Source organism: Pseudomonadota bacterium (genome assembly GCA_039196715.1).
GTDB lineage: Bacteria > Pseudomonadota > Gammaproteobacteria > CALCKW01 > CALCKW01 > CALCKW01.
This window is the reverse complement of sequence record JBCCUP010000032.1, coordinates 1-46,891: the sequence shown is the minus strand read 5'-3', so window position 1 is coordinate 46,891 and position 46,891 is coordinate 1. Positions and strand designations below refer to the sequence as shown.

The 46,891-nt window shown below is 66.4% G+C and carries 40 protein-coding genes; 20 read left to right on the top strand and 20 right to left on the bottom strand.

Translation table 11 applies throughout. The annotated features are described in order from the left end of the window. Nucleotides 1-171 (top strand): M48 family metallopeptidase (locus AAGA11_12500; protein MEM9603677.1); only part of this gene is annotated, 171 nt, incomplete at its 5' end. Nucleotides 172-181: 10 nt separating this feature from the next. Here AAGA11_12500 and pelG read toward each other — a convergent pair. The 4 genes from pelG to AAGA11_12480 are packed head-to-tail and all read right to left on the bottom strand — an operon-like array spanning nucleotide 182 to nucleotide 5,361. After that, nucleotides 182-1,519, bottom strand: coding sequence for an exopolysaccharide Pel transporter PelG (gene pelG, locus AAGA11_12495; GenBank protein ID MEM9603676.1), 1,338 nt, complete (start codon nucleotides 1,517-1,519; stop codon nucleotides 182-184). Then, on the bottom strand, nucleotides 1,519-3,060 hold the full coding sequence (gene pelF, locus AAGA11_12490) for a GT4 family glycosyltransferase PelF (GenBank protein MEM9603675.1): 1,542 nt from the start codon (nucleotides 3,058-3,060) through the stop codon (nucleotides 1,519-1,521). Before pelF ends, pelG begins: the two co-directional genes overlap by 1 nt. Beyond that, nucleotides 3,051-4,043 carry a hypothetical protein gene (locus tag AAGA11_12485; protein ID MEM9603674.1) on the bottom strand — a complete coding sequence of 331 codons (993 nt, stop codon included), beginning with the start codon at nucleotides 4,041-4,043 and terminating at the stop codon, nucleotides 3,051-3,053. The genes pelF and AAGA11_12485 overlap by 10 nt, the downstream gene beginning before the upstream one ends. Further along, nucleotides 4,036-5,361 carry a PelD GGDEF domain-containing protein gene (locus AAGA11_12480; GenBank protein MEM9603673.1) on the bottom strand — a complete coding sequence of 442 codons (1,326 nt, stop codon included), beginning with the start codon at nucleotides 5,359-5,361 and terminating at the stop codon, nucleotides 4,036-4,038. The genes AAGA11_12485 and AAGA11_12480 overlap by 8 nt, the downstream gene beginning before the upstream one ends. 252 nt (nucleotides 5,362-5,613) lie before the next feature. Here AAGA11_12480 and AAGA11_12475 point away from each other — a divergent pair, with 252 nt between their 5' ends. From AAGA11_12475 to zapE, 3 genes are read left to right on the top strand one after another with little or no spacing between them, the layout of a single operon-like run. Next, on the top strand, nucleotides 5,614-6,384 hold the full coding sequence (locus tag AAGA11_12475) for a hypothetical protein (protein ID MEM9603672.1): 771 nt from the start codon (nucleotides 5,614-5,616) through the stop codon (nucleotides 6,382-6,384). Continuing rightward, nucleotides 6,375-6,773: a PilZ domain-containing protein gene (locus AAGA11_12470; protein ID MEM9603671.1), complete on the top strand. Its 399-nt coding sequence runs from the start codon at nucleotides 6,375-6,377 to the stop codon at nucleotides 6,771-6,773. Before AAGA11_12475 ends, AAGA11_12470 begins: the two co-directional genes overlap by 10 nt. A gap of 32 nt (nucleotides 6,774-6,805) precedes the next feature. Continuing rightward, entirely contained in the window at nucleotides 6,806-7,918 is a 1,113-nt protein-coding gene (gene zapE, locus AAGA11_12465; protein MEM9603670.1) for a cell division protein ZapE, read from the top strand. A 24-nt stretch (nucleotides 7,919-7,942) separates the two neighbouring features. On the opposite strand, the gene AAGA11_12460 is transcribed toward zapE, so the two are convergent. Beyond that, nucleotides 7,943-8,836 (bottom strand): DMT family transporter, encoded by an 894-nt coding sequence (locus AAGA11_12460; GenBank protein ID MEM9603669.1) that lies wholly within the window; start codon nucleotides 8,834-8,836, stop codon nucleotides 7,943-7,945. 129 nt (nucleotides 8,837-8,965) lie between these two features. Between AAGA11_12460 and AAGA11_12455 the strand changes: the two genes are divergently transcribed. Beyond that, nucleotides 8,966-9,694 carry a hypothetical protein gene (locus AAGA11_12455; protein MEM9603668.1) on the top strand — a complete coding sequence of 243 codons (729 nt, stop codon included), beginning with the start codon at nucleotides 8,966-8,968 and terminating at the stop codon, nucleotides 9,692-9,694. 15 nt (nucleotides 9,695-9,709) lie between these two features. After that, nucleotides 9,710-10,546, top strand: coding sequence for a hypothetical protein (locus tag AAGA11_12450; protein ID MEM9603667.1), 837 nt, complete (start codon nucleotides 9,710-9,712; stop codon nucleotides 10,544-10,546). A 3-nt stretch (nucleotides 10,547-10,549) separates the two neighbouring features. On the opposite strand, the gene AAGA11_12445 is transcribed toward AAGA11_12450, so the two are convergent. Then, the gene (locus AAGA11_12445) at nucleotides 10,550-11,125 is read right to left on the bottom strand and encodes a TetR/AcrR family transcriptional regulator (GenBank protein ID MEM9603666.1); all 576 of its coding nucleotides are present in this window, start codon (nucleotides 11,123-11,125) and stop codon (nucleotides 10,550-10,552) included. 78 nt (nucleotides 11,126-11,203) lie between these two features. On the opposite strand from AAGA11_12445, the gene AAGA11_12440 reads away from it, so the two are divergent. The 6 genes from AAGA11_12440 to AAGA11_12415 all read left to right on the top strand — a co-directional run bounded on the left by AAGA11_12440 (nucleotide 11,204) and on the right by AAGA11_12415 (nucleotide 15,760). Beyond that, complete coding sequence (locus tag AAGA11_12440; protein ID MEM9603665.1) at nucleotides 11,204-11,671, top strand: DUF3995 domain-containing protein; 468 nt, start codon at nucleotides 11,204-11,206, stop codon at nucleotides 11,669-11,671. 57 nt (nucleotides 11,672-11,728) lie between these two features. Further along, nucleotides 11,729-12,268 (top strand): NAD(P)H-dependent oxidoreductase, encoded by a 540-nt coding sequence (locus AAGA11_12435; protein MEM9603664.1) that lies wholly within the window; start codon nucleotides 11,729-11,731, stop codon nucleotides 12,266-12,268. 92 nt (nucleotides 12,269-12,360) lie between these two features. Then, entirely contained in the window at nucleotides 12,361-13,419 is a 1,059-nt protein-coding gene (locus tag AAGA11_12430) for an AbrB family transcriptional regulator (protein MEM9603663.1), read from the top strand. Between the two features lie 82 nt (nucleotides 13,420-13,501). Further along, a complete protein-coding gene (gene ppk2, locus AAGA11_12425; GenBank protein ID MEM9603662.1) occupies nucleotides 13,502-14,425 on the top strand; it encodes a polyphosphate kinase 2 in 924 nt (307 codons plus the stop codon). Nucleotides 14,426-14,517: 92 nt separating this feature from the next. Continuing rightward, nucleotides 14,518-15,213, top strand: coding sequence for a HupE/UreJ family protein (locus tag AAGA11_12420; protein ID MEM9603661.1), 696 nt, complete (start codon nucleotides 14,518-14,520; stop codon nucleotides 15,211-15,213). Between the two features lies 1 nt (nucleotide 15,214). Continuing rightward, on the top strand, nucleotides 15,215-15,760 hold the full coding sequence (locus AAGA11_12415) for a hypothetical protein (GenBank protein MEM9603660.1): 546 nt from the start codon (nucleotides 15,215-15,217) through the stop codon (nucleotides 15,758-15,760). A gap of 7 nt (nucleotides 15,761-15,767) precedes the next feature. On the opposite strand, the gene AAGA11_12410 is transcribed toward AAGA11_12415, so the two are convergent. The 11 genes from AAGA11_12410 to AAGA11_12360 form a co-directional block, all read right to left on the bottom strand. Beyond that, nucleotides 15,768-16,940: a cytochrome c peroxidase gene (locus AAGA11_12410; GenBank protein ID MEM9603659.1), complete on the bottom strand. Its 1,173-nt coding sequence runs from the start codon at nucleotides 16,938-16,940 to the stop codon at nucleotides 15,768-15,770. Then, nucleotides 16,940-18,133, bottom strand: a complete 1,194-nt coding sequence (locus AAGA11_12405; GenBank protein MEM9603658.1) for an amidohydrolase family protein — start codon at nucleotides 18,131-18,133, stop codon at nucleotides 16,940-16,942. Before AAGA11_12405 ends, AAGA11_12410 begins: the two co-directional genes overlap by 1 nt. A 66-nt stretch (nucleotides 18,134-18,199) precedes the next feature. Continuing rightward, entirely contained in the window at nucleotides 18,200-18,730 is a 531-nt protein-coding gene (locus AAGA11_12400; GenBank protein ID MEM9603657.1) for a hypothetical protein, read from the bottom strand. Further along, on the bottom strand, nucleotides 18,723-21,566 hold the full coding sequence (locus tag AAGA11_12395) for a 2Fe-2S iron-sulfur cluster-binding protein (protein ID MEM9603656.1): 2,844 nt from the start codon (nucleotides 21,564-21,566) through the stop codon (nucleotides 18,723-18,725). Before AAGA11_12395 ends, AAGA11_12400 begins: the two co-directional genes overlap by 8 nt. Further along, nucleotides 21,563-21,829 (bottom strand): sarcosine oxidase subunit delta, encoded by a 267-nt coding sequence (locus AAGA11_12390; GenBank protein MEM9603655.1) that lies wholly within the window; start codon nucleotides 21,827-21,829, stop codon nucleotides 21,563-21,565. The genes AAGA11_12395 and AAGA11_12390 overlap by 4 nt, the downstream gene beginning before the upstream one ends. 76 nt (nucleotides 21,830-21,905) lie before the next feature. Beyond that, nucleotides 21,906-23,162: a sarcosine oxidase subunit beta family protein gene (locus tag AAGA11_12385; protein ID MEM9603654.1), complete on the bottom strand. Its 1,257-nt coding sequence runs from the start codon at nucleotides 23,160-23,162 to the stop codon at nucleotides 21,906-21,908. Then, the gene (locus AAGA11_12380) at nucleotides 23,159-23,812 is read right to left on the bottom strand and encodes a TetR/AcrR family transcriptional regulator (GenBank protein MEM9603653.1); all 654 of its coding nucleotides are present in this window, start codon (nucleotides 23,810-23,812) and stop codon (nucleotides 23,159-23,161) included. The genes AAGA11_12385 and AAGA11_12380 overlap by 4 nt, the downstream gene beginning before the upstream one ends. A gap of 1 nt (nucleotide 23,813) precedes the next feature. Then, nucleotides 23,814-25,352: a trimethylamine methyltransferase family protein gene (locus AAGA11_12375; protein ID MEM9603652.1), complete on the bottom strand. Its 1,539-nt coding sequence runs from the start codon at nucleotides 25,350-25,352 to the stop codon at nucleotides 23,814-23,816. Continuing rightward, nucleotides 25,349-27,754 (bottom strand): FAD-dependent oxidoreductase, encoded by a 2,406-nt coding sequence (locus AAGA11_12370; GenBank protein MEM9603651.1) that lies wholly within the window; start codon nucleotides 27,752-27,754, stop codon nucleotides 25,349-25,351. Before AAGA11_12370 ends, AAGA11_12375 begins: the two co-directional genes overlap by 4 nt. A gap of 195 nt (nucleotides 27,755-27,949) precedes the next feature. Next, entirely contained in the window at nucleotides 27,950-28,789 is an 840-nt protein-coding gene (locus AAGA11_12365) for a universal stress protein (GenBank protein ID MEM9603650.1), read from the bottom strand. Between the two features lie 173 nt (nucleotides 28,790-28,962). Next, a complete protein-coding gene (locus AAGA11_12360) occupies nucleotides 28,963-30,600 on the bottom strand; it encodes a sulfatase-like hydrolase/transferase (protein MEM9603649.1) in 1,638 nt (545 codons plus the stop codon). Between the two features lie 132 nt (nucleotides 30,601-30,732). Between AAGA11_12360 and AAGA11_12355 the strand changes: the two genes are divergently transcribed. After that, nucleotides 30,733-32,031 carry a hydroxymethylglutaryl-CoA reductase, degradative gene (locus tag AAGA11_12355; GenBank protein MEM9603648.1) on the top strand — a complete coding sequence of 433 codons (1,299 nt, stop codon included), beginning with the start codon at nucleotides 30,733-30,735 and terminating at the stop codon, nucleotides 32,029-32,031. Between the two features lie 20 nt (nucleotides 32,032-32,051). Here the strand turns inward: AAGA11_12355 and AAGA11_12350 are convergent, their stop codons facing one another. Together AAGA11_12350 and AAGA11_12345 are read right to left on the bottom strand one after the other, a co-directional pair. Further along, nucleotides 32,052-32,894, bottom strand: a complete 843-nt coding sequence (locus AAGA11_12350; protein ID MEM9603647.1) for a hypothetical protein — start codon at nucleotides 32,892-32,894, stop codon at nucleotides 32,052-32,054. Nucleotides 32,895-33,009: 115 nt separating this feature from the next. Next, nucleotides 33,010-33,612 carry a glutathione S-transferase N-terminal domain-containing protein gene (locus AAGA11_12345; protein MEM9603646.1) on the bottom strand — a complete coding sequence of 201 codons (603 nt, stop codon included), beginning with the start codon at nucleotides 33,610-33,612 and terminating at the stop codon, nucleotides 33,010-33,012. Between the two features lie 170 nt (nucleotides 33,613-33,782). Here AAGA11_12345 and AAGA11_12340 point away from each other — a divergent pair, with 170 nt between their 5' ends. The 7 genes from AAGA11_12340 (at nucleotide 33,783) to AAGA11_12310 (ending at nucleotide 44,638) form a co-directional block, all read left to right on the top strand. After that, the gene (locus AAGA11_12340) at nucleotides 33,783-35,825 is read left to right on the top strand and encodes an FAD-dependent oxidoreductase (protein MEM9603645.1); all 2,043 of its coding nucleotides are present in this window, start codon (nucleotides 33,783-33,785) and stop codon (nucleotides 35,823-35,825) included. A 1,258-nt stretch (nucleotides 35,826-37,083) separates the two neighbouring features. Further along, a complete protein-coding gene (locus AAGA11_12335; protein ID MEM9603644.1) occupies nucleotides 37,084-38,637 on the top strand; it encodes a benzoate-CoA ligase family protein in 1,554 nt (517 codons plus the stop codon). A 1-nt stretch (nucleotide 38,638) separates the two neighbouring features. Next, nucleotides 38,639-39,457: an alpha/beta hydrolase gene (locus AAGA11_12330; GenBank protein ID MEM9603643.1), complete on the top strand. Its 819-nt coding sequence runs from the start codon at nucleotides 38,639-38,641 to the stop codon at nucleotides 39,455-39,457. Between the two features lie 83 nt (nucleotides 39,458-39,540). Beyond that, nucleotides 39,541-41,202: a 2,3-epoxybenzoyl-CoA dihydrolase gene (gene boxC, locus AAGA11_12325; GenBank protein MEM9603642.1), complete on the top strand. Its 1,662-nt coding sequence runs from the start codon at nucleotides 39,541-39,543 to the stop codon at nucleotides 41,200-41,202. A 45-nt stretch (nucleotides 41,203-41,247) separates the two neighbouring features. Beyond that, complete coding sequence (gene boxB, locus AAGA11_12320; GenBank protein MEM9603641.1) at nucleotides 41,248-42,699, top strand: benzoyl-CoA 2,3-epoxidase subunit BoxB; 1,452 nt, start codon at nucleotides 41,248-41,250, stop codon at nucleotides 42,697-42,699. A gap of 267 nt (nucleotides 42,700-42,966) precedes the next feature. Beyond that, nucleotides 42,967-43,908, top strand: coding sequence for a shikimate kinase (locus AAGA11_12315; GenBank protein MEM9603640.1), 942 nt, complete (start codon nucleotides 42,967-42,969; stop codon nucleotides 43,906-43,908). 130 nt (nucleotides 43,909-44,038) lie between these two features. Next, complete coding sequence (locus AAGA11_12310; GenBank protein MEM9603639.1) at nucleotides 44,039-44,638, top strand: GNAT family protein; 600 nt, start codon at nucleotides 44,039-44,041, stop codon at nucleotides 44,636-44,638. A gap of 180 nt (nucleotides 44,639-44,818) precedes the next feature. Here the strand turns inward: AAGA11_12310 and ilvD are convergent, their stop codons facing one another. Next, nucleotides 44,819-46,672, bottom strand: a complete 1,854-nt coding sequence (ilvD, locus tag AAGA11_12305; GenBank protein MEM9603638.1) for a dihydroxy-acid dehydratase — start codon at nucleotides 46,670-46,672, stop codon at nucleotides 44,819-44,821. Nucleotides 46,673-46,891: the final 219 nt, after the last annotated feature.

Genomic DNA, 46,891 nt, shown 5'->3' with positions numbered 1-46,891 from the left:
GTCGACTACGTGGTCCTGCACGAACTGGCGCACAGCCGGCACATGAACCACTCGGCTGCGTTCTGGCGGGTGTTGGAGTCGGTGTGTCCTGACGCACGCGAGCGAGACCGCGTCTTCGACCGTGACGCCGCGCGGTTGGTGCCCGCCTGGGCACGCTACCGCGGCGGTTGAGATGGGTTGCTCAATTGAGCAGCAAATCGACCGACAGCGAATCGATGGCGTGGCGCAACACGCTCAGTGACAACACGCTGGTCATGCTGGCGGCCAGTGCCGCGGCCACCGGGGTGTGGAAGAAGTGGGATTGCATCGCGGCGATGGTCAGCACGAGGTAGATGCCCAGTCCCATCACCGTGACCAGCAGGGCGTGTGTGCGCAACTGCAACAACCAGAACAGCGAAACGCACGCCAGGAACTGCGCCAGCATGGCGCTGCTGATGACCGCGAGTTGCAGGCGGCCGATCTCGGTGGTGTCGAGGCCGAGGCTGGACAACAGCTCGGGTCCGATCAGCACGCTGCCGACTGCCGCGACCCCGAGCAGCTTGGCGAAGGTCATCAGCCCGACCTGTGTCGAGCTCACGAAAGAGGTCAGCAGTTGCTCGATGTGGATCAGGGATTCGCCCTCGTAGACGGCGTTCAACAACTCGCGTCGCTGTTGGCCGAGTTGGGGTTCGAGATGCCGTACGAAGAACCACAGGGCTGGCACCGTACACAGCAGTGTTACCAGGGCCGGCGTAATGCTGCGAAGCGGCGATCCCGCGGCTTCGCCGGCGTTGCTGAGCAGGAAGCGGTCAGTCAGCATGATGACCGTGAACACCGCGGGCGCCCAGGTGGTGAGGTCGAGTGAGCTGATCAGGCTGTTCTCTGCCGCCTTGCGATCCCGATCCAGCGAAATGCCGAGGGCCACGACGATGCCGAGCAGCAGGGCGAGCAGGGAGAGCACGAGTATCAACGGCGTTTGGACGGTCAGGTCGGTGCCGTGCACCAGGCGCAAGGCGAACCACACACTCGTCAGGGCGACCAGTCCGATCAGGATCGGCACCGCCACACCGTTGGCCTGTCGCCGTATCAGCAGGGCGACGGTTGGTGGCCACAGGTTGGCCAACAACACGGCGCTGAGCACCACCGGCTGCGTGGGTGACAGGTTGAACAAGCCGGCCAGTGGATGCCACAGCAACATCACGCACACCAGGGACAGCGCCGTGGTGCTGAGGTTGGCGAGGATCAGCGGGCGCACCACGGCCGCGTTCGGGTCGCTGGCTATCCGCGCAATCGCCGCTGTCGGGGCGGCACAGGCGAACAGCGACACCGCAACCAGGCAGACAAACAGGCCAGCGGTTTTTTCGAGCGTTTCACCCTGACCCAGCGCGGCCCCGGTGATCACCCCGGCTGCTGCAATCATCACGAAAGGCGGCAGCCACGGTGTGCTCGCGCGCGAGTCCATCGAGCGCGCGAGGCTCGCACGGTTCTGGCGGCGTTCGTCCTTGAGCAGTCGGTGCAGCTCGAAACCGATACCGGACATCAGGCGGCCCTGCTGGAAATGTGTGCGTACAAGGCCTCGTATTCAGCCAGCATCGAGTTCTCGTCGTAGAGCGCTTTGACACGGGCGCTACCTGCGTCCCGAGCGGCCCGCCACGCGGTGTGGTCGTTCAACAGTGCCAGTGCGGCGTCGCAGGTCTGCTGTGGATTGGCAATCGATACGATCGCACCTGCGCTGCCGTGGCGTCGGTCCTTTTCATCGCGACCACGGATCAGTTCGGCGCACGCGCCGACGTCGGTCGCGACCACCGGGACACCGGCGGCAAAGGCCTCGAGCACCACCAGAGGCAACGACTCCGACAGCGATGTCAGCATGACCAGCCCGGCCCGCGGGTAGATGCCCTCGACGTCCTGGTAGCCGAGAAAACGCACGTGGTTGAGTTGGCCGAGGCTGCGTATCAACGCCAGGCACTCGTCGGCGTAGCGTGGGTCCTGGTCCACCGGGCCAACGATCCAGCCCACGATGTCGGGGTCACTCTGTCGCATCAGGGCGATAGAGCGAATGAAGGTCTTGACGTCCTTGATGGCCACCACGCGCCCGATGAACGCGACGACACGCGGGATTTCCTCGGTGCGGTCGTCACGCAGGCAGGCAAAGCGGCTGACGTCGATGCCGTTGGCCACGATGCGACTGCGCGCCGGTGGGGCGCCGGCGGCGAGTTGCCACTCCTGGTTACTCTTGTGCAGCGCGGTGATGCGGTCGGCGTGTCGGTAGCTGATCCGACCGAGCGACTCGAAGTATTTGATCCACACCCGCCTGCCATCGCTGTCGTCCAGGCTCGCGGAGTGGCGTCCGGGCCCTTTCTGACCGCCGGTTGTCCGGGCCAGGTCGATGGTGCGTTCGCGCGTGTATACGCCGTGCTCGCTGAGCAGGATGGCATCGCCGCGGCGTTGCTTGAGCAGCGTGGCCAGGGCGCCGGCGAACCCGGTCGACAGCGCGTGCACGACCTGGGAGTCCGGCAGGCGCTCGATGATCGCGTTCAGCGTGAGCAGCGGGGCGTACATGGCGCGGATCTGCCAGAAGATGTCGATGAACGAGCGGGCGCCCGTGGCGCCGTCGCCCTGGTAGCAGACGCGCAATACGTCCCAGGCTTCCCGGCTGTGGAGGAAGTCCTCGCGGGTGATCGATCCGGCCGCGATGAGTTCGAACAATTCGTCGGCCGGCGGCGGCTCGAGGTCGTTGGTCGCGGCGTCAACCAGCGCGTGGTAGAAGCTCGCAAGTTGCGAGAGGGCGCCGGGGTTCCGGGCCTGCGGCCGTCCTCGCCAGTGGCGTCGTGCCTTCCACGAGTCGGCGATGAAGTGGTGCTCGAAGTGCACGACATTCTGCGGCAGGCTGTAGTGGAGCTGATTGGCTTCAGCCCGGTCACCGCCGATGAAGACAATGCCGAAGCGGCGTCCCTCCAGCGCCGAGACCGTGGCGTGCACCCACTCCGACACCCCCCCCGGCAGCACCGGATAGGTGCCCTCGACGAGCAGCAGCACGTCGACCGAGGATGCGGTTGGCCAGCGACGGATTATGCCCACAGCGCCACCAAGGCGTTGAAGGGCTCCCGGCTGCGGCGTCGCACATCGATCTGATCGAGCAACGGACGAATATCGCCGTAGTTGCCGGACAGAAACGCGCATTCGGCCAGGTAGGGCATGAGCTCGTCGGTGCAGAAGCCGCCCTTTTGGGCAACTTCGAAGGCGTCGCGTGCACTGTCGAGGTTGCCGAGTTTCAGTTCGATGCGACCAATCTGGAAATGCAACTCCGCGTCGCTCGGGTTGTGGTCGATCGCGCGCAACAGGTGTTCGCGCGCTCGGTCGAGCAGCGAGAGGTCTCCCTGGGTATTGTTGTATCCGAGGTAGACCAGCTCCCAGAACCGCGATGCCATGGTTGCGAGCATGTTGGGGTCGTGGATGATGTCAGGGCTCTCGTCCATCTCGCCGAGCAGGTCCTTGATCTGCTGGTTGAGCGATTCCTGTTTGCTGTCGAGCTGGGAGAACGCGAGCAGGCGCACGTCTTCACTCGCGTCACTCAGCGCGCGTCGCAGCAGCGGCAGGGCGGCGCGGGGCTCAAGTTGGCGCGTGGCGAGCACCGCGCGCAACCGCTTCTCCGCGTTGCGCGAATGGCAGAGGATGCCCATTAGCGCCGCTTCGCCATAGCGCTCGCCACGGCCGTTGTTGGCGCGGGCCGGGAGTTCCGGCACGTCGGTGATGTGCCAGGCGGTGGCGCTCGTGCTCCGGCGCTGCCACAGCGTAACCAGCAAGGCGATGACGGTGAGTGCGCCGAGCATCGGCAGGCACAGCGCCAGCACGCCGCAGTAGGCCAGCACGATCTCGCGTTCATTCTGGCGCGGCGCAGCCGGCAGGAAGTGGTGGCAGCCAACGGTGATCAGGCCGGTTGCGGTCAAGTGGGTGCAGGCGAACAGGGCGAAGTCGTGCCCGCTCGCGATCCCGCCCAGCAGTTGCCGCACGCTCGCAAATTCGAGGGCGCTGCCCAGCAGCAGTGCCAGCGCACTACCCATGTGGGCCCCGCCAGCTGGTCCAGATCGCGTCGGCGTTGCTGTCCGGCCCGATCGGGCGCTTGCTGATACTGCAACCGAGGGCGGTCAGGCTGCGTCCGAAGCGCTGTTCGACCGATTCCTCTATCCGGTTTTGAAACGTCTCATACTCGCGCGCTTCGGTCAGGGGCATCAAAAGCATCAGCTCGGTCTGCGGGCCGACCTGTTTCTTGGTCGCGACGTCCAGGCCGCGCAGCAGGCTCATGATGTAGTTGGCCAGCGCGTGCTGGTGGTCCGGGCTGGTCAACAACACGCGCACCAGCATGGCGGGCAAGTGGAAGGTCTCGGCATCCCGGCAGACCCGGTGCAGTTCGCGACGGAACCGCTGCTCGCTGTCGCCCTTGCCGGCCAGTTCGGCCTCGGAAATCAGGTGACCCACGTGGGCGCTCAGCACCGCCAGCAGTTGGATGTTGTCCGGCGTGAAGGACAGAAACGGAATGCGTCGCACGGTCACCAGTGCGCGCACGCGGTTGGTGCCGTCGACCAGGGGTGCTGCCACCAGCACGGTGCCGATCTGGTGTGCGGGATCGAGTTCGGAGAGGTTGACCAGCTTGCGCGTGTGCAACGCGGCCTCGACCAGCGGGTTGGTGCCGTCGAGGGGTTTCGGGTCGCCGACTTCGGCTGCGGGCGTGGCCAGCACGCGACCGGCGTCGTCTACGAGGTAGAGGTCGGCGGCCTGCACCCAGGAAAAGGAGTCGAACAGCGCGAGGATGTCGTCAGCGTAGTCCTCGAGGTGGCTGCCGCCCTCCACCGATTGCCGGAACGCCCGCCGCACATCCTGCAGCGTTTCGCGCAAGCTCACGACCGACCCGGCCAGGCGGTATTCAAGGCGATCGTGCGAGATGCGCAGCGCGTGGTAATTCTGGGCGAAATCGTCGAGCCGTTGCGATTGGTAGTCTGCGCGTACCAGTTCGGCGTCGAGGCGGTGGCGGTAGGAATCCGACCACACGCCGCCGATCAAGGCGATCAGAAAGTAGCCCAGGGCGATCTCGCGGCTGAACGTGCTGTCCTGCATCCAGATGCTGTCCACGGTCAAGGCGTTCAAACCGGTCAACGCAGCCGCTGTGATCAGGCCCTTGGCGCTGCCGTGGCGCAGCGAGATCACGAGCGGGGCGAGCGCCCCCCAGGGGAAACTTGCCTCGTTGAAGAAGGGGTCGTGCGGGGTCAGCAGGGCGCCCACCATCGGCACCGCGAGCACGGCGAGGATGATCTCGAGCCACTCGAAGTGGTGGCCGCCGCGGTGTGGGCGTGTCAGTTCTAGGCGTGAGCTCAGCTGGGACATGGCGGTGGTACATGGGCACGCTCGGCGCGCGCGGTGACGGCATCTCTCTGGGTGTATCGGCAAGAACGCCGCAGGCTGATGCGGTGCAGACGGGCCCGATGTGCGGGTGGCGGGCTGATCGGCGATGAGCTACTTTTTGGGGGTGGAAAACGCATCGCTCACTGGCGCACTTCGGTGCCGGCGCGGCCTGAAAAACCACGCTTGGACGCCTGTGTATATCAAGAAAATCAATCTTTTAGCGGCTTGGTCATGGTGCTGAGGACGACGGGGTTCGCGGCCCTCTACCTGTTGCTCGCGGTGCTTTGGTTGCAGGCTGGACACCTCTTCGGCGTGGGCCTGGCCGCGGTCTTCGTGCTGTTCGGCAGCGGCTGTCTGGTCGCCGCTGGCATCGGCGGCGACGCGCTCGTGCGAGCGCTGCAGTGCACCGTCGCGCGCGTGCGCGAGGGCATTCGGGACCCGCGCGATACCCTGACGCACATTCTCATGCTCACGGAGCATTCGCGCCGCAACGGCCTGGTCGGCCTCGCGGACGTGGAGGCCAATTGGATGCCGCTGCAACGCGTGTGCAAGCTCGTCGCGTGCGCGGCCGAGGAACATCGGATGCGACTCGAAGCGGCCTCCGGTATCGAGCTGGCACGTCAACGCGCCAACCACACCGTGTTGCCGTGGTTCTTCCTCGCCGCCGCACTGGCGGGCACCGGCGCGCTTGCCTTTGTCCTGAGCGTCGTGGATGCTGCGCTGAGCGGGGCCACGCTGGTGCAGAGCCACAGCGTGGCGCCGTTGCTGGTGGCGTTGTTGAGCCTGGTGCTGGTGGTGCTGCCGGTGTGCATGCGCCTGGTGATTGCCCGCGAGCGCGAGGCCAATTGCATACAACTGGCCTACGAGGGCGGTATACAGATCCTGCAGAACAACAACGTTGACGCCGTTTTTCACCGCCTTGTGGACCTGGTGCCCGGCGCACCGGTTGCGGTCGAGGTGGACACCATCGGCGAGCTTGAAACGGGGCGTGGACCGTGGCTGTGATTTTCAAACGCGAGAAGGCCGGGCACATCGAGCTCAAGATCGATGACCAGTCGACGCGCGCCGCCTACCGCGTGGTGCCGGACCGGGATGAGCCGGTCATTCTGCAAGTGGAAGGCGAGCTGGCGCGTGTGCTGGACATCAGCGCCGGTGGCTTCTCGTGCCTGTGTGCGGGCTTGCAATTGAACATGCGCTACCGCGTGGTGCTGGATCTGCCTGATGAGTCCGAGCCGATCGAGGCCTTCGCCGACGTGATCAAGATCGACGAAGACACAATCTGCCGTTGCCGGTTGATCGACCTGCAGCCGGATGTCGCCGATCGCTTGCACCGCTATGTGTTGCGACGTCAGAAAGTCGCGATCAAGGCGATTCGAGCCAACGAACCCGACTGAGCTGCCGGTGCACGCCGAAAACAGCCCGCCGCATGACTGAGGTTCGCACCGGGTCGCCACTCTCGGTCTACGAGGGGTCACTGGCGGACGGCAGCTTCACGCCCGACGCGGCGCAACGCGAGGCGGTGGTCGCGCTCGACGCGTTGTGGTCCCGGCTGATCGAGCCGCCGCAACGCGCGCCGTCCGGCTGGTTCGCCCGGTTTCGCAGCGCGCCGGCGGTCACGGCCGTCACTGGCATCTACCTCTGGGGTGGGGTTGGTCGCGGCAAGACGCATTTCTGCGACCTGTTCTTCGACACCTTGCCCTTCGACGCAAAGTTGCGCTTGCACTACCACCGCTTCATGCAGCGGGTGCACGCCGGGTTGCGCGCGCGCGCCGACCGTCAGGACCCCTTGCCCGACATTGCGGCCGAGATCAGCCGCGAGGCGCGCGTGCTGGTGCTGGACGAGATGCACATCAACGACATCACCGATGCCATGCTGATGCACGGCTTGCTCGACGCCCTGTTCGCGCTTGGCGTCACGCTGGTCACAACCTCGAATGTGCCCCCAAGCGGGCTGTATCGCGACGGCCTGCAGCGCGCGCGTTTCCTGCCGGCGATCGCGCTGTTGGAGTCACACTGCAGCGTCGTGCACCTCGACAGCGACACCGACTACCGCCTGCGCACACTTGAGCGAGTGCCGGTCTACTACGTGCCGACCGGGGCGGCGGCAGACACGGCCATGGCGCAGCGGTTTGCCGAGCTGGCCCCGGACGGCGCCGCCTGTGTGCCCGGTGCACTGACGGTCAACGGCCGCGACATCCCCGTTCGGGCGCGGGCAGGCGGAGTGTTGTGGTGCGAATTCGCCGCGTTGTGTGAGAGTGCACGTGCCAGCGTTGACTACATCGAAATCGCGCGGGAGTTCCACAGCGTTCTGATCAGCAACGTGCCGGTCATGGACCAGGCGGCGAGCGATGCTGCCCGCCGTTTCGTGAACCTCATCGACGAGCTCTACGACCGCAATGTCGTGGTGATAGTCAGCGCCGATGCCGAGCCCGAACAGCTCTACGTCGGCAAACGGATGGCCTTCGAGTTCGTCAGGGCGGCGAGTCGGCTGCGTGAAATGGGGACGCGTGACTACCTCGGCCTGCCACACCTCGGCTAGCACACGGTATCGTCTACACCGGGTTCAGGGTGTCGGTGCCTGGCGCGGCGCACTCAGCACCAGCCGCGCACCCAGCAGGATCAGGCCGGCCGCGAGCAGGGCGCTGGTGCGGGGCGATTCACCCAGCAGCCAGACGGCCCAGCCGTAGCCCAGCAGGGGGATGAAGTTGTTGATCAGGGCGAAGTGATTCGCCGTGATCCGACTGAGCAGACTGAAGTAGACGACCTGCGCCAGGCCTGTGCACCCGACGCCGAGCGTTGCCACCGCCAACCAGACGCCGGTGGTCGGCGGTCGATGCGGTGACAAGCCGGCACCGATCGCGAGCGGCAGGCTCATGGCCGCGGCAGCCCAAAGCGTCAGCGCGGCGACCCACAGCGACGGCGGCACGCCCGCTCGGCGCACAAGCACGGCACTCACCGCGTAGCACACCGCCCCGCCTGCGACCATCAGCTGGCCCTCCGTGCGCCCGAGGCCGGCGATCGAGTCCCACCCGATCAGGCTGATCAGCCCCGCAAAACCGAAGCCGATGCCGAGCATCTGACGGCCGCTCGGGCGTTCTCGGATGCCGATCCAGGCGACGATACAGGTGGCGATCGGCATGCTGCCCATGAGGATCGACGCCACGCCACTGTCCACGGTCAGCTCGCCACGGTGGATCAGGTAGAAGGGCAGGGCGTTGCCGAGCAGGGCCACCCACAGCACCAGCGGCCAGTGCGTTCGGGTGTCCGGCAGGGGGGTGCGCCACAGCGTGGCGGCGGCGCTGACCACGGCCGCGCCGATCACCAGACGCCAGAACACCAGGGTCGACGGGGCGAAGTCGGTGACACTGACCTTGATCAGCAGGAAGGAGAAGCTCCACAGCAGCGTGAGCACGCTGAACAGTGCGAGTGTGGTGGCTCTCGACGACGACGCGAGCATGATGACGGAGCGGAAAGCCTGGCGGTGGGTTGGAGTAATTATTGAGTGTTCATTCAAGCTGCGCCGCGTGTGAAGGCGGTGCGGCGACCGACTGGTGAACAGTTTTCGACAGTATAGGCAGTCCCCTCGATGGACGTTTCTCCCGCCGTTCAGGCGGTTTGGCGTTGGACAACGGTGCCGATCGCGTTGGTCGCGTTGTTTGTCGTGTTGTATGCCGCTTCGTATGCGAACAATGCCCGACAGCGCGCCCCCCAACCGCGGGTCATCGAGCTCTGGGCGACCGACGAGGCGGTGCCGCGCGCGGACACGGCGTCGGCTGACGGGACCGTGATCCTGCTCGCGCCCGAGCCGGCTGACGCGACCCCGACGAACGCGGACGCCGCAGCCCGCGTTGTGCGGCTGCCGACCGATCTCCTGCTCGACTATTTTGGTGACGATGCCGACTTTTCCGAGGTGCCGCGCGTGATCGAGGGCTACATCGGCAAAGTGAAGAACCCGTCCCGTATGGTGGGGCGCATCACCGAGATCGCGCACGACGCCGAATCCGATGAGTCCGTCGCGCCCTTGTCCGCTGGGCCGGTGGTCGCGACGCGACGCACTGACGACCGCGCCTGGCTGGATGTGCGCGTTCGACTCGACACGCCCGGGGCGTCGGTCGGTGATGTGATGGTCGCCATTCACCAGAAGGCCGGACACGGACCGGCCGTGCTGATCTCGCCGGCCACCGTGAGCGACGACGGCGAGCTGAGTTTCCCCGTCCGTCGTCGCCACCTGCCGACATCGGGTTTGCGTGTCCGTGTGTACAGTATGGGCTCGTTGATGCCGTTGATAGTGGAAGGGGATGTGGTAATCGACTAGGCAGGGGGTCAGGCCATGGCGACGAGTGAGGAGAAGCGCTTTGCGCTGGGACTCGGAGTGGCCCTGCTTGTGCTCGGGCTCGGTGCGCTGGCGGTGCAGTTGGTCCAGGACAGCGTGCCGGAAGACAGCACGGCGCAGCGGGCGACGCCTGTGGTCACCGCGTCGGACCCGTCCGGTTCGTCGGCGGCTGTGACACCGGAGCCAACCGGGCCGACCCGCGCCGCGGCAGCGGCAGACACTTCGGACCGAGCAGGTCGCGTCGCAACGCCGGACCGGCCCCGCGAGACCGTGCCCGAGTCGGCGGCGCTTGACGACAAAACGGCAGCGGAGGGCGTCGCTCAACCCGTGCCGGTGATCGACCGCGTGCCGCTGGCGTACTTCGACGACGACGCGAGCCCGATCGCCCTGCCCACCGTGCTGGAGAAATACATCGACCGTGTCGAGCGTGGCACCCGATTCATGGCGCGGCTTGAGGCCATCGTCGCGGACACGACCCTACCTGCGCTTGACAGCGCACCCCTGGATCTGCATTTCGTCGAACGCAGCCAGACCAAACGGCTGAGTTTCAATGCACGCCACACCACGGCCTGGATCGAGGCAGCTTTTGCGGCTGACGCGGCCACAACCGCGTCGGACGTGCTGGTCGATGTGCGGCGGGTGGACGCCGGTGGCGCGACCGGCGATCGGCTCGCGTTGTACTTCGCCAGTGTCCAGTCGCATGCGGGTGAGCGCAGTTTTGCGATCGAATCCGAGCTTGTCGATGGCCCCGTGGCGTTGACCGTTTTCGCGGTCAGCGACGTGTTGCCGACCTTGGGGCACGCCCGGTTCGATCCCGACCGTATCGGCGACTGAGCGTCAGGGGGGTGTCAGGGCTTCAAGCAGGCCGTCGAGCACCTGATTCAGCGCCGATTCGCGAAGGCGCACGCCGTGCTGGGGCAGGGCGTCAAGGCCGACCAACGTGGCGTACAGGGTGCTGGCCGACAGGCGCGCCTGCGCCGGGGGTGCGCCGGCTGCCTTGAACAAGGTGCGCACGTACCGTATGCGCGTGTCGTCGACCGCCGTCACGGTCGCCTGCGCGGCCGAGTCGTGCCGTGCCCAACTGCGCAGTGCCGACTCGACACCGGCCCCGCCATAGCGTTTCGGTGCCGTTGCCGCCGCCAGGCCGACCAGGGTGCGCAGGCGCCTGTGCGGGGTGTCCGCAGTGCGCTCGACCTGGACAATGATGTTGTCTGTGGCCTCTTGTCTCCAGTGCTGCAGCATCGCAGCGTGCAACGCCGAGCGGTCGCTGAAGTGCCAGTAGAACGACCCCTTGCTGACGCCCAACTCGCGCGCCAGTGGCTCGACTTTTACCTGCTCGATACCGCGCTCGGTCAGGGTGCGGAAGGCTGCCTGGATCCAGTCGACGGGTGAGAGCTTCGACGCGCGGGTCATGCCGGCACCATACGCTACCGTATTGACTCCTTCAATGCATCCATTTACCATACGGTGGCGTATGTTTTTGGAGCCGCCGTGGAGACGCTTGCTGTACTGCTCGCTGCCGTGCTTGTCGGCATCGCTGGCCTGCACCTCGCCTGGGGGTGTGGTCTTCGCTGGCCAGGGGAGGACGAGCGCACGCTGATCGACGCCGTGATCGGCCGCCCCGACGTGCACCGCATGCCCGGTCTCGGTCTGTGCCTCGTGGTCACTCTGGCCCTGCTCGCAGCCGCGTTCTGGGCGCTTTGGGCGGCTGGATGGGTTGCGGTCCCGGACGGCAGCGTCGTCGGGCTCAGCGTGCGAGAGATCGGGCTCTGGCTGCTGGTCGCCGTGTTTCTCGGGCGCGGAGCGGCGACCTACCTGCCCGGGCCGCTCTCGGGTGCGGTGGAGCCGTTTCGTACCCTCGACAGACGGCTCTATGCGCCACTGTGTCTGGCGCTGGGTGTCGGCTTTCTGGTTTTGCTGTCAGTCGGTCTGTCCGTTGAAATCGACAGTGCACCTTGAAAGCGTCAGGCGATACCACCAGTTTGCTCCCGTCGACACCCACCCGGAGGCGCACCCATGCGCGTATTGAGTCTGGCAGCCAGCAACAGCCGGTCGTCCATCAACCGTGTGCTCGCCGAGCACGCGGCCACCGTCTTTGTCGCCGAGTTCGCGCCCGAGGGCAGCGTCGATCGGCTCGATATCAACGACTTCGAGATGCCGCTCTACAGCAGTGACCGTGAACAAGCGAACGGCGTGCCGGCCCTGGCACAGCAGTTCAAGGACCGCATCGCCGCCGCGGACCGCGTGATCATCTCCTTTGCCGAGCACAACGGACACTACTGCGCGGCCTTCAAGAACCTGTTTGACTGGGCGTCCCGGCTGGAAGGAAAGGTCTACCAGGACAAACCGATGGTGCTGTTGTCGACCTCACCCGGACCCGGCGGCGCGGCGTCGGTGTTGCGTGCCGCGATCGAAAGTGCGCCGTACTTCGGGTGTGAGCTGCGAGGCAGCCTGAGCGTGCCGCGGTTTCACGACAACGTCGATGCTGCTCGGGGTGAACTGACCGATCCGACACTCGCTGCGGCGCTGCGTGAGGAACTCGCGAAACTGCGTTGAGCAGACGGCGGCGACACGTGCCGCCGTTATACTGTGTCGATGCACGCTGATCTCGTCGGCACGGCGACGCCGTGGTTGCCTCGGAGCCCCTTGTGAGCAGGCCGGCGGCGGGACTGCTGGTGCTCACCGCCATCGCGGTGGCCGGCGGGTGGCTCGCGAGCCATACGCTCTTGCCGATGCCGTGGATGCTCGGCAGCCTGTTTGCCACCGCGCTCAGCGCGCCGCTGTTGGCGCGCGCCTTTCCTCAATGCCCAACCTACCCTGAGCGCGTGCGCCGGGTCTGCATCGCGATCATCGGGGTGATGATCGGCGCGAGCTTCACGCCGGCGTTGGTGTCGATTCTGCCAACGCTGTGGGTCTCGCTGCTTGCCATGCTTGCATTCGTTCTGCTCAGCCACGGTGTGGGCTACACGCTGTTTCGGCGGGTGGGTGGCTACGACCCCAAGACCGCCTTCTACGCGTCGATGCCGGGGGGGTTGATCGAGGCGATCGCCTTCGGCGAAGCCGCTGGGTGCGATGCGCGTACCCTCACGGTGCAGCACTTCACCCGCATCGTGTTGGTGGTGATGGTGGTGCCGCTGACCCTGCTGCTGTGGCACGGCACCGCGGTGGGCAGTGCCGCGGGCGAGGCGCTGTCCCGGGGCAGGTGGCACGCAGCCGACGTGCTGTGGGTGGCGGGTCTGGCGGCCACCGGTCTGGCGGTGTCGCCGTGGCTGCGGTTGCCGGCGGGTCACCTGATGACACCGCTGCTGGTCAGCGCGGTGCTGCACGCAGTCGGGTGGGCCGCCGTTACGTCACCCGAGTGGCTGTTGCACGTGGCCCAGCTCGTCGTTGGCGCCGGGCTCGGGACACGCTTCGTCGATTTTGATCGGCGGCAGTTGCTGCGCGCGCTTGGCATGAGCAGCCTCTCGATCAGCTGCGTGCTGGTGCTTTCGTTGGGGTTTGCGATAGCGCTGTCAGCGGTGACACCCTTGCCAGTGGAAGCGCTGTTCATCAGCTTTGCCCCGGGCGGCGTCACCGAAATGAGCCTGATCGCCTTGAGCTTCGGCGTCAGTCCGATGTTGGTTGCCTTGCACCACCTCTTGCGCATCACGATTACTGTTGGTTCCGTGGTGATCTGGGCGCGCCTCTTGTGGGGCGGGGGACGCTGACTGGCGGGGAGCTTGCACGTGTCACGTAGCCGACACATCATGCAGCCATACTGGTCGGATCATCGGGAAAATCGCCAGAGCCATGTCCGAGTCAACGCCACCACAAACGAATTTGCGCGACTGGATGGAATCCGAGTTCGAGGACTCGCTCGACGAGATGTATGAGATGGAGTTCGCTGAACCCTTGCTCACCGAGGAGCTCCGTCGATTGTACAAGGACGCGCACCCGGAACGCCTCGATCGACGCGTGTACTACCGCAATCTGCTGCGTCTGCAGGGCGAACTCATCAAGCTGCACGATTGGGTGCAGGACACCGGTGCCAAGGTCCTGATCATTTGCGAGGGGCGCGACGCCGCCGGCAAGGGCGGGGTGATCAAGCGCATCGCCCAACGCCTGGACCCGCGCGTGTGCCGCGTGGTGGCCCTGCCAAAGCCCACCGAGCGCGAGCAGTCGCAGTGGTACTTCCAACGCTATGTACCGCACCTGCCGGCCGGGGGTGAAATCGTTCTGTTCGACCGGTCGTGGTACAACCGCGCAGGCGTCGAGCGCGTCATGGGTTTTGCCACCGAGGACCAGGTGGAACAGTTCTTCCGCGACGTGCCGGAATTCGAGCGGATGCTCGTGCGTTCCGGTGTGACCGTGGTCAAGTACTGGTTCTCCATCACCGACGAGGAGCAGCAGCTGCGCTTTCTGATGCGCATCCACGATCCTCTGAAGCAATGGAAGCTCAGCCCGATCGACCTCGAGTCACGTATCCGCTGGGAGGACTACACGCGTGCCAAGGAGGAGATGTTCGAACGCACTAACATCCCCGAGGCGCCCTGGTACATCGTCGAGGGCAACGACAAGAAACGGGAACGGTTGAACTGCATTGAGCACTTGTTGTCGCTGATACCGTACCGCGATGTGGACCGGGATCAGATCGAACTGCCCGAGCGCCAGTTCGACCCCTATTACGAGCGTCAGACCCTCCCCGACGAACTCTACGTGCCGAAGATCTACTGAGCGGCCAACGCAAGCGCGGGCGACGGGGGTCCGCGGGCTGCGTGTTCGGCCCGGACTGCTAGGCTTAGGCCACCGAGTCCGGACCCCGGCCCATGCGGCAACTCTCCATTCTGCAGTGTGTGTTCGCCTGTGTGTTGATGGTCATTGGGTTGAACCTTGCCTGGGCACACGGGGTGACCGCGGGCGACGCGGCGTTCATCGAGAGCGTGACGGGTGTCAGTGTCGGTCCCTGGTTGTACCTGGGCGCGAAGCACATGGTGACCGGCTACGACCACCTGCTGTTCCTGCTTGGCGTGGTGTTCCTGCTTGGCGGCGCGCGCGACGTGCTCGTCTACGTGACGCTTTTTTCGATCGGCCACAGTCTCACTTTGACGACGGGCGTGCTTGCCGACATCCGTGCAGACGCCTACCTGATAGACGCGGTGATCGGTCTGTCGGTGGTATACAAGGCCCTCGACAACCTCGGGGGCTTCGAACGGCTGGTCGGTTGGCGGCCCTGGCCGAAAGTGGCGGTGTTCGCGTTCGGGCTGTGTCACGGGTTTGGTCTCGCCACCAAGCTCCAGGATCTCGAGATACCCACCGACGGCTTGATGGGCAAGCTGCTGCTGTTCAATGCAGGCGTGGAACTCGGTCAATTACTGGCGCTCGCGGGCATCGTGCTCGTCGTCCTGCTCTGGCGGCAGACCGGCCGCTTCACCGCCTGGGCGGTTGCGGCCAACGTGCTGCTGATGATGCTCGGTTTCCTGTTGACTGGCTACCAATTGCTCGGCTATCTGAAGGCTGCCTGACATGTCCAAAAGTGCCTCTGAAGACCCTGTACGCACCGCGTTGAGTACCACGAACTTGCTGCTGTCCACCGCAGGCGCTGCGGTGGTTGCGCTCGCCGTATTGGTCACCGTGGTGGCGCCGGCGGAGTACGGGTATGACCCGACCGGTATCGGTCAGCGCCTGGGATTGGATGCCTTACACAACACCGTACCGTCGGCGAGTGTCCTGTGGCACGCCGACGGTGGCCGTCGCAGTGACAGTGCGCGGATCAACCTTGCGCCGGGGGAAGGTGTCGAGGTCAAGGCCACCATGCAAGCGGGGCAGCAGTTGTTGTTCCGCTGGCAAAGCGACGGCAGCCCGCTCCACCTCGAAATCCATGGCGACCACCTCGACAGCAGCATCCCGTACAGCAGCTACTGGGTCGAAAACGGCGTCGACCGCGGCGAGGGAGGGCTGACGGCGCCCTTCGACGGCTACCACGGCTGGTACTGGCGCAACGACACCGCGCAACCGGTTGTCGTGACGGTTGACGTGGAGGGCTACTACAGCTTCTTTGCCTCCAACTGAGCTGCCGTCAGCGTACGGTCACCGGGCTGAGCGTTTCGAGGAAGCGCACAAGATCCGCCCGGTCTCTGTCGTCGAGCGGGAGCGGACGCAACAGCGCCTCGCCGTCACTGTGCAGGCGGTCTGGGTCGATGTCGGCGTAATGGTCGATCACGTCGCGCAGGCTCGCGAGACTGCCGTCGTGCATGTAAGGACCTGTGGAGAGCAAGTTGCGAAGCGACGGCGTGCGCCACTGACCGAAATTCACCTGTCCCAGTGTGACCGTATCGGTCTTGCGTTTTTCTGCAGTGCCTGCGGAGCTTGCATAACTGCCAAGCAGGTTGAAAGGGTCGCGCCGCACCCGTTTGATGCCGAGGTAGCGGCCGCCGTCGACCTCACCGACGCCAGTGAAAAAGGGGCGCCCGATGTCGTGGAACTCGCCGTTGGAAAACGCCGGCCCCACGTGACACACGAAGCACCTGGCCTCGCCGACAAAGTGCTTGAGGCCGCGTTGTGCCGCGGCCGGGTAACGTGCAATTCCGTCGGCGTCGCCATCCAACAGGGCCACGCGGAACTCATCGAACGGGGTGCGCGGTGATTGCAATGTGCGCAGGTAAGCGCCAAGTGCCTTGGCAATGAACACCGTCATGTCGGTGTCGGAATCGAGGTTAAAGCCGAGGTTGGGGGCGTGCGCGTCGACGGCGGCCTGCAAGGCGTCGTCGTCGCGCAACCGGGCGGCGATGCCCTCGGCTGTAGCAGCCATTTCGATCGGTGACAACATCGGGCGCAGGCTCGCGGCCCAGAGGCTGTCGGCGCCGCCGTCGCGACCAAACCAGCGCTGCAGTCCCACGCCGAGCAGGCCCTGGGTGTTGCGGGTGTGTCGGGCTTCGCCCAGCGCCACCGGCACGCCGTCGCTGAACCCGCGCACCGGTTGGTGACAGGTGATACAGGCGAAATGTCCGCTACCCGACAACCGGGGGTCGCGGAACAGCGCCTCGCCGAGCGACTCTGCCCACGGTCGGCCGGACAATTCGTTGCCGGGATCGGGTGGTGTCGCCGTCGGCCAGGGGCCGAAACCTGTGATGATGGCGCGTTCGCCGGCCGAAAAATCGGGCCGCAGCTCGGACCCGTCGGCGCTCTGTCCGGCGAGGCCGAGCACCACAATGGCGAGCAAGCCGCCCAGCGCCGTCGAGAAGCTGCCCATCAGTTCACGCTGAAATCCCGGGTGACCCGCGTCCGCCCGCCGTCGCTGCGCACGACGACTTGCCACTGCCACTCGCCCGGCATGTGCAACACCACACCGTCCACTTGCACCTCGTACGTGTCGGCGGTGTGTTGGGTCACCGTGTGGGTCGGCGCGTAGTTCATGCCGTGGCCGTGGGTCGGCATGCGCGCGTCGAGGGACACGCTCGTGATATCGAGATCGGCGTGGCACACCGTGACGACCGCCGTAAAGGCTTGGCTGACGACAATCGGCTCGACCGCCCTGACCGCGACCCCGGGTGCCTCGCTGGCGTATGGCTCACACACCGCCTCAGCGGCCGTGTCCGCGCGGTTCGCGTCCCAATGCGGCATGAGCAGCTCGTGGGCGTTGCGCCACGCCACGCGCTCGGCCACGTCCGCTGGCAGGTTGCTCAACCAGCGGCGTGACGCTTCAGCGTGGCTCGGCAGAAAATACATCCGCTCGGGTGTGTAGGTGTCGGTGCCGAGCATGATCCGATCGGGATGTGTGGTGAACAAGGTGACCCACTCCTCGCTCAACCCACCGTCGTAACTGACGTCACCGCGAAACGCGAGGTCGGCCCACAGTCGGTCGTGTTTGGCCAGCATCGCGCCGATCTCCTCGGGCTCGTCGAAGCCGGCATGCGCCCACAGCACTTTGACTGTCGGGTCCTGCGCAAGCAGGCGCTCCACCGCGTCGGCGTCCGAATGTGCGTGCAGCACCAGGTTGTGTTCCACGGCGAGTTCGACGATGCGCCGCGGTATCGGCAGCTCGGCGTCGCTGCCGTAGAGGTGGAATTCACCAATGGTCGCATAGCGGTTGCGCGCGAGCAGCGCCTCGACGTACGCGAGGTTTGTCTCGCTGGTCAACCAGGAACTGAGTTCGCCGCGCCGCGTGTAAGGGCGCAAGCCTGGCACGATCAGATCGGGTGCGAGCGCTGACAGCAGCTGCGTTCCGCGGTCATCCGAGCTCGAGACCAGGGCAAACTTGAGGTTGGCCTCGCGCATCAATTCGATCACGCGCGCGGGCGGCGTTAACTCGACGGAGTCGTGGCTGTAGTGGACGTGGGCGTCTGCGATGGGCAGGTGCGCGGTGTCGGCGGACGCCACAGCGGCGCAGAACACGGCCGCGGTGGCAGCGGTCCGCGCGTGGCGGACGACAGGAAACAAAGGCATGACGCAGATCCGATGTGCCAGGTCGGTCCGATGGTACTGTGTCTGGGGGCGGTAGTGGGAGTGCCCTCATGCCTGCGCGCCGCTGAACCACAGCCAGTGGTAGGCGAGCTGCGCCGGGTCGACCAGCAGCCACCACGCCCCTGGCGCGCGCACCAGAACCGCCGGCTGGCCGGCGAAGAGCAACGTTGCGGCGGGGCTCGGTTGCCTCAGATTCACACTCGTGCCCTGCTGCAACAGGGTCTCGGTCCCGTCCCCGCTTAGGGCGAGGCACGCGTAGCCGCCGTCGATTCGGCTCACCGCGAGGCCGGCATGCCCGTTGCCGGTATGCCCGACGCCGGGACGCCACCCCTCGTCGAGCTGATCCACGACGTCTCCCACGCTGAGAATGCGATCGCGGGCCAGGCGAATGTACGCAGCGTCGGGGTTGATCAGCTCGGCAAGACCGGACAGGGTCGTACCCCGATCTGTCGCGAAGTGCATGACGTCCCCTGACACCAGTGCCATCGGCGGCAGCGACGCGACCGTGATGGTCACGTCTCCCGCGCACAGCGTATCGCCGACACGGGGCGAGGTCTCCGACCAACGGTGTTCATCCATCGAGGCGACCTCCCTCGGGGTCGAAAGCGCAGGCAGGGACCACGGTCGCCTCGCGTGTGCTGTCGAGGTGGAACACCCCGATGCGCTCGCCTTGCCGTGCCGCACCCCGCTCGAGTTGGGCGAGGGCAACGGGCCGCTCCAGGCTCGGGCTCATGACACTGGACGTGACGAACCCAAGTGAGCGCCGAGCGCCACCGAGCGGCACGAGGTGCGCGCCCGTGACCAACGGAGGCTCGCCCGCCGCCACCTGCAAACCGACCAATTGCCGCCGCTCGGGGTCTTCAGCCGCGTCGGTGAAGAGCGAGCGCTTGCCCTGGTATTCATCCGTGCGTTTCGCGCGCGGCGCCGACCACCCGAGGTCGTGGGGCAGGGTGCCGCCGTCGGTGTCCTTGCCCACCAGTATGTAGCCTTTCTCGGCGCGCAAGATCAGCAGCGCTTCCAAGCCGATCCAACCGCCGCCGTGCGCGGTGGCGGCCGCGTCCAGCGCTGCGTGCAGGTCGGCGACATGGGTGCGTGCGATAGACAGTTCGAAACACAGGTCACCCGTGAAACTGACGCGTGCGACCCGCACCGGCTGCCCGCGAAACCGGCCGGCACCAAGGCCCATGTGCGGCACATCGGGCAGAGACACACCGCTGTCCACCAGCACGGCGCGCGCCTGTGGCCCACTCACGCTCAGCGTGCTGTAGTGGGGCGTCAGATCGTGGACAAACACGCGTCTGGGGTCGAAACGGTCCTGGCGTGCTTCCTCGAGCAACAGCCGAACACCGTCGACGTGGCTCGAGGAGGCCGAGACGACGAAGTGTGTCTCCGACACGCGCAAGACGACCCCATCGTCGTAGACCACGCCGCTCTCGCCGAGCAGAAAGCCGTATCGGGCGCGCCCGACGGGCAGCGTCGCCATGCGCCGGTAGTTGACGTAGTCGAGCAGCGCCGCTGCATCGGGACCGATGACGTCGAGCTTGCCGAGCGGTGAGGCGTCGATCACCGCCACGTGATCACGCGCCATGCGCGCTTCACGCTGTGCCAGCGCTGCCTCGTCGTCTCGTCCGTATACCGCGGGCCGCAGCCAGCCACCGTACTCGCGAAACTGCGCACCCCGGCTGCGGTGCTGGGGTTCGAGTGCCAGGCGCTTGAGCGGATTGAACAGTTCGCCCCGGCGTCGGCCGCCGATCACGCCAAGCGGCACGGGCACGAACGGCGGGCGGTAGGTGGTGGTGCCGGTCTCGGGAATGCTGCGTTGTGTGACGCCCGCCATCGCGGCGAGGCCGGCGAAGTTGCTGCTGCGCCCCTGATCGGTCGCCATGCCCAGTGTGGTGTAACGCTTGAGGTGTTCGACCGATTGGAAGCCCTCCTGCGCAGCGAGTCCGATGTCTTTCAAGGTGACGTCGTTTTGCGGGTCTATCCACACTCGACCCGGCATGTCGGCGTCGGGGCGGAACGCGAACGGCGGATGGCGGGGTGTCGTCTCGGCGTGCGGCGCGGCGCCCTGGCCCTGCGCCGCTGCGTGGCCCTCGGACAGCGCGTCAGCCAGGCCGAATGCGCCATTGGCAGCGCCGGCGACAGTCAGGTGATCGGCGAACGGCCGCGGCACGAGGGCGTCGACCGCATCCGACCAGTCCAGTTTGCCGCCGGCCTGGCAATGCAGGTGCACGCTCGGCGTGTGGCCGCCGGACACCAGCACGGTGTCGGCGTCGAGGCGCGTGCCGTCGTCGAGCGTCACGGCCTCGACGTGCCGTGACCCGTGCGCCCGCACCACTTGACGCCCGCTGCGGTGCACGACTCCCTCGGGTGCCGATGGTGTGTCGCTGCGTGCGTCGACGAGCTGGACCGTCGCCCCGGCATCGGCGAGTGCAGCAGCTACGGCGTAACTGCTGTCGTTGCCGGTCGCCAACACGATGGTCCGACCGGAGACGGCGCCGTGCAGCACCAGGTAATGCAAGGCCGCCTCTGCGGAGAGAACGCCGGGAAGGTCGTTGTTGGCGAACCACAGTGGCCGCTCGATCGCACCTGTGGCGACGACCACCGCACCCGCACGAATGCACCACAGCCGGTCGGGTGCACCCTTGCGCCGTTCCCACGCGGTGTAGGTGCCGTGGTCGAACGCGCCCCAACAGGTGGTGTTGGTCAGGACGCGGCCGCCGCTCTGGCGGATCGTGTCGACGCACTGCTCGGCGAAGCGCGGCCAGGGTGCCCCGTCGACGTCGCCACCGCGCCACCGCAGACTGCCGCCCACGGCGTGTGCGTCGTCGATCAGCCACACGGGTCGACCGCCCACCGCCGCGGCGCGCGCGGCAGCAAGACCCGCGGGCCCGGCGCCGACCACGAGCAGCTCACAGTGCGCGTTTTGTGTCGCGGTGTCGGCCGGTGGGTGCCAGTCGGCGTCGACCTTGCCAAGCCCGGCCATGCGTCGGATCATGGGTTCCCAGCGCATCCACCCGAACTGCATGAAGGTCTTGTAGTAGAACCCCGCCGGCAGGAAGCGGTGCAGACGGTCGATCAGCGCGCTGCGGTCACGCGCCGCCGTCGGCCGGGTGTTGACCGAGCGCAGCACCATACCGTCTTGAAGTGCAAGCGTGGTCGCGCGGACGTTTGGCGTGTGTTGTTCGCCGAGGGTTACGTCGACGATGGCATTGGGCTCCTCGCCCGCGTAGCCCCACAGCCCGCGTGGCCGGTGGTACTTGAAACTGCGGCCCAGCACCCGCTCGCCCGATGCCAGCAGGGCGGAAGCGAGGGTGTCACCGGCATAGCCGCTCATCGGCGTGCCGTCGAACTCGAACTGCAACACCTGCGCACGGTCGATGTCGACGCCCCGGCTGGCGCGCCAGCCGCTCACGGCTCACGCCCCGGCAGGGCCGACGAACCGAGCACCTCGCGCGTCACCGTGTCGCGTTCCATGAGGAAGAACTCGCCGCAGCTCAGGTGCACCCAGACCTCGCGGGCCGGGCCCCGGGGTGCGGCCTGCGCGTGGAGGTAGCGGTACCAGGCGTCTGCATCGACCCTGTCGGCCGGCTCCGGCCGGTGTCGCCCGGCCTCGGCACCGAAATGAAACTCGGTCTCGTCGCGTTCGCCGCAGAAGGGACAGAGAAATCGTTGCACTAGCGTCTCCCACCCCGGCCTGTGCCGGGTCGGTTCGTGCGCAGCTGCGTCCCGTGAGGGAATCGGGTCAGCGTGTTCAATGGGCGATCCCCGAGCCGGCCGCTTCGTCGATCAGGCGCCCGGTCGTGAAGCGGTCGAGGTCAAAGGGTCGACTGATTGCGTGGTGTTCGCCGGTCGCCAGCAGGTGTGCCAGCAGCCAACCACCCGCCGGTATGGCCTTGAACCCGCCGGTGCCCCAGCCGCAATTGATGAACAGCCCGCGCGGCCCCACCGGGCCGATGATCGGCGAGCTGTCGGGCACGACGTCGACCACGCCGGCCCACTGGCGCAGCAGCTTCAACTGGGCAAAGGTCGGGAACATCTCGAGCAAGCCGGACACCACCACCTGTTGCACGGGCAGGTTCCCGCGTTGCCCGTGTGTGGGTACGCGGTCGAGGCCGCCGCCGAAGACCAGCTCGCCCTTGTCCGATTGCGAGACGTACGTGCCGGTACCGAGGTAGAGCAGCACGGTGTCCAGGCACGGTTTGACTGGCTCCGAGACGAAGGCCTGCAGGGCGTAGGTGTGGATTGGCAGCGCGACGTCGACCAGCGCGGCCAGTCCGGGAGTGGCACCGGCGGCCGCAATGCCGACGCGCTCCGTTCTGATCGCACCGCGGGTGGTCTGCACGCCTGAGACCGCACCGTCGGTGACATCCAGCCCCGTGACGGTGCAGTTTTCGATGATGTCGACACCGAGCGCACTCGCCGCCCGCGCGTAGCCCCAGGCCACCGCGTCGTGGCGTGCAACCCCGGCACGGCCTTGCCAGATGCCGCCCTGGCAGTGGTAGCGCGCGTCGGCCGTCCGGTTCAGCAACGGGAGGCGTTTGAGTGCCTGTCCGCGCGTCATCAGGTCGCCATCGACGCCGTTCAGGCGCATGGCGTTGGCGATGCGGGTGCAGATTTCCATCTGCATTGGGGTGTGTGCCGCAATCAGCATGCCGCGCTGGCTCAACATCACGTTGTAGTTCAGCTCGTCACTGAGGCCCTCGTACAAGCGCAGCGCGAGGTCGTACAGCGCCACGCTCTCGGGAAAGAAATAGTTCGAGCGCACGGCCGTGGTGTTGCGGCCGGTGTTGCCGCCGCCGAGCCAGCCTTTTTCGACCAGGGCGACGCGGCGCATGCCGTGGTTCTTGGCAAGGTAGTAGGCGGTCGCGAGGCCGTGGCCGCCGCCGCCGACCACGACCGCGTCGTAGTGGCTGTCCGGTGCGGTCTGCTTCCGCCAGGCAGGTTGCCAGGTGGGTGCGCTGCGCACGCCCTCGCGCAGCAACCGCCAGGCGCTGTACCGGTCTGTCATGTGGGGATGACCTCGAGCGCGTAGGCGCGCAAGGCCACGATCTCCGCCTCGCGGGGTTCGACGCCGGTGAAAGCGTAGAGGTAATCGCGGGTGCGGGCGAGCCGGGCTTCGATCGGCTCGGCGAGGTCGAGCGCGTAGTAACCGATCTGCATGAAATACAACACCCGCGCCCGCACGTCCGCGAGCGCGGGTTCGACCGCGAAGCGTTCAAACAGGGCGGCGATGGCGGCAATGCGCTCGTTGTCGCTGCGGTCGATGACGTCGCGAACCCGTGTGTCCCGTCGTGACCATTCGCGCACGGCAAAGTCGAGCTGCTGATCGAACAGGGCCGGGTTGACGAAGCAGCGAAAGAGATTGCACACCGCCTCGGTGACAGTGCGCGCTGGAGCCTCCGCGTGCCGGCAGAGGATCGCCGTGTTGGTGGCCTCCCACTCGGCCAGCAACGCGTCGCACAGGTCCTGACGGCTCTCGAAGTACCAGTAGAAGCTCGAGCGCGACACCGCGAGTTCCGCCGCGAGGCTGAGGATCTTCACCTCGCCGATGCCGGACTGAATCAGGCGCGCACGGGCACAGGCCAGCCAGTCCTCGCGGGTGACCTTGATGTTGCCGGCGGGCAGTTCGTCGACCCGCGCAGACGGCGAGGTCGCCATCTCAGCTCACGACCTCTGCGCCACCGGCGGCGGTGTGCGACTCGATGTAGCGGTGCAGAGAGTCGATGCGCGCGCCGTCGAAACGCGGGCCGGTGTCTGCCTCGACGATCCGCTGCCACCGTGACGTGGCCCGCTCACTCGCCGTTTTCGCGCCGTTCTCTGTCCAGGTGCCGAAGTTCGACCAGTCGGCCACCAGCGGTTCGTAGAACGCCGTGGTGTAGCGCGCCATGGTGTGCTCGCAACCGAAGAAGTGCCCGCTCGGTGCCACCTCACGCAGCGCATCGAGCGCGATGTCGTCGTCGGAAGAGCCGGTCGGCGTGACGCAGAGTTCGGCGACCATCTGCACCACCTCGAGGTCGGTGATCAGTTTCTCGTAGGACACCGTCAATCCGCCTTCGAGCCAACCGGCAGAATGAATGACAACCGTGGAACCCGCCATGATGCAGCCCCACAACGCAAACTGTGTCTCGTTGGCCGCCTGCGCGTCGTTGATGTTGGCCGCGCTGCCCGAGGCACAGCGCCACGGCAGGCCGAGGAAACGGGCGAGCTGACCGGCGACCAGCGAGGCGTTGAAGTGCTCCGGCGTACCGAAGGCCGGGGCGCCGGACTTCATGTCGACGTTCGACGTGAAGGTGCCGTAGCAGACCGGTGCACCGGGCTGGACGAGCTGGGTGAGGGTGATTGCGGCGATCGCCTCGGCGTGCGACAGCGTGATGGCCCCGGCGACGGTGACCGGCGCCATGGCACCCATCAGCGTGAACGGCGTGATGATGGACACCTGCTTGGCCTTGGCGAAATCGATCAGGCCCTGTGCCATCGGGATGTCGAGCGTGCGCGGCGAGTTGGTGTTGATGATGGTGTAGCAGTGCGGCTCGGCGTGGAACGCTGCATCCGAGAGGCCGCGGAAGTCGCGCAACATCTCGAAGCTTTCGAGCACCTGCGGGGTGCCGCGCGAGAACACGAACGGTACCTTGTCCGAGAGCGTGAGCTGCGCCTCCATGGTGGCGTAGTGGCGGACGTGGGTCGCCACGTCCTGCGGTTCGACGAGCGGTGGCACCATGTGCAGCACGTCGAAATGCTGGGTGAGCTGGATCAGCTCGCGGAAGTCGCGCTCACTGCCTGGGCGCCGACCCCGTTTGAGGTCGGTCGCATGCGGTGCACCGGCACCGGGCTGGAACACGAGACTGCCGAGTTCCAGCGTGACGTCACGGCCCGCAGCGCCACCGCGCATCTGAATGCGGCGTGGTGCCAACGCCAGCGCCGCAGTCACGATCTCGCGACCGAGGTAGACCATGTCCTCTTCGACGCGCGCGCCAGCCTGCTTGAAATAGGCGCGGGCCTCGGGCAGCAGCACCCTGAGGCCGAGCTCCTCGAGCGCGGTCAGCGCAGCTTCGTGCATGGCCTCGATACGGTCGGCGGTGAACAGGTCGACGGGTTTGAACGGGTTGCGCAGCTGGCGGTAGTCGGGCGCACGGCCCGGTTTGTCCTGGCTCGTGGCTCGGGCGCGTCGGCCGCGCCGTTTCGAGCGTGCCTCGCTCATGCGCGCATCGCCTCGCCGGCCGGGTCGACGGGTGATGGCGGGATCACGCGGCACGGCCTTGCCTGACCGACAATGTGCACGGTCAGCTCGCTGCCGACTTCGCTGTGCTCGGGCTTCACCAACGCGAGCGCCAGCGACGCGCCGACCGTGTGACCGTAGCCGCCGGACGTCACGTAGCCGACCAACGTGTCGCCGTGCCACAACGGCTCGAAGCCGCTCGCGTCCGCGTCGGTGGCGTCGATCTCGAGGGTGACCAGGCGACGCGCCGGGCCGTTGCCGTCGCGCTCGGCGATCGCGGCGTCTCGGCCGTTGAAGGCCGCTTTGCTCCAGTCGATCCAGCGGTCCATGCCGGTCTCGCCTGGCGTGTACCCCTGGGTAAATTCGGCCGACCAGATGCCGTAGCTCTTCTCGAGCCGCAAGCTCAGCAGTGCATTGAACCCGTACTCGATGAGGCCGGAGTCGGCACCGGCGTCGAGCAGGGCGCGTCGCAAGGCGGCTTGGTCGCCGGCGCGGCAGTGGATTTCGTAGCCGAGCTCGCCGGTCACGGACAGCCGGCCAACACGTGTGCGGATCAAGCCGATGTCGAAGGCACCACAGCCCATGAAGGGCAGGGCACCGACGTCCGCGTCGGTCAGGCGTTCGATGACCTCACGCGACTTGGGTCCGGACAGGGAGAAGCCCGAGATCTCTTCGCCGAGATCACGCACCTGGACATCGCCCTGAAGGTGATCGTCGAACCAGCGCATGTGCCAGGCGCGCAGGTAGTACGAGCCCATGATCCAGTAGCTGCCGTCGCCCCAGTTGAATACGGTGAGATCGCCCTTGAGGCGACCGTCGTGGCCCAGCATCACGGCAAGGCGGGCGCGGCCGGGCTTTGGCAAAGTGGTGGCAAACAGCGAATCGAGCCAGCGTGCCGCGTCGCTGCCGGAGACCTCGAAACGGGAGAAGCCCGTGATGTCGAGCAGACCCACACCGCCGCGCACGGATGCGCACTCGGCCGCGACGATATCGAAGGCGTTGGAGCGCTTGAGCGTGGGTGTCTCCTCGAAACCGGCCGGCGCGAAGTAGAGCGGCACCTCCAAGTCCCAGCTGGCGCCCCACCGGCAGCCGGCCTGGGCCATGTCGCTGTGCGCGCCGGCCATCTTCAGTGGCCGACCCGCGGGCAGCTGCTCGTTGGGGTAGGTCATCACGAAACGGCGGGTGTAGAACTGCCCGGTGGTTTCCTTGATGTACTGCTTGTTCTCTGCGAAGGCGCCGTAGCGCGCGACGTCCATGCCGTAGACGTCGGCCTCGGGCTCACCGTGGATGATCCACTCGGCCAGCGATTTGCCAACCCCGCCACCCTGGAGAAAGCCTGCCATGACTGCGCACGCGCACCAGTAACCGCGTTTGCCGGGGACGGGTCCGACGAGGGGGTTGCCGTCGGGTGAGAATGTGAACGCGCCGTTCACCCAGGTTTTGATGCCCGCGTTCTCCAGCACCGGGTAGCGCGAAAAGCCGAGCGCCAGCTCGTTCTCGATGCGGTCGAGGTCCGGGTTGAGCAGCTCGATGCCGTAGTCCCAGGGTGCACCGTCCATCATCCAGTGCTGGTGTTGTATTTCGTAGATGCCCAGCAGCATGCCCTGCTGGTCCTGGCGCATGTAGGTGAAGCCCTCGAGGTCGACGATCATCGGCAGCTCGTTTTCCAGTGCCGCGACTTCCGGGATCGACTCGGTGACGAGGTAGTGGTGCGCGAGCGGCGACACGGGCAGCTCGATGCCGGCCATGCGCCCGACCTGCTTGGCCCAGAGGCCGGCCGCATTGACAACGTGCTCGCAGCTGACCGTGCCCTGCTCGGTCTCCACGCGCCAGCCGTCGGCGGTTTGCTGCAGCGACAGCACGCGGTTGTGCTCGATGATCTCGGCACCGTGCTTTTTCGCGGCGCCCGCGTACGCGTGCACGGTGCCGGTGGTGTCGATGTAGCCCTCGCGGTCTGCCCACATGCCGCCGAGCACGCCGTCGACGGACATGACCGGTGCGACCTCGCGGCATTCCTCCGGGGTCATCAGGCGCACGTCGTCGATGCCGATGCTCTGGAACACGCGGTAGGCCGACTGCAACCAGTCCCAGCGGTCGGGGGTGCCGGCGAGCGTCAGGCCCCCGGTCATGTGCATGCCGACAGACTGCCCGGATTCGGTTTCGATCTCCTGGAGCAAGTCGATGGTGTAGGCCTGCAGCGCCGCGATGTTCGGGTCGGCATTGAGCGCGTGAAAACCGCCCGCCGCGTGCCACGACGACCCGGCCGTGAGCACGGAGCGCTCGATCAGGCACACGTCTGACCAACCGAATTTGGCCAGGTGGTAAAGCACCGATGACCCGACGACCCCACCGCCGATGACCACAACCCGATAGTGCGATTTCATGTGCTGCTCCTGTGACGCCCGCGATGGATAGTAATGGACAGATGTGTCCAGTGGCGGTGAACCTACCCCTTGGCTCACTGCGGGTCAAGGGGGATGTCAGCAGTTTGCTCGGCCAATGCCGTGCCGAGTTTGCAGGCGGCACGGCATCGGCTGGTCACCGACAACGGCGGGCGGCGTCGGTTTGGCGCGCTGTTGTCAGTGCGACAGGAACACCGGGACCGTCATGTGTTTGAACAGCGTATGTGTGACGCCCCCCAAGAGGATTTCCCGCAAGCGTGGTGTGCCGTAACCGCCCATGACCAGGATGTCCGCGCCCGTGTCGCTGAGGTGGTTGAGGATGACGGTCGACGTGCTGATGTCACCGGCATCGATACGGCTGACGCGCGCGTCGATGCCGTGGGTCGCGAGGAGGCTCTGGAGTCCGTCTCCCGGCGCGTGATCGGAGAAATTCTCGAAGTTCGCCGGATTGACAACCAGGATATTGATGTGGTCGATCTGTGCGAGCACAGGCAGGGCGTCGTGTACGGCGCGCGTAGCGGCCCGACTGCCGTCCCAGGCGATCACGCTGGTCTTGAACGGCACTTCGTGCGCGCCAATGTAAGGCACACAGATGACGGGCCGGCCCGAGGACAGCATGACCTCTTCCGACATGGCCGATACCTGCGCGGCATGGGGACGTTCGGGGTTGGCCTGTCGCACCACGCACAGGTCGTACAGCCTGGCGATGCGGGCGAGTTTCTCGCCTGCACGGCCCTCCTTGCACTCGAGCAGGCGGGTATCGCACACAACCTGTGCATCGGCGCATGCGCTTCGGAAGGCCTCGTGTACGGTGTTCGCGGCGGCCCGTGCCTGCCCGATCGCCGACTTACCGTCGCCCAATCCGAGGTTTCTGAGCAAGCCTTCGCTCGGCAATTCGTTGACCACGATGCCGGTCAGGCGAGCGTCGTGTGCCTTGGCGAGCGACAACGCCAACTGCACGCGTGCCGGGTTCGACGCGCCGTTGTCGAGGTAGACGAGAAGGTGCTTGTAGTGCATGTGACGCTCCTGATGTGTTCGTCGGGTTTCAGTGGGGTTTTTGCACGTTGGCTCTGCACGGTTCGCGCGCCAATTGGCGCCGAGCTTCCGCGCGGCTCTCCGGGCTGCGCACCGTTGTGTCCAGAACCGACCCGCAGCGGCGCCATCGAGCAAGCGGTGCGTGTATTGCAGTTTTATGCAAGCGTGTCTCGCACATCGCCCTCGGGCAGGTCGTCGAGGTCCCACAGGCCGACGTTGATGCCCCGGCGCTGGGATTTGCCGCGCATCGCGAGCATCTGCTCAGCCGATCGCGTCTGGCGTTGCGATTCGCGGAGACCCCACCGGTGCAAGGCCGCCATCAGGCGTTCGCACTCCGCTTCGTAGGTCGGATCGCGCCCGAGGTCGCGCAGCTCGTCTGGGTCGGTGTCGAGGTCGAAGAGCATCGGGGGCATGTCGGGCGCGTGCGTGAGTTTGTAGCGGCCGTCGAACACCATGAACAATCTGGCGTCGTCGATCTTGTCGCCGTGCACGGCTTTTCCGGACGGGAAGATACCGTAGAAATACTCGCTGATCACATGTCGACGCCAGGTCTCGGGTGGCGTGTTGTGCAACCACGGCAGCAAGCTCGCGCCCTCGAGTCGGTGCGGCTGCACGGCGCCGCCGGCGACATCGACAAACGTGGCCGCGAGGTCGATCGACTCGACCAGCGCGTCGCACACCGTGCCGCGGGTCGCGTCCGCGTCCGCTGACGGGTCGCGGATCAGCAGTGGCACTTTCGCGGAAGGCTCGTGAAACAGGTCTTTTTCGCCGAGCCAATGGTCACCGAGAAAGTCACCGTGATCCGAGGTGAACACGATCAAGGTGTCCTCGAGTCGCCCGGTCCGGGTCATGAAGTCGAGTAGCTCCCCGATCTGGTCGTCAAGCTGTTTGATCAGGCCCATGTACGCCGGGATCACCGCCTCGCGCACGCCCTGGCGCGAGAACGCCTGCGAGCTTCGGTGGTTCATGAACGCGGCGTAGACCGGGTGGGGGTCAACGCGCTCGTGGTCGTCGCGGACGACGGGCAGCACGTGTTCAGCTGAGTACAGGTTGTGGTACGGCGCCGGCACGATGTACGGCCAGTGCGGTTTGATGTAGGAGAGGTGCAGGCACCAGGGGTCGTCACCGGCGTCTTCCATGAACGCCATCGCCTGCCGCGTCGTCCAGGGTGTTTCGGCGTGCTCGTCCGGCACCGCTGCCGGCTGATCGCAGTGTTTCATCAGCCAGCCCGACAACCGCGCGCCGTCATCGTCGCGCGCGCTGTTGGCAAAGTCGTGCCACGGGTTCTCGGTGTCGTAGCCGAGCGTGCGGAGGTAGTTCTGGTAGGGCGTGTCCGGCCCGGCCGGGTCGTACCACCCGTCCGGTCCCTGGCCATGCAAACCGTCGTCGCGTGCGTAGGGTTCAAAGCCGCACTGCGTGACCAGGGTGCCAATCGGTGAGGCGGGGTCGATGCCGAGGCGTGCCATGCCCTCGGCGTCCGCGCGCATGTGGGTCTTGCCCACCAACGCAGTGCGCAGACCGAGCGGACGCAGGTAATCGCCCAGCGTCATCTCGCCCACCTTCAACGGGATGCCATTCCAGACAGCGCCGTGCGACTGCATGTAGCGGCCGGTGTAGAAGCACATGCGTGAGGCGCCGCAGACGGGAGACTGCACGTACGCTCGGCTGAACCGCACGCCCTCGGCGGCAATGCGATCGATGTTGGGGGTGTGCAGGTGCGGGTGGCCCGTGCAGGACAGGTAGTCGAAGCGCAGCTGGTCGGCCATGATGAACAGGATGTTGCGGACAGTCATGCGCCGGGCTCGTCGAATCGGTGTTTGATCATCCAGTATACGTCTGTCGTGGTGATCGAACACTCGGGCGGCACGGTGGCAGCGCATTGCGGTGAACCCGCGTGCGTGCCAAGGTTGCGACACACCCGCACCGTGAACCTCCCCGTGACCGCCATCGATGACCGCCTCGACGGGCTCCGCCATCTGACACCCACCCAGCGCCTCGACGCCCTGGCCAACGCACGCGGCCTCGACGCGGCCCAGCAACGCACGTTGGGCGGCGCGGGCGCCTTGGCCCTCGACACCGCGGACGGCATGATCGAGAACGTCATCGGCCGGTTCGAGTTGCCGCTCGGCATCGCCACCCACTTTGTCGTCAACGGCCGGGAGTACGCGGTGCCGATGGCGGTTGAAGAGCCCTCCGTCGTGGCGGCGGCGTCGTTCATGGCCAAGCTCGCACGCGGCTGTGGCGGGTTCACTGCGGACAGCGACCCGCCGGTCATGCGTGGCCAGATTCAGCTGCTCGGGATCGACGACCTCGACGCCGCGTCCCGTGCCGTCGACGCCGCGGCCGAGGAGATCGTCGCGCTGGCCAACACCCACGATCAGGCACTTGTCGCGCTCGGCGGGGGCTGTTGCGGCGTCGAGTGCCATGCCTTCGCCGAGACCGCCGTCGGTTCCATGCTTGTGGTACATCTGCTGGTCGACGTGCGCGATGCCATGGGTGCCAATACCGTCAACAGCAAGGCCGAGTTGGTGGCACCGCTGCTGGAGCGGGTGACCGGTGGCACGGCACGGTTGCGCATCCTGTCCAACCTCGCCGACAAGCGCCTGGTACGCGCAAGGGTGCGCCTGACGCCCGAGGCGCTGGCCACGTCCGCATTCGAGGGGGCGGCCGTGGTGTCCGGCATTGTCGAGGCCGGGGCGCTGGCTGAAGTCGACCCCTTTCGCGCCGCGACGCACAACAAGGGCATCATGAACGGCATCGATCCGGTCGTGCTGGCAACGGGCAACGACTGGCGCGCGATTGAAGCCGGGGCGCACGCCTGGGCCGCCCGCGGTGGCCGGTACACGGCGTTGACGCGCTGGCGAATGGACTGCGACGGCGCGCTGCTCGGCTCGATCGAGCTGCCGATGGCGCTCGGTCTGGTCGGGGGTGCAACGCGCACGCACCCGGCGGCGCAAGCGGCGCTCGTGGTACTCGGTGTCGCGAGCGCGACTGAACTGGCCGAAGTGGTCGCAAGTGTCGGTCTGGCGCAGAACCTCGCCGCCCTGCGCGCGTTGTCAACCGAGGGCATTCAACGGGGCCACATGGCCCTGCACGCACGCAACATCGCGATCGCTGCGGGCGCACACGGCGACGCCGTGGCGCGGGTTGCGGCAGAGATGATTGCGTCGGGTGAGGTGTCGGTGGACGCCGCGCGTCGGTCGTTGGCGGCGCCTGACGGCTGAGTGTCGTTGTGCGGGTGGGCTCAGGAACTCGTTTCGCTGGCGAGTTCCGCCAGCACACCGATCAGCGATCGCCCGTAGCGCGCACTGGCGTTGAAGATTCCCTGTTCCATGCCGTCGAAGACCGCCTTGGCAAACGCCTGCCCGGCGGCTGTGTCGAGGTGTGCGAGGTAGGCGTCGAGTGCGCTGTCGGGGATGTTGCGGTAGGTGTGAACCATCGCGAGCTGGGTGTAGCCCGACATCTGTTCGATGCCACCGCGCGCCATCAACTGGTCGACGATGCCCTCGAGCTCCTGGTAGCTGCGTTGCATCTCGGTCGGCGCCATCGCGTTGGCCGCCACCAGCATCGACAGGGCCGCGTTGCGTTGCAGGCTGACCATGCGCTCCGTCGCGTGCAGCGCACGGTCCAGCGCGACCACGCGGGCGCGTCGGTCGGCCCCGGTGGCATCCGATGCGACAGTCAGCAGGAAGCGCTTCATGGCAGCCACGCCCTCGGTCGTGCCGGCGGCGATTTCGGCCGCTGTGACGCGCCGTCCGGCGTCGCTGTTCAGCCAGCGCAGGTTGCGTTCGACGTCGGCTGGACTCAGTGCCGCGAGGGCTGCGCGCACGGTCGCCCGCAGTGACGTCGGGTCGTAGTCCGCACGCGCCTGTGCGGCCAGTGCGGTCACATGGTGAGCGGGGACGCGCTGGCCACTCTGTGCGATGCCCTGTTCGATGCTGTGTGCGATGACGCCGGGCAGCGCGTCGAGCTGCGCGTTCAGGCCGGAGGTCTCGAGCAACTCGTCGATGTCCGCCGGCGCGGCAGCCGCCGCCACGCTCATCCAGACCAGGCTGGCCAACAGTCCCTTGAACACCGCTCGTATCATGTCACGTCCCTGCGCTGATTCGGCGGAGGCTCCCGAAACGGGGCTCCACACAGGGTGTCGGCCAACTTGCCGGCGCTTTGAGCGTGACGCGGCCCGGGTTGACGGTTGCAGTGGCTCAGACGGCGTGCGCGCGTTGCACCGCAGCGCGGTCCTGCATGCGTTGCATGTGGGCTGCAATGCGGGGCAGGTCGTTGACGTCGACGCCGTCGCCCTCGAGCCAGGTGCATATCGTGTACAGGTACGGGTCGCACACGGTGTAGCTGCGGCCGAGCACCCAGTCGCCGTCGAGTGCCTCCTCGACCAGTTGCAGGCTGTCACGCATGTTTCCCGGGACCCGCCGTTGCATGTCTTCGAACGAGTTCGGGTTGTCCGCCCAGCGGTGGCCGCGCATGCGGTGGGCGTGGTTCACGTGGACCGTGCTTGCGATGTAGCTCATGAACTCGAGGCACCGCGCGCGCGGGTAGTGGCCGACCGGCAGCAGCCCGGCGGCGGGGTGCGAGTCGGCGATCCAGGTCAGGATCGCTGGGGTTTCGGTGAGGATGCCGTCTGGCGTGTCGAGTGCCGGCACCCGACCCTTGGGGTTGATTGCAAGGTAGGCCGGTGCGTTCTCCTCGGCCTGGCTGAAGTCGAGGGTGTGGACCGTGTAGGGCGCGCCGGTGTCTTCCAGTGCGATCAAACTGGCCAGGGCGATCGTGCCGCGGGCGTAAAAGAGTCTCATGGCGTGTCTCCTCGCGAGGCCGCCCAGTGTAGCGTGCGTGCGCTGGGTCCGTGGCGCCACAAAGGGGGCATCTCAGTGACCAGCACGGCGGTGCACGCGGCCAGCGGCGCGGGCTTGCAGTGCGTTTGGGTGCATGCTGAACTGCGTGCACCGCCACCCGAGTCCGTGCCATGCCAGCCGACCCGTTGCTGACACCGTTCACGCTGAAACACCTCACGTTCAAGAACCGCATCATCACCACGTCGCACGAACCGGCCTACAGCGAGGAGGGGATGCCGAAAGACCGCTACCGTGCCTACCACGTGGCACGCGCGCAGGGTGGCATCGCGATGACCATGACCGCGGGCTCCGCTGTGGTGTCGCCCGACAGCCCGCCGGTGTTCGGCAACCTGTTGGCCTACAAAGACGAGATCGTGCCGTGGTTCCGCAAGCTCGTGGATGAATGCCACGCGCACGATTGCAAGGTGATGGTCCAACTCACGCATCTCGGTCGGCGCTCACACTGGAACACCGGGGACTGGTTGCCGCTGCTCAGCGCGTCGGACAAACGCGAGCCCGCGCACCGAGGCTTCCCGAAGCCGGCGGAGCGCTGGGACATCGAGCGCATCGTCAGCCACTACGCCGACGCGGTCGAACGCATGCAAGCCGCCGGTCTCGACGGGGTCGAAGTCCAGGCCTATTGCCACCTGATCGACCAGTTCTGGTCGGATGTGACGAACACGCGTGACGACGAGTTTGGCGGCTCGTTGGCGAATCGGTTGCGGTTTTCCGATCTGCTGTTGCGCGCCATGCGTGATCGTGTCGGGCCCGATTTCATCATCGGTATTCGGCAGACGGCAGACGAGGGATACCGCAAGGGTGGCATCACCGAGGAAGAGGGGCTGTTGATCGCTGCGCACCTCGAGCGCGAGGGGCTGGTGGATTTCTTCAATGTCATCCGTGGGCGCTGCGACACCGACCCGGCGATGTCGCAGGTGATCCCGGTCACGGGCATGCGTTCGGCCCCGCACCTCGACATGGCCGAGAAGGTCAAGTCGCAGAGCGCGCTCGCCGTGTTCCACGCCGCCCGCATTCCGGACGTCGCGACCGCACGGCACGCGGTCCTGAGCGGGCAAATCGACCTCGTGGGCATGACGCGGGCGCATATTGCCGAACCCGATATCGTGCACAAGCTCAGCCGCGGGCAGGAAGCCGACATTCGCCCCTGTGTTGGTGCGACCTTCTGTCTCGACCGAATCTACCTCGGCCAGGCCGCGCTGTGTGTGCACAACCCCGCCACCGGCCGCGAGCAGTCACAGCCCCACCGTGTGCTGCCGAGTCAACGCAAACGGTGCGTGGTGGTCGTGGGTGCCGGTCCCGCCGGGCTCGAGGCCGCGCGCGTCTCTGTCGCCCGCGGGCACGAGGTGCACGTACTCGAGGCCGCGCCTGCGCCCGGTGGCCAGCTGCGCCTCGCTGCGCAGAACCCGCGGCGGCGCGAGTTGCTCGGGATCGTCGACTGGCGCGTGCAGCAGATCGAGGCGTCTGGCGGAACACTTCGGTACCACTGCTGGGCTGACACGGAACAGGTGCTGGCCCACAACCCGGACGTGGTGTTCGTCGCAACCGGTGGTGTCGCCCACACCGACATACTCGAGGCCGGCAACGAGCTGGTGGTCAGTGCCTGGGACATCATCGCGGGCGATGTGAAACCGGGTGAGCGGGTGTTGCTGTACGACGATGCCGGCGACCACACCGGCCTGCAGGCAGCCGAGGTTGTCGGGAAGGCCGGCGCCGAACTCGATTTCGTCACGCCGGATCGGGGTCCGGCGTTGGATGTCATGGGGGTAAACCTCTCGCCTTACATGCGGGAGTTGCAGGCCTGCAACATGACGACGACGCTCGGGCGCCGACTCCTGTCGGTATCACGCGAGGGCAACCGGTTGGTTGCGCACTTCAACAGCGACTACCGGGAGGATCTCCGTTTCGAGGCTCAGTACGACCAGATCATCGTCAACCATGGGACCGAAGCCCTGTCGGAATTGTATTTCGACCTTCTGGCGGGGTCGTCGAATACCGGTGAAGTCGACTACGACGCGCTGATTGCGGGGCAGCCACAGACCATCGTGCGCAACCCCGAGGGTCGATACCAGGTGTTTCGTCTGGGCGATGCGGTCTCTGGACGCAACATCCACGCGGCCGTGTTCGACGGCCTGCGGTACGCCAAGGTGCTTTGACGACGGTGGTGGCTCGGGCTAACTCCCGGCCCCGCCGTCCGGTGCTCAGCACTCTGCACTCGGTGTTCTCGTCGAGGGATTCGGTTCGGCAACGGAGGCCAAACGCCACTCTGCGGGGCCAGGCGGTTGCCAGAACCGGCGGTCACGTCGAGCGTACGCAGGCGTCCAGTGCCTACACGTGTTTCATACGGGCGCCGAGTGTCTCTGCGCTGACCACGCCGCGACCGGCTTCGGACGGTGGGAGACACACCGGGTCTGGCGCAAAAGCAGAAGCGGGCACCCGCACCGATCAACCTGACATCGCGGCGGCTGTCGATCGTCGAGCACGGTGCAGTCGATGCCCCGAACGCACGGATCGTATGTTGCACAACCGGCGCCGTGCGACCGGGGTCGACGGGGCAGCTGTGCTACAGCTTGTTGTGCATGAAGTCCTGCAAGCGTAACGACGCGATCAGCTGGATCGCGGCGTCGACGTCGTTGTCGTGGTGTGCGCCACGCGGTCGCTGGGGGGTCGGCTCCGGGACCGCCGTGTTCGACGAACGATGGGGTGTCTTCGTGTGGCGTGTTGTGGCGTCGTGGTGTTTTCGCATGGCGGCGCTGCGTGCCCGCGGCAATCGTGGACTGCCTTTGGTCGCACGTGTTGGTCTGACGTGTTCGACATGCTATCCAGTTTGGTCGGCGCACAAACACGACCCACTCCTCAGTTTCCACAGCAGCTGATAGACGGAACGTGGCCCGGGGACAGGAATGTATTAAATTTCCGGAGGCGTTCATGCGGTGACGATTGCGCACTGTCGCAGGGGAGACACAGACTTTTACAGGTGATTTGGTATCAAAGTACCAATCATGCCGTCGGCGGTGGCCCTGTTTGTGCCGATCGAGCGACAACACTGGCTGACAGTACCAAGGGGGGGTCTCATGCTCCGGGAGCTAGGTCGGCTGGCCGGTCAGGCAGGATTTGGCGCGGTTTGCGTTCCGCTTGTCCTACCGCCGGATTCGCTGATCTGTGACCGTGTCGTGGCTTTGGTCCGCGTGACACCGTCGGATGAGTGCGCTGCTCGCCGCGAGGTGCCGTTCGCCGTCGCCGGGTCGGCCCCGGGGGCTGACCGGATTCGGGTGGACCTGGCGTTGTCACGGCGCGTCCGGCGTCGGTGCGACGGTCTCCGGCCGGCCGGCGGAAGCCGCGCCACGCTGGATGCGCCGACACAGTGCTGTAGACTGGCGCCGTTGGCAATGTATTGCAGGGCAGGGAGGGTGAATGCACGAGACCGACGGCAATGCAGCAACCCATTTTGTTGACCGGCACCGCGGTGGCGAGCGGGCCTCGCACCCGGCGTTTGTCGAGATCGACGGGGCACAACGGCAGCTGAGCTATGCAGAGCTTGCCGAGCAGAGCGATCGGGTGCCGAGCCTGTTGCGGGAGCGCGGGCTGCGGCGCGAAGAACGCGCGATCATGCTGGTGCTGGACCAGATCGAGTTCCCGCTGATCTTCTGGGGGTGTCTGAAAGCCGGAGTGGTTCCCGTCCCGGTGAGCACCCTGCTCGCGACACCGGTCTACGAGGGCATCTTCGCCGATTCACGGGCGCGTGCCGTCTTTGTCTCGGCCCCCTTGCTGCCGCTGATCGCGCCGTTTTTGGCTGACCACCCGACGGTCGAGACGGTCTATGTGATCGGTCCCTCGGACGAAAGCGTGGCGGGCGCCGTCGATTTCGGTGCGGCGCTGTCGGCGTCTGCGCCGTCCGGCTGTGTCTCGGCGAGTGCCGATGAGACCGCGTTCTGGTTGTATTCCAGTGGATCGACCGGGCAACCCAAAGGCGTTCGGCACCTGCACAGCAGCCTCAGGGCCACCGCCGAGACCTACGCGAGCGAGGTGCTGCAGATCGACGCGTCGGACAGGGTGTACTCGGCAGCCAAGCTGTTTTTTGCCTATGGGCTAGGGAACGCCATGAGTTTCCCACTCTCCGTGGGTGCGACCAGCTACCTGCTGGCGGGTCGACCCACGCCCGAGGTGGTCATCGATGCGTTGCGGGCGTACGAACCCACGGTGTTCTGCGGCGTGCCAACACTCTATGCCGGCTTGCTCAGCACGCTGGCCCAGCGCGGCGAGGCGCTGCCACCGTGTCGCTGCTGCATTTCGGCGGGTGAGGCCCTGCCAGCCGAAATCGGTCGACGGTGGCGTGACCTGGTCGGCACCGACATCCTCGACGGTGTGGGCTCGACCGAGATGCTGCACATCTTTCTATCCAACCGGCCCGGCGCGGTGGACTACGGTGCGTCCGGCGAGGCGGTGCCCGGCTACACGCTGAAGCTGGTGAACGACGCGGGGCACGAGGCGCAAGACGGTGAAATCGGCGAGTTGCTCGTCGATGGCCCGTCGGCGTCCGAGGGGTACTGGCAGCTGCGCGAGAAGAACCGTGCGACGTTTGAAGGCCGGTGGACGCGCACCGGTGACAAGTACCAACGCGACGGTCAACGGTTGGTGTACTGCGGCCGCACCGACGACCTGTTCAAGGTGGGGGGGATCTGGGTCGCGCCCTTCGAAGTCGAGCAGGCGCTCATCGAACACGACGCGGTGCTCGAGTGCGCGGTCGTGGCCGCGCGCGACGATGACGATCTCGATAAGCCCAAGGCCTTCGTCGTGCTCGAGCCGGGACACCGCGGTGACGCGGCGATGGTCGAGACACTCAAGGCGCACGTGCAGGCGGTGGTGGGCAAGTGGAAATACCCACGCTGGGTCGCCTTCGTCGACGCCTTGCCGAAAACGCCAACGGGCAAGATTCAACGCTTCAAGTTGCGCGACAACGCCGGCTGACATGGGGTTCGCCTGGCCGGTCGGCGACGCCCCGTCGCGGGTGACGCTGCGCCAGGTGGGCGGCCCCGTCTTCGTCGAGTGCCAGGCGTGGGGGGCCAACCCCGGTTCGGGGGCGCCGACCGTGCTCCTGCTGCACGAGGGCCTGGGTTCGGTGGCGCTCTGGCGCCGTTTTCCGGCCGCCCTGGCGCAGGCCACTGGCTGGGGTGTGCTGGCGTGGTCCCGCGCCGGCCACGGCTTCTCGAACGCGCGACGTTCGCCGTGGTCAGCTGACTACCTGCAGCAGGAGGCCGACAGCGCTGTCGCACCGGTGCTCGATGCCTTTGGTATCGACCGCGCGGTGTTGCTTGGCCACAGTGACGGCGGATCTGTTGCGGCGGCGTACGCCGGGGGCCCCGGCCGGGCAGACCCGAGGCTGGTTGGCCTGGTGCTCATGGCGCCGCATTTCTTCACCGAGCCCGAGCAGTTGGCGGCGATTCGCGACACCGGGCAACGCTACCGGGCTGGCGGGCTGCGCACGCGGCTTGTGGGCTACCACCGGGATGTCGACACCCTGTTCAGCGGTTGGCACGGGGCCTGGACAGACCCCGACTTTGCGGTCGGCGATCTGCAGGTGCGCCTACCGGGTATCCGGTTGCCGATGCTCGCGTTGCAGGGGGCCGACGACGCGTATGGCTCGACACGACAGCTCGAGGTGCTCGCGGCGTGCGCCGGCCGCGTCGACACCCACCTGCTGGACGCCTGTGGGCACCACCCTCACCTGGAGCACCCCGATCTGACAGGCGCGCTCATTGCCCGATTCCTGACTGAATGTGCGTCATAATGCATCATTGAGGGGTTTTAGGCCAGGATTCCCCGCGTAGGCGTGTGTTATAAAGCACATCAACCGGACGCAGTGGGGTAGCCGTGGAGTGGATCGAATTTCAGACGGTGCCTGAGGCCTACCGGCACTGGTCGGTCGATATCGATGGCCCCGTCGCCACGGTGTGGATGCGGGTGAACGAGTCAGCCGGCTTGTTCGACGGGTACGAGCTGAAGCTCAACTCGTACGACCTTGGCGTCGACATCGAGCTCGCCGACATCGTCCAGCGCATGCGCTTTGAACAGCCGCAGGTACGCACGGTGGTGCTGCGCTCAGGGCGCGATCGGGTGTTCTGCGCTGGCGCAAACATCCGCATGCTGAGCGGCGCGAGCCACCAGCACAAGGTGAACTTCTGCAAGTTCACCAACGAGACGCGCAACGCGCTCGAGGCCGCAGCTGAGGTGTCAGGGCAGACCTGGATCTGCGCCGTGCAGGGTTCCTGTGCCGGCGGCGGGTACGAGCTGGCGCTTGCCTGCAACCACATCCTGCTCGCCGACGACAGCAACTCCTCGGTGTCGCTCCCTGAGGTGCCGCTGCTGGCAGTGTTGCCCGGCACCGGCGGCCTGACGCGCCTGACCGACAAACGTCGGGTCCGACGGGACCTCGCTGACGCCTTCTGTACGGCAGAGGAGGGGGTCAAGGGGCAGCGGGCGGTCGACTGGCGGCTGGTGGATGAGTGTGTACGCAACAGTCGGTTCGAAGCACGTCTGGCCGAGTGTGCCGCCGCTTTCGCCGTGGACAGCCCACCGCGCGGTGACCGACCCGGCATTGCGCTCGGCGCGTTGCACCGCGACATCGAAGACGACGGCTCGCTGCGCTACAGCACGGTGCGCGTGAAGATCGAGCGCAGCAAGCGCATTGCCCACGTCCACCTGGCCGGGCCTGACCAGGGGGTGCCTGAAGACCTCGATGCGCTCCACCGTGCCGGGCAACAGAACTGGCTGCTCAGGTGCGCCAGGGAGTTGGACGACGCGCTGCTGCAGCTGCGCTTCAACGAGCCCGAGATCGGCGTACTCGTGTTCCACAGCGTGGGCGACGGCGACGCCGTGCTCGCGCACGAGCAGGCCTGCGCGGCGTGGCGTGACACCGATTGGCTCGCAAACGAGACGTTGCAGCTGTGGCACCGCGTGCTCAAGCGCATCGACGTGAGCTCGCGCTCGCTGGTCACGCTGGTGGAGCCCGGGTCCTGCTTTGCCGGGCTGTTTGCCGAGGTCGCCCTGGCGGCCGACCGGGTGTACATGGCCGACGGTGAGTTCGACGACATGCCCGGACCCGAAGCCAGCCTGCAACTCAGTCAACTGAACCTTGCCGGCCTCGAAATGGGTCACGGCCTGACCCGGTTGCAGAACCGGTTTCACGGTCGCCCCGAGGCCCTCTCGGCCTGCGAGGCGGCACTCGGTGAGCCGCTGGATGCGGCGGCTGCGGACGCGCTCGGTCTCGTGACCTGGGCGCTTGATGACATTGACTGGGACGACGAGGTGAGGGTCTTCCTCGAGGAGCGCGCAAGCTTTTCGCCCGACGCGCTGACCGGCCTGGAGGCCAATCTGCGCTTCGTCGGCCCCGAGACGATGGAAACGCGCATTTTCGCGCGCTTGAGTGCCTGGCAGAACTGGATTTTTCAACGCCCGAGTGCCGCGGGTGAACACGGTGCGTTGCAGCGCTATGGCACCGGCGTGCGCGGCGACTACGCCGCCGAACGGGTGTAACTGACAACCGGCTTCGCGGCCGAAGCCATTGGAACGGAGAGCAACATGAGCGGTGTGCAAGCGATCGACTACGACACGCTGATCCCCAACAACGTTGGCCTGGCGAAAGACAAACGTGTCCTGAAGGCACTCGAGAAATGGCACCCGGGGTACATCAACTGGTGGAACGACCTGATTCCCAAGCAGTTCCAGGAAAGCCTCGTGTACCTGCGCACCGCAGTCAGCGTGGACCCCAAAGGCTGGGCGCGTTTCGACTACGTCAAGATGCCGGACTACCGCTGGGGAGTGTTGCTCGCCCCGGAGGTCGAGGGTCGCACGGTGCCCTGTGGCGAGCACGCCGGTGAGCCTGCCTGGCAGGAAGTGCCTGGCGAGTACCGCGCGATGCTGCGCCGCCTGCTGGTCATCCAGGGCGACACCGAGCCGGCTTCGGTCGAGCAACAGAAACACCTCGGTATGACCGCGCCCTCGCTCTATGACATGCGCAACCTGTTTCAGGTCAATGTCGAGGAGGGTCGCCACCTCTGGGCAATGGTGTACCTGCTGCAGAAGTACTTCGGTCGGGACGGACGCGAGGAGGCCGACGACCTGTTGCGGCGCCAGTCCGGATCGGATGAGGCACCGCGCATGCTCGGCGCGTTCAACGAATCGACACCCGACTGGTTGTCCTTCTTCATGTTCACCTACTTCACCGACCGTGACGGCAAGATGCAGCTCGAGAGCCTCGCCCAGTCGGGCTTCGACCCTCTCTCCCGCACCTGTCGGTTCATGTTGACCGAGGAAGCACACCACATGTTCGTCGGCGAGACCGGGGTGGGGCGTGTGGTGCAACGCACCTGCGAAGCCATGCGCGAGGCCGGTATCGACGACCCGTATGACATCAATGCGGTACGCGCACTCGGTGTCATCGATCTGCCAACGATCCAGAAGAAGCTGAACCTGCACTACAGCCTGTCGCTGGACCTCTTCGGCGCCGAGGTGTCAACCAATGCGGCGAACGCATTCAACGCTGGCATCAAGGGCCGCTATCAGGAGGTCAAGCTCGATGATGACCACCGATTGCACGGTGACACCTACCCGGTCGTCCAGATCGAACACGGTGAGGTCGTGGTGCGCGACGTGCCTGCGCTTTCGGCGATCAACATGCGCCTGCGCGACGACTACGTCAAAGACGCGTCGGGCGGTATCAAGCGCTGGAACGCAGCGATTGCCAAGAGCGGTGTGTCGTTCACGCTGGCCCTGCCGCACCAGGGCTTTCACCGGCAGATCGGGGTGTTCAGCGATGCACACGTGACGCCCGAGGGCGAATTTGTCGGCGCTGAGGTCTGGCAATCCCGAGCCGAGGACTGGTTGCCCTCCAGCGGGGACCGAGATTATATCGAGTCCCTGATGGTGCCCGAGTTCCGGCCTGGGCACTACGCGGGCTGGATTGCACCGCCGCGCGTCGGTGTCGACAACAAGCCCGGTGATTTCGAATACGTGCAATTGCACATGGCGTGAGGAGCCGGGCGTGTCGACAGAACAGCAGCCGCTGCAACGGTATCCGGACGTATGCGATCGCCTTCGTGGACGTCGTCCGACAACGCGCGTACTTGCCTCCGGGCTCGCCAGGGTCGCAGCAGCGACCCTGAACCTGCCTGGCTTGCGTACTGACTCGATCGACAGCGGGCGCCAATACCGCACCGGTGCCGCTGTGGTAGCAGTGGATCGATGTCGCTGGCTGACGTCTGCCGCACGCGCTGCCGTGACTGACGTCGAGAGTCGCCCGTGTGTTTCGAGCCGTTGGATGCGCAGCGGGGCAACACGGTGGCGATGACCGGTGTACAACCGACCGCGCGCGTCGGAGATGACATGGCAGACTACGTCGCTTCAGTGGGCCTTCGCGTGCGTGAGCGGCGTGAACGTTTTGGTTACTCGCGTCGGGTTCTGGCTGAGCGCTCCGGCGTTTCGCAGCGTTATCTCGCCCAGTTGGAACTCGGTAGCGGAAACGCCAGCATCAGTGTGCTCCGGCAGATCGCGTTGGCGCTGGACTGCACGGTGGGGGCCTTCGTCGACGCGCCGGCACAGGACAGTGATGCCTGGCAACTCGCACGGGCCTTTCGCGAGGCAGAACCCGCGTTGCGGAAGAGTGTGCTCGACCAGTTGTACGCGGCGTCCACGGCGGCAGCGCGGGCGCAACGCATTGCTCTGATCGGCTTGCGCGGCGCGGGAAAGTCGACGCTGGGGCAGGGGTTGGCGGCGCGCCTCGGGTGCGATTTCGTTGAACTCGACGCGTTGATCACCGAGCGCAGCGGCCTCAGCACGTCGGACGTGATGGCCGTCTACGGGCAGGAGGGCTATCGGGAAATCGAGCGCGCGGCACTGCTCGATTTCATCGACTCGACCGACCGTGCCGTGGTCGCGGTGGCGGGCGGCGTGGTGACCGACAACGGCACCTACGCGGTCTTGCGCGCACGCTGCCAGACAGTCTGGTTGCGCGCCGACGCGCATTCACACATGGAGCGTGTGCGGCTGCAGGGCGATACACGGCCGATGGCCGGTCATCCGGCGGCGATGAACGCGCTGGTGACGCTCTTGCGGCAGCGCGAGCCGCTCTACGCACAAGCCGAGCGCACGCTGGACACCGAACGCGGGTCGCCTGCCGACAGCCTACGCGAGTTGGTGACCCTGGTTGAGCTCGCAGGGTGGAGCGCTCCGGCAACGGACTGAGCGACCGTGACGCGTCCGGTGCCGCTTGGCCGCCGCGCCGCGCCGCTCCGATTCCCCGTTGGTACAGCACGCTTGTGTCGGCGGCGAACGGCTTTCACACTCCGGGGTGACACGCCAGAGGACCGACACCGTGACACCGTGGATTGCACCGCTGACCCTGGAGGGAGACCACGCACAGTTAGCACCCCTGTCCCATGAGCACGCTGATGACCTGCGCGCGGCGACGCGTGACGGCCAACTGCACCGGCTCTGGTACACCACGGTGCCCGACCCGGACGGCATCGACGCCGAGATCGATCGGCGACTGGCGTTGCAGGCGGCTGGGACGATGCTGCCTTTTGCCGTGATCGACGCCCGCACCGGACGGGCGGTTGGCATGACCACCTACATGAACATCGACGCGCACGCGCGGCGGGTGGAAATCGGTTCCACCTGGTGTCGTCTTGCAGTGCAGCGAACCCCGCTCAACACCGAGTGCAAGTGGCTGCTGCTGCGGCACGCGTTCGAGCATCTCGATTGCATCGCAGTGGAGTTTCGCACGCATGTCCTGAACGGGCAGAGCCGACGCGCGATTGAACGACTCGGTGCCAAGTTCGACGGCGTGCTGCGCTCCCACATGATCATGGCCAACGGCACCGTGCGTGACACCGCTGTGTATTCGATCATCGCAAGCGAATGGTCGACGGTCTCCGTGCACCTGCGGTTCCTGCTCGAGCGGCCGCGTGACTGAGGCGCGCGGCACGCATCGTCAACTGGCGCAGCTCGAGCGGTCGTGGCCGAGGCGGGAGGCTGTGTTCGACACGCGGCAAGCCCGGCGCGACACCGGTGGGCGTCGGCCCTCCCGCCTGCCATGTCGGACCGGTCTGGGTGGCGTGTGTGCGCACCGCAAACGGACGGCTGTCGCCGTGTTTCAGCTCTCGATCTGAGACACGTCTCGCACGGCACCGCGAGACGCCGACGTGCTCAACAACGCGTAGGCGCGCAGGGCTTGCGTGACTTTACGCGGGCGCTCGCCCGGCCGCCAGCCGTTCGGGTCAGCGTCCATGGTTGTGCGGCGCGCCTGCAGCGTGGCGTCCTCCACGCGCACATTGATGCTGCGCTCGGGGATGTTGATGTCGATCATGTCGCCGGTTTCGACAAGACCGATCGCGCCGCCCTGTGCCGCCTCCGGTGAGGCATGGCCGATCGAGAGTCCGGATGTGCCGCCGGAGAACCGGCCATCGGTGATCAACGCGCATGCCTTGCCCAGACCCATCGACTTGAGATAGCTCGTCGGATAGAGCATCTCCTGCATGCCTGGTCCGCCGCGCGGCCCCTCGTAGCGAATCACCACCACGTCGCCCGCCTTGACCTTGCCGCCCAGGATGCCTTTCACCGCGTCATCCTGGCTGTGGTAGATCACCGCCGGCCCGCTGAACACGTGGATGCTTTCGTCGACACCTGCGGTTTTGACCACGCAGCCGTCCTCGGCGATGTTGCCGTAGAGCACGGCGAGGCCGCCATCCTGGTTGTAGGCGTTTTCGACGCGGCGGATGCACCCGTTTTCGCGGTCGGTGTCGAGCTCGGGCCAGCGGCGCTCCTGACTGAAGGCGACTTGCGTCGGCACGCCGCCCGGCGCCGCGCTGTAGAGCGCGCGTGCTTCGTCGTCGCCGGTGTCGGCGATGTCCCATTTCGCCAGCGCTTCGCCCATGCTCGCGCTGTGCACGGTTGGCAGGTCGGCGTGCAGCAGGCCAGCGCGGTTGAGCTCGGCAAGTATGCCAAGCACGCCACCGGCACGGTGCACGTCTTCCATGTGGTACAGGTGCGTGCTCGGCGCCACCTTGCACAACTGCGGCACGGTGCGGGACAGGCGGTCGATGTCCTTCTGGGTGAAGCCGATGCCGCCTTCTTCACTGGCGGCAAGCAGGTGCAGGATGGTGTTGGTTGAGCCCCCCATCGCGATGTCGAGGCTCATGGCATTCTCGAACGCCTGGAAGTTGGCGATGTTGCGCGGGAGCACCGACTCATCATCGTCCTGATAGCGCCGTCGGCACAGCTCGACAACGGTGCGCCCGGCGCGCTTGAAAAGTGCCTCGCGGTCGGCGTGCGTGGCCAGCAGTGAGCCATTGCCCGGCAGGGCCAGGCCGAGCGCCTCGGTCAGGCAATTCATCGAGTTGGCGGTGAACATGCCCGAGCAGCTGCCGCAGGTCGGGCAGGCCGAACGCTCGATGCGGTTCACGTCCTCGTCGGACACCTTCGGGTCGGCGGCCTGCACCATCGCGTCGACGAGGTCGAGTTTCTGCACCTCGCCACCCTCGCTCCACTGCACCTTGCCGGCCTCCATCGGCACGCCCGAGACGAACACCACCGGGATGTTGAGCCGCATGGCGGCGTTCAGCATGCCCGGGGTGATCTTGTCGCAGTTGCTGATGCACACGAGCGCGTCGGCGCAGTGCGCGTTGACCATGTATTCCACTGCGTCGGAAATCACTTCGCGCGACGGCAGCGAGTAGAGCATGCCGTCGTGGCCCATCGCGATGCCGTCGTCGACGGCGATGGTGTTGAACTCCTTGGCGATGCCACCGGCGGCCTCGATCTCGCGGGCGACCAGTTGGCCGAGGTCCTTCAGGTGCACGTGGCCGGGCACGAACTGGGTAAAGGAGTTGGACACCGCGATGATGGGTTTGCCGAAGTCACCGTCTTTCATGCCCGTCGCGCGCCAGAGGGCGCGGGCGCCTGCCATGTTGCGCCCGTGGGTGCTGGTCTTGGAGAGGTAGTCGGCCATGGAAGGCTCCGATTTCGGTTGGCTGAGCGGCCTACCCGTGCAGCCATGGTGGGTTGTCGGCCCGGGTACGCACTGCGCGGACAGGTTCGTTCGGCAAGCCGCTTAGAGTAGCAAGCCACCGGGGACGTCTCCACCGCTGCCGGGCGGACCGGGGTAGACTGGCGTCACATTTTTCAGCAGCCGTAGTGGCCGTGCAACACGTGCACCCGCTGTGGCGTG

Coding starts and splice junctions, on each gene's coding strand:
- pelG (MEM9603676.1), bottom strand. CDS start 1,519: ATGTCCGGTATCGGTTTCGAGCTGCACCGACTGCTCAAGGACGAACGC.
- AAGA11_12485 (MEM9603674.1), bottom strand. CDS start 4,043: ATGGGTAGTGCGCTGGCACTGCTGCTGGGCAGCGCCCTCGAATTTGCG.
- AAGA11_12480 (MEM9603673.1), bottom strand. CDS start 5,361: ATGTCCCAGCTGAGCTCACGCCTAGAACTGACACGCCCACACCGCGGC.
- zapE (MEM9603670.1), top strand. CDS start 6,806: ATGACTGAGGTTCGCACCGGGTCGCCACTCTCGGTCTACGAGGGGTCA.
- AAGA11_12460 (MEM9603669.1), bottom strand. CDS start 8,836: ATGCTCGCGTCGTCGTCGAGAGCCACCACACTCGCACTGTTCAGCGTG.
- AAGA11_12455 (MEM9603668.1), top strand. CDS start 8,966: ATGGACGTTTCTCCCGCCGTTCAGGCGGTTTGGCGTTGGACAACGGTG.
- AAGA11_12450 (MEM9603667.1), top strand. CDS start 9,710: ATGGCGACGAGTGAGGAGAAGCGCTTTGCGCTGGGACTCGGAGTGGCC.
- AAGA11_12445 (MEM9603666.1), bottom strand. CDS start 11,125: ATGACCCGCGCGTCGAAGCTCTCACCCGTCGACTGGATCCAGGCAGCC.
- AAGA11_12435 (MEM9603664.1), top strand. CDS start 11,729: ATGCGCGTATTGAGTCTGGCAGCCAGCAACAGCCGGTCGTCCATCAAC.
- ppk2 (MEM9603662.1), top strand. CDS start 13,502: ATGTCCGAGTCAACGCCACCACAAACGAATTTGCGCGACTGGATGGAA.
- AAGA11_12420 (MEM9603661.1), top strand. CDS start 14,518: ATGCGGCAACTCTCCATTCTGCAGTGTGTGTTCGCCTGTGTGTTGATG.
- AAGA11_12415 (MEM9603660.1), top strand. CDS start 15,215: ATGTCCAAAAGTGCCTCTGAAGACCCTGTACGCACCGCGTTGAGTACC.
- AAGA11_12410 (MEM9603659.1), bottom strand. CDS start 16,940: ATGGGCAGCTTCTCGACGGCGCTGGGCGGCTTGCTCGCCATTGTGGTG.
- AAGA11_12405 (MEM9603658.1), bottom strand. CDS start 18,133: ATGCCTTTGTTTCCTGTCGTCCGCCACGCGCGGACCGCTGCCACCGCG.
- AAGA11_12400 (MEM9603657.1), bottom strand. CDS start 18,730: ATGGATGAACACCGTTGGTCGGAGACCTCGCCCCGTGTCGGCGATACG.
- AAGA11_12385 (MEM9603654.1), bottom strand. CDS start 23,162: ATGACAGACCGGTACAGCGCCTGGCGGTTGCTGCGCGAGGGCGTGCGC.
- AAGA11_12380 (MEM9603653.1), bottom strand. CDS start 23,812: ATGGCGACCTCGCCGTCTGCGCGGGTCGACGAACTGCCCGCCGGCAAC.
- AAGA11_12375 (MEM9603652.1), bottom strand. CDS start 25,352: ATGAGCGAGGCACGCTCGAAACGGCGCGGCCGACGCGCCCGAGCCACG.
- AAGA11_12370 (MEM9603651.1), bottom strand. CDS start 27,754: ATGAAATCGCACTATCGGGTTGTGGTCATCGGCGGTGGGGTCGTCGGG.
- AAGA11_12365 (MEM9603650.1), bottom strand. CDS start 28,789: ATGCACTACAAGCACCTTCTCGTCTACCTCGACAACGGCGCGTCGAAC.
- AAGA11_12360 (MEM9603649.1), bottom strand. CDS start 30,600: ATGACTGTCCGCAACATCCTGTTCATCATGGCCGACCAGCTGCGCTTC.
- AAGA11_12350 (MEM9603647.1), bottom strand. CDS start 32,894: ATGATACGAGCGGTGTTCAAGGGACTGTTGGCCAGCCTGGTCTGGATG.
- AAGA11_12345 (MEM9603646.1), bottom strand. CDS start 33,612: ATGAGACTCTTTTACGCCCGCGGCACGATCGCCCTGGCCAGTTTGATC.
- AAGA11_12340 (MEM9603645.1), top strand. CDS start 33,783: ATGCCAGCCGACCCGTTGCTGACACCGTTCACGCTGAAACACCTCACG.
- AAGA11_12335 (MEM9603644.1), top strand. CDS start 37,084: ATGCACGAGACCGACGGCAATGCAGCAACCCATTTTGTTGACCGGCAC.
- AAGA11_12330 (MEM9603643.1), top strand. CDS start 38,639: ATGGGGTTCGCCTGGCCGGTCGGCGACGCCCCGTCGCGGGTGACGCTG.
- boxB (MEM9603641.1), top strand. CDS start 41,248: ATGAGCGGTGTGCAAGCGATCGACTACGACACGCTGATCCCCAACAAC.
- ilvD (MEM9603638.1), bottom strand. CDS start 46,672: ATGGCCGACTACCTCTCCAAGACCAGCACCCACGGGCGCAACATGGCA.